Raw genomic sequence first — 53,616 nt, forward strand, 5'->3', positions numbered from 1 at the left:
TTATATTCCGGTGGCTCCGGGTGGGTCTTCTCATTGGTCCTTGGGGGGGCAAAACATCGTGCGGTCCCCCCCTTCCCCCAACGCGGTTTTAAAACCCGGTTCCAATTCCGTCCCGGACAAGGTGCGTATCGCCGCCTACCAGACGCTGCACCGCGCGGTGCTGGCTGGCCTGCCGACCCAGATTGGCCACCGCACCGACAAGGGGGACTTCCAGGCGCCGCGCCAGCGTCGCTTCCACCTGTTCCCGGGCTCGGCGCTGGCCAAGCGCCCGCCGCCGTGGGTGCTCAGTGCCACGCTGTTGGATACGGCGCGCGTATGGGGCATGACCAACGCCGCCATCGAGCCGGACTGGGTGATCGCCGAGTTGCCGCATCTGCTGGCGCGCAAGCACTTCGATCCGCATTGGTCGCGGGCCCAGGGCCAGGTGCTGGCGTCGGAACAGATCAGCCTGTTCGGGCTGGTGCTGGCACCGAAAAAGCCCGTGCATTACGGCAGGATCAATCCCGGCGAAGCGCATGACATCTTCGTGCGGCAGGCACTGGTGACGGGCGAGATCAACACCCGCGCCGGCTTTGTCGCCGACAACATGAAGCTGCTGGAGCAGGCGCGCGAAGAGGAGGCCAAGCTGCGCCGTGCCGGCATCGTTGCCGATGAGGACTGGCAGGCGCGCTGGTACCTGGACCGGGTGCCTTCGCATATCCACTCGGCCAATCTGCTCGATGGCTGGTGGAAGGCACTGTCAACGGAGCAACGCCGCAGCCTGCACTGGTCATTGACCGACCTGCTGCCGGGTGAGGGGAGTGAGCAGGATCGCTACCCGAAGTATTTCCCGCTGGGCGATGCGCGCCTGGCGATGCACTACCGCTTCGAGCCGGGCAGCGAGGACGATGGCGTCACCCTTGATGTGCCCCTGCATCTGCTCAATGCATTGGACCCGGCGCGGCTGTCGTGGCTGGCGCCAGGCTTTGTCGCCGACAAGGCCTCGGCCTTGATCCGCAGCCTGCCCAAGGCGATGCGCCGCAACTACGTGCCGGCACCGGATTTCGGGCGTGCATTTGCCGAAGCCTGGCCGCAACCCTCGGCCGATGACATCCGTGGCGAGCTGGCGCGGTTCCTGTCCAAGACTACCGGCGCGACGGTGGCAGCGACGGATTTCGACCTTGATTCGCTGGACCCGCACCTGCGCATGAACCTGCGCTTGTTTGAAGTGACAACTGCCACTGCGGCACGCGGCAAAGCGGCCCAGGGTGCTGGCAAGGACGGCATGAAGCTGCTGGCGATGTCGCGTGATCTGGACGCGCTGCGTGCGCGTTTTGGCGAACGTGCCGGCAGCGCATTTGCCGCACGCGCTGGTGCCGCGCTGGCGGCCGAAGGTCTGCGCGAGTTTCCGGCCACAGCCATTCCCGAACAGGTTCCGGGTGAAGCCGGGGTGCCGGCCTATCCGGCGCTGGTGGACACGGGCGATGCGGCTGCGTTGCGCATCTTCGCCGACAGGAACGAAGCCGCACTGGTGCATCCGCAGGGCGTACGCCGTCTGTTGGAGATCGCCCTGGCCGACAAGCTCAAGCAGGCGCGCAAACAGTTGCCGGTGTCGCCCAAGACCGGCTTGTTGTACGCGGCCATCGAGTCGCAGGAGCGCCTGCGCGGTGATCTGGTGGATGCGGCGCTGAACGCCGTACTGGCGGAGGGACTGGAACTGATCCGCACACCCGAGGCGTTCCAGCAACGCTGCGCCGATGCTGGCAAGCGCCTGTTCGGCGAGGCGATGGAACGGCTCAAGCTGGCCGAAAGCATCCTCGGCCTGGTCGGTGAACTGAAGCCGCAGCTGGAGTCCCCGTTGATGGGCTGGGCGCGCGGCAACCTGGACGACATGCAGGCGCAGCTGGCGGGTCTGGTACATGCCGGTTTCCTGCGCGAGACCCCCGCCGATGCGCTGGCTCAGTTCCCGCGCTATCTGAAGGCGATGATCCTGCGCGCCGAACGGGCGAAGCGTGATCCACCGCGTGACCAGGCGCGCATGCTGGAGCTCAAGCCTTTCGTCGATGCGTTGCAGGAAGCGCGCGTGCAGGGACTGACCCAGCGTCCGCAGTGGGCGGCCCTGCGCTGGGATATCGAGGAGTTGCGGGTGTCGCTGTTCGCGCAGGAACTGGGCTTCCGTTCCGGCATCTCGGCCAAGAAGCTGGCGCAGCGGGTGGCAGCGCTGCGCAGTTGAGGGGGCTGCGTTCAGCGGGTGATGGTGGCGCCCGGGCGGTGCTGCTGGGCGCAGGCACGGCGGGCGGTGTTCATCTGCGTATGTGCACTGGCATGTTCGCGGCTGATGGCCTGGCGGAAGGTTGCCATCCGTTGCCGTAGCGCCTGGCTGCGTTGCGCATCCGTTGCCTGTGCCAGTTGCTCGTTGAGCATGCTCATCTGCTGTTGCAGCGTGCCGACACGGTCATTGGACGAGCCATAGATGGACGCGGTGGCGGTGCTGATGCAGCTGCGTTCGGCTTCCAGCGCCTCGGAGGGTGTCGCGCTGGCGGGCAGCGCCCCGGCCGGCGGGCTTGCCGTGGTGCCGCCGGATGCCGCGCCGCCTGCTGCCGCCTGCTCGCGCAGCTTCATCGGCTCGGCGCGCGCATCGCAGGGATGCTCGGAATACATGGTCTCCCCGGATTTTCCCTTGCACTTGTACACCTGCGCGGCGGCGCTGGCCGGAAGCAACAGCAAGGACAGGGTCAGGACGAGTAAGCGCATGGGGCAGCGGGCTCGGAGTATCGAAGGGGAAGACAGCGTCCCCGGCCATCCCGGCCGGGGCGGAGCGGTCGCGTTTACTTGGTGCGGCGGACCTTGGCACGGGTATTGAGCCCGTCGATCTGCAGGTACCACACGTTCATCAGGCCAGGGGTGATGCGTACCTTGGGGGCTTGCTTGCGCACACCGCTGGCGCCGGTGTCGTCGGTCTGTTCCCAGATCTGGCCATTGTCCAGGGTGTACTGGCGGCCTTTGCTGAAGCCGCGGAATTCACCTTCCAGCACCGCCTCGATCGGGTCCTTGGAACCGAAGTCATAGAAGCCGCGATTCTTGACGATCACTTCCTGGCGGCCTTCTTCGCGCGCCTGCTCCACGGCAACGCTGGCGGCCTGCGCCACCTTGCCCTGCAACCAGTTGTTGAGCGTGACCAGTTCTTCGGCGCTGAGCTTGTTCAAGCCGGCGGCATGGAATTCGGCAGCGGACATCTGTTGCTGCAGGTCCCCCTCTACCACGCGTTGCGCGCGTGCTTCGGTGAACGGGAAGGACGATAAAGCGGTGACGGCAAGCAGGACAGCAAGGCGGGGCAGCTTCATGAACATTGTTCCCAGAGAGGGTGGGCGCTAGTGTAGGGGCAACCGCCCGCAATTGAATGCTGTGAACAGTTCCCCCACCCCCGGTCTGGCCGCGCTGCTGCAGCGCGCCTCCACCCGCGCCCTGTCCGAGCCGCTGCGCGAGGCCTTGCTGGCCAGCTGGCAGCAGCCGGACACGGATGTGTCACCGCGCCTGTCCTGGCCGGTACTCGCCGATACCCTGGATTCACTGGCGCTGCTATCGGCCGATGAAAGCGTGATTGTCGCGGCGCTGTTGTTCGACCTGCCGGGCTTGCGCGCGCGCGCGGCCGAATTGCCGCTGGGCGCGGGTGCGGCAGCTGTCAGCGGGCTGCTGGATGGCCAGGAGGCCGCCGACCAGGTGTGGGCGCTGCACGCCGGCCGCGATGCCGGCCGCAACAGCGAAGGCCTGCGCCGGTTGTTGCTGTCGATCATCCACGACCTGCGGGTGGTGCCGATCCTGCTGTCCCGGCAGCTGGCCTGCATGCGCGCCGCCGACAAGTTGCCGGCCGAAGAGCGCCGTGCGCTGGCCCAGTTGACCCGCGACATCCACGCGCCGTTGGCCAACCGGCTTGGTATCTGGCAGCTGAAATGGGAACTGGAAGACCTTGCGTTTCGCTTCCTGGACCCGGAAACCTACCGTCACATCGCCCGCGAAGTCGACGAAACCCGTATCGCGCGTGAGCGCTACGTGGAAACGGTGAAGAACAAGCTGTCGGCGGCCCTGGCCGAGCAGGGTATCCGCGGCGAAGTCAGCGGCCGGCCCAAGCACATCTACAGCATCTGGCGGAAGATGCAGAAGAAGCAGCTGGCCTTCGAGCAGCTGTACGACCTGCGTGCGGTGCGGGTGATGGTGGATGATGTGGGTGCCTGCTACGCCACATTGGGTGTCGTGCATGCGTTGTGGACACCCATCCCCAGTGAATTCGACGACTACATCGCCCGGCCCAAGGCCAACGACTACCGATCACTGCATACGGCGGTGATCGGCCCGGAAGGACGCACGATCGAGGTGCAGATACGCACCCACGAGATGCATGCGCAGGCCGAGCTGGGCGTGGCTGCGCACTGGAAGTACAAGGAAGGCGGCAAGGGCGCGGAGAAGGCCTTCGACCGCAAGATCACCTGGATGCGGCAACTGCTGGAGCAGGCGCAGGATCCGGGCAGTCCGGATGACCTGGCCGGCGCGCTGGATGCCGAGCTGGTCGAAGACCGCGTCTATGCGCTCAGCCCCAAGGGCGAGGTGATGGACTTGCCGGCCGGAGCCACGCCGCTGGATTTCGCGTACCACGTGCACACCATGGTCGGTCACCGCTGCCGCGGGGCCAAGATCAATGGCCGCATCGTGCCGCTGACCTACCGCCTGCGCAGCGGCGACCGCGTCGAGATCCTCACCGGCAAGGAGGCCGATCCACGCCGCGACTGGCTGCTGCAATCCAATGGCTTCCTCGCCAGCAGCCGTTCGCGCGAGAAGGTCCGCAACTGGTTCCACAAACTCGACCGTGCCCGCAACGTGCAGGCCGGCCGCGAACTGCTGGACCGCGAGTTGAAGCGGCTGGGTCTGCAGCATTCGGACCTGATGGTGGCGGCGCGCAAATTCCACGCCGACAGCGTGGACGATCTCTACATCCAGGTAGCGCTTGGCGACACCGGCCCCAACCAGGTCAGTCGCGCCCTGCTGGAAGCGGAGAAGGCCGCATCGCAACCCGCGGCGCCCGTGCTGCCACGGCCAACCGCACGCCGTGGCAGCATCGGCAAATCCGATTTCACCGTGCAGGGCGTGGGTAACCTGCTGGTGCAGCTGGCGCGCTGCTGCCAGCCGGTGGCGGGGGAGCCGATCACCGGTTACCTGACCCGTACCCGTGGCGTCACCGTGCATCGCATGGATTGCGCCTCGCTGGCACGCCTGTCCGCCGCGCATCCGGAGCGGGTGCTGCCGGTGGAATGGGGGCGGACCGGTTCCGGTTACGAGGTGGACGTGATGGTGCGCGCGGTGGACCGGCGCTGGCTGTTGAAGGACATCACCAACCTGATCGCGCAGGAAGATGCCTATGTACTGGAGATCAACAGCGACAACCTGCGCGAGAGCGGGCGGGTGCAGCTGCGCCTGCGTTTGAAGGTCAACGACTACGGCCAACTCTCCACCCTGCTGGGCAAGCTGGATGCCTTGCCCGGCGTGGATGATGCGCGAAGGCTGGGATAGGTAAGCTTGGCGCATGGAGAACTGGCGTCAGCGCGGCCAACAGGGATTGGAGACATTCGGCGACAAGCTGCGGCTGTACGGGCGCTGGTGGGTGGCACGTGGCTGGAACAGTCCGCGTGCCTGGCGGTCGATTGCCATTGGCGTGGCGGGCTTGGCACTGGTACTGGCGCTGTTCCGACAGCCGCTGGCCGATTGGCTGTGGCCGGAAACCAAGATCCAGAAGCTGCTTGATGATGGTCGTTCGGCGCTGCGCGAAGGGCGTTTGAGTGCTGCCGACGGGCACGGTGCGCGCGAATTGTTCGAGGCGGCCGCCGCGCTGGACCCGGACCGCAGCGACATCCGCAATGCGCTGGCGCAGACCGCACAGGCCGCGCTGGCACAGGCGCGCCGGCAGTTGCAGGCCGGCGACCGCGAGGCCGCGGCGCAGAGCCTGGCGCTGGCGCGGGAACTGCAGGCCCCATCAGCGGATATCGATCTGCTTGCGGCCCAGCTGCAACAGGCAGTGCGTGGGCATGACGGGATCGAACAGCTGTTGCAGCAGGCCGAGGCAGCACAGGCGCAGGGCCGGCTGGACGATGCAGCGGACGCGGCATTGCCGTTGTACCAGCGCGTGCTGGCACTGCAGCCCGACAAGATGCAGGCACTGGAAGGACGCGATGAAGTACTGTCCGATCTGTTGACCCAGGCGACGCGGGCGGCGGATCGCGGCGACCTCGCCGCTGCCGCGGACTTGCTGCAACGCGTGGAGCGTTATGACGCCGGTCACGCCAATCTGCCAGCGGTGAAGGCGGTGATGAATGCCGCATTGGAGCAGCGACGGCAGCAGGGTGAACGCGATCTGGCGCGCGGTCGCCTGCAGCGTGCCGCCAGCGCGTTCCAACAGGTATTGGCAGCGGGCGAGGACCCGGCCGCACGCCAGGGCCTGCAGCGCATTGCCCATGCACAGGTGCAGGAAGCCGCGCGTCTGGCAGCGGATTTCCAGTTTGAGGCGGCCGATCGTGCCCTTCAGCATGCGCGCGAACTGGCACCTGACAGCGTCGAGCTGGCAGCGGCCGAGCAGGCTGTGCAACGCGCACGGCAGGCTCGGCAATCGATGGAAGTACCGGTCAGCGCCGCCGAACGCGAACGCCGCTTGAAGGCGTTGCTCAAGCAGCTGGACGAGGCCGAGGCCCGCCAACAGTGGCTGCTGCCACCGGGCAGCAGCGCCTACGACCGCTTCAAGGCGGCGCAGGCGCTGGCGCCGCAGGACCCACGGGTCAGGCGTGCGGCGGCAAGAATCCTGCCTGCCGCGCGCACCTGCCTGGACGACAACCTGCGCGGCAACCGCCTGCGCGCGGCGCGTACCTGCCTGGATGCATGGCAGGCGCTGGCGCCGACCGATCCGGCATTGGCAGCGGCGCGCCGGCGCCTGGCACAGCGTTGGATCGCGGTGGGCAGTGAGCGTCTGGGCGGCGGTGATACCGCGTTCGCCGAACAGGCGCTGGCGCAGGCGCAGCAGATCGATCCGGCCACGCCGGAGATTGCCGGTTTCAGCGAGCGCGTGCGCAACGCCTTGCGCTGAACACGGTGCGGTCGCGCGCTGGCGGCAAGGTCTCTGCAGGTCTGCGCAGGCCTGATAGCGTCGAGTCCATTCCGCGCTGGGGCGCTCCCGGCAAGATGTGCAGCGCAGCTGCGCGCTGGCGAACGGCGTGTATTGCGCCGTGTTCGCTGTCTCGCTACACGGTCTTCAGCGGGTGATCTGCCGCAACACCTGTGCGAGTTTTTTCACCGCGACCTCAAGTTCGGCTGGCGAGTGTGCGGCGAACCCCATCAGAAAGCCGGCTGTCGCGGTCGCACTGGACGCGTGCAGGGCGCTCAGCCCGAGCAGATCGATCCCGGCACGGCGCGCAGCATCGATGGCGCGCTGCTCCGGGATGTCGCGGATGAAAACGCAGGGCATCTGCATGCCGCCATCGGGTACACGCGGCTGGACGAAGTCCTTCAGGTGCCGGCGCACCAGCGCCGCCAGCACGTCGCGCCGTTCGCAATACAGCGCGCGCATGGCGCGCACATGCGCGCCGAAATGCCCGCCCTGCATGAAACGCGCCAAGGTCAGCTGCGGGATCGGTGCGCTATGCCCATCCAGCAGGGTGCGGGCAATGGTCATCGGTGCGACCAGCTCGGTCGGCAGGATCATGAAGCCGATGCGCAGGCCGGGGAACAGCGACTTGGTGAAGGTGCCGATGTAGATCGTGCGCTGGTGTGGATCCAACCCCTGCACGCAGGCCATCGGCCTGCCGGCGTAATGGAACTCGCTGTCGTAGTCGTCTTCGATGATCCAGGCCTGCTGCTGGCGGGCCCATTCGATGATCTCCAGGCGCCGCGCCAATGCCAGCGTCGCTCCGCTGGGGAACTGGTGCGAAGGGGTCAGGAACGCGGCCCTGGCCGGCTGCGTGGCCTGGTGCAGCCGTTCCACCTGCATGCCGTCGGCATCCACGGGCACGGGAATGCTGTCCAGGCCGGCCGCATCAAAGGCCTTGCGCGCGCCATGGTAGGCCGGGTCTTCAATGAAGATGCCCTCGCCGGGGTCCAGCAGCACGCTCGCGCACAGGCTCAATGCCTGCTGCGAGCTGGTCACCACCAGCACCCGCTCCGGGCTGGCGTGGGCACCGCGCTCCAGGTTGACGTAGTCGGCGATCGCTTCCCGCAACGCTGCCATGCCCTGCGGCGGACTGTGCAGCAGGGCGGCGCTGCCCCATTCCTTGAGTACCTGGCGTTGCAGCCGCTCCCAGGTCGACAAGGGGAAATTGCGGGTCTCCGGTACGCCCGGGACGAATGGCCGCGGCGCGATGAAATCGCGCACCCCGCCGTTGCGGTACATGGCCGCGCCGCGTCGACTCAGTCGCAGCGTTTGTGTTCCAGGCGCAGTGCGGCGGGAGGTGCCGCGTCCGCCCAGGCGACGTGCGCCGTCGGCGACGAAACTGCCACTGCCAACCCGGCGTTCGATGAAGCCTTCGGCGTGCAACTGGCCGTACGCCGCCTCCACGGTGTCGCGGGAGACGCCCAACGAGCCCGCCAGGGTGCGCGAGGCCGGCAGCGGCCTGCTGGCATCCAGCGCGCCATCGAGGATCAGCTGGCGCACCGCGCGCTGGATGCGCACGTGCAGGGGCAGGCTGCGCTGCGCCGGGTCGACGACCCAGGCTTTCACTGACTCAAGCTGCGCGTGCTTGAACAATTGGTCTGGCCTCTGTCGGTAAAGTGGCTGGGTATATCAGTCCATTCTACGTCTATAAAAACGGACCCGGCAGGCCCGTCGCCGGCCACCACCAGGAGTCCGAACTTCGCCATGCCGTCCGCTGCCTGCTCCCGGGCCATCCGCCCGGCTGACCTGATCCATCCCATCGTCGCGGGTCTGGTCTCGGTGATCGTCAATTACGGTGGCACCTTCATCCTGGTCTTCCAGGCGGCCAAGGTGGCCGGGCTCAGCCCCGAGCTCACCGCGTCCTGGGTGTGGTCGCTGTCCATCGGGGTCGGCGCAAGTGGCCTGCTGTTGAGCTGGTTGAGCCGCGAGCCGATCATCACCGCATGGTCCACGCCCGCAGCCGCCTTTCTGGTGACGGCGCTGGCGACCACGCCCTACAACCAGGCCATCGGCGCCTACCTGATCAGCGCCGCTGCGTTCGTGGTGCTGGGCCTGTCGGGGTGGTTCGATCGCCTGATCCGGTTGATTCCGGTCGGGGTGGCCGCGGGCCTGCTGGCCGGCATCCTGCTGCAGTTCGGTACACGGGCGTTTGCCGGGCTCGCGGTCGATCCGCTGCTGGCCACTCTGCTCATCCTCGGCTATCTGCTGCTGAAGCGTTTCAGCGCCCGCTACGCCATCGTCGGCATCCTGCTGCTGGGGCTGGCCCTGCTCTGGGGGCAGGGACGGCTGGATCTTTCGGGCGTGTCACTGCAGTTGGCCAGGCCGGTCTTCACCGTGCCCGCGTTTTCGTTCAATGCCCTGCTCAGCGTGGCGCTGCCCTTGTTCCTGATCACCCTGACCGGCCAATACATGCCGGGCATGCTGGTGCTGCGTAACGACGGCTTCCGCACCAGCGCCAATCCCATCGTGGCGGTCACCGGCCTTGGCTCCCTGCTGATGGCCCCATTCGGTTCGCATGCCTTCAACATCGCCGCGATCACCGCAGCCATCGCCACCGGCCGCGAAGCACATGAAGATCCCGCGCGGCGGTGGGTGGCGGGGGTTGCGGCGGGGCTGTGCTACATCCTGGTCGGGGTGTTCGGAGTGACCTTGGCCGCAGTGTTCATGGCGCTTCCGGCGACCTTCATTGCCACCCTGGCCGGACTGGCATTGCTGGGCACGATTGCCGCCAGCCTGGCCACCGCGCTGGCCGAACCGGCCAGCCGCGAAGCGGCGCTGATCACCTTCCTGGCAGCCGCGGCCAACATCACGCTGCTAGGCATCGGTGGCGCGTTCTGGGGATTGTTCATCGGCTTGATCGCGCACGCGCTGCTGCATGGGCGCTGGTCACGCGCCCATCTGTCATCCCGGACCGGCACTGGCGAACAGGAGCAGGCCAATGTCTGAACCCTCATCCAGTTCCCGCCTCCCTTCACTGACTCTGACCCCGACCCCGACCCCGACCCAGCACGCACGTCATGGACGCTATCCGCAGGCGACGACGGTCGAGGATTTCCGTCGCAATCTGGCCGCGGTGCGCGCACGTATGGATGCAGCGTGCGTGCGCGTGGGCAGGAACCCCGCGCAGGTCAGGCTGTTGCCGGTCAGCAAGACCAAGCCCGAGGCCAGCCTGCGCCTGGCCCATGCCGCAGGATGTCGCCTGTTCGGCGAAAACAAGGTGCAGGAGGCAGCGGGCAAATGGCAGGCAATGCAGGATCTGGAGGATATGCGCTGGTCGGTGATCGGCCATCTGCAGACCAACAAGGCCAAGCTCGTGGCCCGTTTCGCCAGTGAGTTCCAGGCGCTGGACAGTCTGCGGTTGGCCGAAGCACTGGAGCGCCGGCTGCAGCTGGAGGGGCGATCGCTGGATGTGTACGTACAGGTGAATACTTCGGGCGAAGCCAGCAAGTACGGCTTGGAACCGGACGCGGTGGCAGCCTGCCTCAAGGCGCTGGCTGCCTATCCCTGCTTGCGCGTGCGTGGCCTGATGACCCTGGCCCTGTTCTCGGCCGAGGCCGAGCATGTGCGTCGCTGCTTCGTACGCCTGCGTGAACTGCGCGATCGCCTGCGCCAGGATGCACCGGCGGGCATCACGCTGGACGAACTGTCGATGGGCATGTCCGGCGACTTCGAGATCGCGATCGAAGAAGGTGCCACGGTAGTCCGTGTCGGTCAGGCGATATTCGGCGCGCGGCCCTTGCCGGACAGCCATTACTGGCCCACCGGCGATGACAGCGGGGCATTGGCCCGATGAAGACCGCCCTTGCCATTCGCCATCTGCATTTTGAAGATCTGGGCAGCTTGCAGCCGCTGCTGCTGGAGCGTGGTTACACACTGCGCTATCTGGATGCCGGCACGGACGACCTGCGCGATGCCGCGCTGGCTGACCTGCTGGTGGTGCTGGGCGGGCCGATCGGCGCTTTCGACGAGCAGCTGCATCCCTTCCTGCTTGACGAGCTCACGCTGATCGAACGGCAACTGCAGCAGCAACGGCCACTGCTGGGCATCTGCCTGGGTGCACAGCTGATCGCCCGTGCATTGGGTGCGCGCGTAGGGGACATGGGTTTCACGGAAATAGGTTTCGCGCCACTGACCTTGAGCGCGCAAGGCCAGGCATCCGTGCTGGCCGGCCTGCAAGGAGTGCCGGTGCTGCATTGGCATGGTGATCGCTTCGAGCTGCCGGACGGAGCGATCCCCCTGGCGGGAACCGCGCTGTGTGCGAACCAGGCATTCAGCGTCGGGCGGCACGTGCTTGCATTGCAATGCCACCTGGAAGCGCAACCGCAGCAGATCGAGCGCTGGTTGATCGGACATGCCTGTGAGCTCAGCCAGTCCGGCATCGATCCGCGGCGCTTGCGCTGCCAGGCCGCTGCCGTGGCGTCGTCGTTGCCAGCGGCGGCGCAGGCGGTGTTCGCAGCCTGGCTGGACGCGCTGCCGCCAAGCCCGGGCAAGGCCAGTGATTGCAGTCAACCACCCACGTCCAGGAGCACACATCATGTATGACACGCCCATCGATCTTGCCGACTTCGATCCCGAACTGGCCAGCGCGCTGCAGGCGGAGACGCGCCGTCAGCACGATCATGTCGAACTGATTGCGTCGGAAAACTATGCCAGCCCGTTGGTGATGGCGGTCCAGAACTCGGTATTCACCAACAAGTACGCCGAGGGTTACCCCGGCAAGCGCTATTACAGTGGCTGCGAGTACGTGGATGTGGCCGAACGTCTGGCCATCGAGCGGGTCAAGCAGCTGTTCGACTGCGACTATGCCAATGTGCAGCCGCATGCCGGTGCGCAGGCCAATGCGGCGGTGTTCCTGGCCCTGGCCAAGCCGGGGGACACGGTGATGGGCATGAACCTGGCACAGGGCGGGCATCTGACCCATGGCAATCCCTCCAACTTTTCCGGCCGCCACTATCGGATCGTGCCTTATGGTCTCGACCCGCAGACCGGCTTGCTCGACTACGAGCAGATGGAGCGCATCGCGATGGAAAGCCGCCCGAAGCTGTTGATCGGGGGCTTCTCGGCGTATTCGCGGCACAAGGACTGGGCGCGCATGCGTGCCATCGCCGACAAGGTCGGCGCTGTGTTCTGGGTGGACATGGCGCATGTCGCCGGCCTGGTGGCTGCTGGCGAATACCCGGATCCGCTGCCGCACGCGCATGTTGTGACCAGTACCACGCACAAGACCCTGCGCGGGCCGCGTGGCGGCATCATCCTCAGCAGGGGACAGCCTGGGGATTTCAACAAGCGATTGGACTCGGCGGTGTTTCCGGGCATCCAGGGCGGGCCCTTGATGCATGTGATCGCGGCCAAGGCGATTGCGTTCAAGGAGGCGTTGCAGCCCGGGTTCAAGACCTACCAGCGGCAGGTGATCCGCAATGCGCGGGCGATGGCGGCGGTGCTGCAGCAGCGTGGTTACCGCATCGTTTCCGGTGGCACGGACAACCACCTGATGCTGCTTGACCTGTCCAGCAAGCCGTTCACCGGCAAGGAGGCGGACGCCGCGCTGGCCCGTGCGTGGATCACCACCAACAAGAACTCGGTGCCGAACGACCCACGCTCGCCGTTCGTGACCTCGGGTGTGCGGATCGGCACACCGGCAGTCACTACGCGCGGTTTCGGCATCGCCGAGTGCGAGCAACTGGCCGATCTGGTTGCCGATGTGTTGGATGGATTGGAGGCGGGCAGGCTTGATCGCGTGGTTGGTGAGGTGCGAGCGCAGGTGTCAGCGCTGTGTCGGCGCCATCCGGTGTATCGCTGAGAGTTGTTGCGCGGATTGGCACCGCGCAGTCGCCTGCGACTGCGCGGCCAAGGTTCATCTGCTGGGTTTGACCAGGCAGATGATGGTTTCCCGTAGTCTGTTGCGTGCCTGCTCCTCGCTGAGGTCGCCGGCCAGCGTTGCATGCGACGGCGTTTCTGAGGCAACCCCGCATTGCGCACCTCCGGGATTTCACGCCCCTGGGTCATCACGCAGTTGATGCAACTGCTGGCAATGACCCCGGCGATCTCCTTCAAGCCGGGTTTTCTGGAGGCATTGGCAGCCCTGGTGTTCCGGGTGCAGGGGCCTGGATTGGCAGGCAGCTTGAGCGAAACACTCGGTCGTCCTGACCTCACCGCAGCCACCCTCGATTCGGCCAAGATGGCTTTGTATCGGGTCTGCACCCGGCTGCAGTGGTGGGCGGGACCCTGATGCATGAAACGGGTGATGAAGGCGGTGGGGTGCAGGTTCAGGGCGAGTCGAAGAACACCCGCTGCACCGCCTGGCGTGCAGCATCCATCGAAAAGTGCCTGGCGATATTTGCCAGGCCGTTGTCGGACAGGCGTTGCCAGAGCGCTTCGTCGTCATAGAGCCGCAGCACCGCTGCGGCGAATGCCTGGCTGCCGTCGGCGACCAGCACATCCTGGCCATCGTGCAGGTGCATGCCCTCCACGCCACAGGTGGTGGCGACCACCGGTTGCCCATGGGCCATGCTCAGGTTGACCTTGCCCTTGACCCCGGCACCGAAGCGCAGCGGTGCGACTGCAACGCGCATGCCGGTCATGAACGGCACGACATCCGGTACATAGCCATGCACCTGTACGCCGGGGCTGCCGGCGGCCAGTGCATGGATGCTGTCGGGCACATCGGCGCCAATGCAGTGGAAGCGGATATCCGGGCGTTGTGCGTGGATCAATGGAAACACTTCGCCGATGAACCAGGTCATCGCGTCCAGATTCGGCGGATGGCGGAAGCCGCCGACGAAGACAAGGTCATGCCGCTGTGCCCAGCGTTGGCCCGCGCCGGCAACTTCATGCAGGTTGGAGATGAGTTCAACCCGCACCTGGGGCGCGTCGGTGGCCAGTTGTTCTTTTTCCGCCGCGCTGACCAACAAGGTCACATCGGTGGCCGCCATGACCGCCAACTCGCTGGCGCGGGTGCGTTCGGCACTGCGCAGCAGGCGTTGGTCGCGGGCCAGTTCGGCGCCGCGCCGCTCGCGCAGGTAGTGCAGGTCGACGGTATCGAACACGGTGCGTGCCTGCGGAGCGAACTGTTTCAGCAATGGCAGGCAGGCATTGGCAACGTGGTAGCGCACCAGCATGACCACCGCAAAACGCTTGCCGTTGTCGCGCAGCCAACTGCCCACGCGATCGAGGAAGGGGGCGTGCCAGACTTCCACGCCCATGGCCTGCAGGGCGCGACTGGCCGGACCGGCAGGTTCCCCGCGGGTAGGCAGGAACACCACGTGCGCACCTTCTGCCAGCAGCATGCGGATCAGGTTGAACTGACGCAGCGAGGCCGAGTCGCGGTCCGGCTGTGGCAGGCACTCATCGATGATCAGGATCTGCCGCTGGTGGCGATGCAGCAATGCAGGTGACGGCACGCTGCCGGGTGCCGGCTGTGTGGCCAGGGCGTCCCGCCAGACCTCGGCGAATACGGCTTGATTGCGGACCTGATAGGCCTTGACGCCCGTGCGGGTGTCGGTGCCATTGCTGGTGCCTTCGTCATGCACGACGCGGCTGGCGGGCTGTACCAGCACGCGGCGTCCGGCCGCGCGCACCTTGAAGGCAAGGTCGGTGTCCTCGTAGTAGGCCGGTGCATAGCGGCTGTCCAGGCCACCCAGCTCTTCGAACAACAGCCTGGGTATGGCCAACACTGCACCGGAGCAATAGTCGGCATCGCGCAGCGCGCTGTAGCGGGGATCTTCGGCCGATTCGAAGCGACCGTAGCTCCAGCAGCTGCCATCGGCAAACACCACACCACCGGATTCCTGCAGGCGACCATCCGGATACAACAGCTGGGCGCCGACCAGGCCGGCCTCGGGGACATGGCTGAAGGTGTCCAGCAGCGCATCCAGCCAGCCGGGCTGCGGGATGGTGTCGTTGTTGAGCAGCACCACGTAGTCGCCGCGGCTGAGCCGCAGACCATCGTTGCAGGCCGCGATGAAGCCGCCATTCTGCGCCCGCAGGTGGTAGCGCAACCCCTCGATCTGCTGCATCCAGGCCGACGTGCTGTCGCTGCTGCCGTCGTCGATCACCAGGATCTCGCAGCTGGCGACAGGCGGATGCGCGGCCAGGGCGCGCAGGCAGGCCAGCGTATGCGCGCACTGGTTGTAGACCGGGATGACGATGCTGGCGGCCGGGCGCTCGCTGCGCGGCACGCGGAACGGTGCAAAAGGAGCATTGTCAGGGACGTACAGCGGCTCGCGCTGGGTGGGCGGCTGGCGCCGGGTATGCACGCCCACCCGGTGCAGGGTCGCCCGCCAACCCCGGGTGCGCAGGCTGGCCAGGCCCCGGCGTATCAGGCCGACGATGCGGTTGACGGCGTAGCGCGCATCGGCCAGCGAAATCGACATTCCTTTGGAACTCCAGCTTAAGCGGGGAACTGACAGCCAACGCCCCCGGCGATGCGGCTGCGTTAGACTCATTACAAACCACATTCTCGCATCCCTGTGCCACGACGCCACGATTCCGACGAGTTCGACGACGATACCGACGGCAACAGCCCTGTGTGGCGGAGCCGCCTGATTACCTGGGGACTGGCCGCTGCCGCGTTGGGGCTGGGCTTCATGATTCCCTATACGCTGTACCTGAACAGTCAGGTCAGCCAGCGTTTTGGTGAGCTGCGTTGGCAGATCCCGACCCGCGTCTATGCGCGCCCGCTGGTGCTCAGCCCGGGGACGGCGATGAACGCCAATACCCTGAAGACCGAGTTGGCGGCGTCCGGTTACCGGGACGATGGCGCCGGCAACAGCCCCGGCACCTACAAGGTGCAGGGCGGCAGTTTCAGTATTTCCAGTCGCGGCTATGTCGACGTCGATGGCAACGTCGCCGCGCGCAAGGTGGACGTGGTCGTGTCGGGTGGACAGGTGGCCTCCCTGCGTGATGCCGGCAGCCGCAAGGCGCTGAAGGCTGCGCGGTTGGATCCGGCGCGTATCGCCACCTTGTACGGGCAGAAGCAGGAAGAGCGCCGGCTGGTGCGCGTGCGCGAAGTGCCGGAACTGCTGGTCACCGGCCTGCAGGCGGTGGAAGACAAGGATTTCGCTCGCCATCACGGTATCGACCTGAGCGGTATCGCGCGTGCGGTCTGGGTGACCATCCGCAGTGGTGGTGAGACCCGGCAGGGCGCCAGCACCCTGACCCAGCAGCTGGCCCGCAGCGGCCTGCTTGGCATCGGCAAGGAGCAGACGCTCACCCGCAAGTTCAACGAGGTGTTGTACGCGCTGATCATGGAGGCGCGCTACGACAAGGAAACCATCCTTGAGGCCTATCTCAACCAGGTCTACCTGGGCCAGCGTGGCAAGCAGGCCATCCACGGCGTCTCCTCCGGTGCCGAGTTCTGGTTCGGCCGCGACCTCAACGCGTTGAGCAGCGAGCAGATCGCGCTGCTGATCGGTCTGGTCAAGGGACCGTCGTTCTACGACCCCCGGCGCAATCCCGAGAACGCGCTGGATCGCCGCAACTTCGTGCTGGGCAAGCTGCACGAGAACAAGCTGATCGATGACGCCGAGTACCAGCGTGCCCTCAAGGCACCGCTGGGTGTGTCCAAGACCGCGGGTATTGCGGCGGCAAACCGCTTCCCGGCCTATGTCGACCTGGTCCGCCGGCAGTTGGGCAACGACTATCCCGAAAGCGTGCTGCAGGGCGCCGGTCTGAATGTCTTCACCGGCATGTCGCCCTCGGCCCAGGCCTATGCCGAGGGTGCGGTGGCACACACCATCAAGGCGCTGGAAAACAAGCGTCGCCCGGAACTGCAGACCGGCCTGGTGGTCACCGACGTCCACAACGGTGACGTGCTGGCCGTGGTCGGCAGCCGCGATGTCTCCGAGCCCGGCTTCAACCGCGCCATCGAGGCGCAACGGCCGGTGGGTTCGCTGCTCAAGCCCTTCGTCTATCTGCTGGCGCTGGCCCAGCCGGACCGCTTCTCGCTGGCCAGTTGGGTGGATGACTCGCCGGTCACGGTCAAACTCAGCCGCGGCCGCAACTGGACGCCCGGCAACGCCGACAACCGCAGCCACGGCACCGTGCGGTTGATCGATGCGCTGGCCCGCTCCTACAACCAGGCCACCGTGCGCGTCGGCATGCAGGTCGGGCCGGAACGGCTGACCCAACTGATCAATGTGCTGGCAGGCCTCAAGGCGGAGTCCAATCCGTCGGTGATCCTTGGCTCCACCGACCAGAGCCCGTATGGCATGGCCCAGCTGTACCAGTTCCTTGCCTCCGGCGGCGAAATCCAACCGTTGCATGCGGTGCGTGGTGTGGTCGATGCGCAGGGCAAGCTGCTCAAGCGTTACGACAAGAGCCCGGCACCGGCACAGGAGGGCGACTCGATCGCAGCCAACCTGATCAGTGTCGGTCTGCAGCAGGTGGTCTCCAGTGGTACTGCCTCGGGCTTGAACGCCGCAGGCCTGTCGCGGCTGCAGGCAGCCGGCAAGACCGGTACTTCCAACGACGGTCGTGACAGCTGGTACGCCGGCTATACCGGCGATCATCTGGCGGTGATCTGGATGGGCAACGACCAGAACGAGCAGACCGGCCTGTTTGGTGCTTCCGGCGCGATGCGGGTGTGGTCGGGAATCTTCCGCAACCTGCCCAGCAAAGCCCTGCATGTGAACAACAAGGGCCTGGACTGGCAGTACGTGGAAGCGGCGGGCAGCAATGCCACCGACGAATCCTGCCCGGGCGCGCGTCGCTTCCCGTTTGTGGTTGGCTATGCCCCGCAGTACGTGCCGTGTGCACTGCCGGCCGAAGTGCCGTTGGAAGAAGGCGGCGAAGGCACGCAGGAGCAGTCCGGCGGCGGCTGGCGTGGCTGGCTGGGCCTGGATCGCAAGGAACCTGAACCGGCTGCGGCCCCCGCTGCGCAGACGCCTGCGCGATAATCCAGTCCATGAACACGAAGTCCTTGATCCGCTATGCGCTGGTTGCTGCTGCAGCCTCCTTGTCACTCGCCGGCTGTATCAGTGCGCCTCCGGCCAAGCCGGCGATTGTTGACACCACCACGCCGGCACAGCGCCTGGCAGCGGTGGATGCCATTGCCGGCGTCGACGACACCGAGTTGTCGGTGCAGCCGCTGCGCGATGCACAGGTGGACGACCTGCGCCAGGCCGCCATCGCCAAGCGCAAGGCCGGGGATCTGGCTGGCGCAGCCGAAGCCTTGAACGAGGCGCTGCTGCAGGTGACGGACGACCCGGGCATCCTGCAGGAGCGGGCTGATGTTGCCCTGTTGCAGGCCGACTGGCAGCGCGCCGAGACCCTGGCCAAGAAAGCGCTGGATCTGGGTTCGCGCACCGGTCCGCTGTGCCGTCGCCATTGGGCGACCATCGAACAATCGCGCCTGGCCCGTGCCGAAAAGGAAAACGCCGTCTCCGCGCACGCGCAGATCGAAGGCTGCACGGTGCCGGGAATCAAGCGTTTTTGATTTGTGCCGGGAATCGGGAGTTGGGAATAGGGAATCGATAAGTCTGAGCGCTGGGCGAAGGTGGACGCCGCCATTGCCGTGGCGCGATCAAGGTTCCGAGTGCGGTTCATCCCCATTCCCCGTTCGCGATCCACCATTCCCAACGCTCAAGCCATGTCCTCCCTAGTCACCGCCAGCTGCGAAGCACTCAGTGAAGGCGGCGCGCTCGCGCGCCAGCTTGATGCCTTCGTGCCGCGGCCCGCGCAGTTGCGCCTGACCGGGGCAATCGCCGAGACCTTGCAGCAACGCGATGTGCTGCTGGCCGAGGCCGGCACCGGCACCGGCAAGACCTATGCCTATCTGGTGCCGGCCTTGCTGTCCGGTTTGAAGACCATCGTCTCCACCGGTACCCGCGCGCTGCAGGACCAGCTTTACCACCGCGATCTGCCGCGCGTGCGCGCCGCATTGGGCGTCGGTCATCGATCCGCGCTGCTGAAGGGGCGGGCGAACTATCTGTGCCGCTACCGGCTGGACCAGGCACGCGGCGAGCCGCGCTTCAGCTCGACCGAGCAGGTAGCGCAGTTCCAGCGCATCCTCACCTGGTCCGGCCGTACCCAATACGGCGACATGGCCGAGTTGGATGGATTGCCTGACGATTCACCGCTGCTGCCGATGGTCACCTCGACCGTGGACAACTGCCTGGGCAGCGATTGCCCGTTCTGGAGCGATTGTTTCGTCGTGCAGGCGCGGCAGCGGGCGCAGGAAGCAGACCTGGTGGTGGTCAACCACCATCTGCTGCTCGCCGATCTGGCACTGAAACAGGAGGGCTTTGGCGAAATCCTGCCCGGTGCGCAGGCTTTCGTCATCGATGAGGCGCACCAGCTGCCCGAGCTCGCCGCCAACTTCTTTGGTGAAGGGTTCGGCATGCGTCCGTGGCAGGAGCTGGCACGCGATTGCCTGGCCGAATGCCGCAGCGTCGCGGGTGCGCAGGCTACCCTGCAACAACCGGTGGCGACGCTGGAGTTGGCGCTGCGCGAACTGCGCGAGGCAATGGAGAAACTGCCGCAACGCGGCACCCGCTGGCGCGCCCTGGCAGTGCCGGCGGTAGCCGAAGGCTTTGATGCGGTTGCTGCGGCGATGGCGCAGCTGCGCGATGCATTGAGCTTTGTGCGCGAGGCCTCACCCGGACTGGATGCCTGCCATGCCCGCGCGCTGGAAGGCGTGTCACGGCTGTCGCGATGGTTGGATGACGGCGATGGTGGCGCGGTCGATGCGTGGGATATCGATGAGGTCGCGGTCGCGCCGGGAGAGGAGGCGACGCCGGCGTTGCCAGCGGGAAGTGACTCGCTGTTTCCCGTCGATGATGGCAACGATGTGCTGTGGTACGAGCTGACCCCGCGTGGCTTCCGCTGCCAACGCACGCCGATGGATGTGTCCGGTCCGCTGCGCGAGCACCGTCTGCGCTCGATGGCGGCCTGGGTGTTCACCTCGGCCACGCTGACCGTGGATGGCGGCTTCGACCATCTGGCCAAACGCCTGGGGCTGGATGACCCGGATACGCTGGTGCAGCCCAGTCCCTTCGATTGGCAGCAGCAGGCACTGTGCTATCTGCCGCAGCAACTGCCCGATCCGGCGGCGCGTGGCTATGGTGCTGCCTTGATTGCAACCCTGCGACCAGTGCTCGAAGCATCGCAGGGTAGGGCATTCCTGTTGTTTGCCTCGCACCGGGCGCTGCGTGAGGCCGCCGATGCGCTGCGCGATGGGCCATGGCCGCTGTTCGTGCAGGGCGAGGCGCCGCGCGCCAGCCTGCTGCAGCGTTTCCGCGAGTCCGGCAATGGCGTGCTGCTGGGCGCGGCCAGCTTCCGTGAAGGCGTGGACGTGGTGGGGGACGCGCTGAGCGTGGTGGTCATCGACAAGCTGCCGTTTGCCGCACCGGATGATCCGGTGTTCGAAGCGCGGCTGGATGCGATCCGACGCCAGGGTGGCAATCCGTTCCGCGACGAACAGCTGCCGCAGGCGGTGATCGCGCTCAAGCAGGGCGTGGGCAGGCTGATCCGCAGCGAGACCGACCGCGGCGTGCTGGTGCTGTGCGACCCGCGGCTGCTTTCGCGCGGCTACGGCCGCATCTTCCTGGATTCACTGCCGCCCTTCCGCCGTACCCGCGCATTGGCCGATGTGCAGGCCTTCTTTGCGCGACAATGGGCGCCGGAGGCGGATTCCGCCAGTGCGACGGCCTCGGCCGACGCTGGTTCCGAAGCGCCACCGTTCTCCCTTTCCTGATGTGATGCCATGAAGCTGCTTGCCTTTGAAACCGCCACCGAAGCCTGTTCCGTCGCCCTGTATGTGGATGGGCAGGTATTGGAGCGGTTTGAAGTAGCGCCGCGCCGGCATGCCGAACTGAGCCTGCCGTGGGCAGAGCAGTTGTTGGCCGAGGCCGGTGTCGCCCGCAGCCAGCTCGACGCCATCGCGCTGAGCCGTGGACCGGGTGCATTCACCGGTGTGCGCTTGGCTATTGCGATCGCGCAGGGCATTGCCTTGGCACTGGACCGGCCCTTGCTGCCGGTATCGACCCTACAGACCTTGGCACTGCGTGCACCGGCAGACGCGCCGCGCGTATTGGCCTGCATCGATGCGCGCATGGGCGAGCTTTACGCGGCGCGCTACCTGCGTGATGCCGATGGCGAGCTGCAGTTGCAGGAGCGTGAGCTGCTGGTCGCGCCGGAGCATGTACAGCTGCCGGCCGATGACAGCATCTGGGCCGGTGTTGGTACTGGTTTCGCGGCGGGCGAGGGTGTGTTGAGCGCGCGCCTGCAGCCACGCCTCGGCAGCGTGGATGCGCAGGCCCTGCCCAGCGCTGCCGATGTGCTGAAGATCGCGGTACCGGCAATGCTGCGTGGCGAAGCGATCGCCCCGGAGCTGGTGCAGCCGGCTTACCTGCGCGACAACGTCGCGCTGACGCTGATCGAACAGCAGGCGCTGCGCGATTCCAAGCCTTGAAGCGATCGCGGGGTGTGATGGTTGTGGGAGCGGTGTAAACCGCCAAGCTCATGGACCATCAGATGGCGATCAGCATGGTAGTTCGGGCGTTGCCAGCTTCGCGGCTTACGCCGCTCCCACAAAACCAACATACAGGACTGGTTGCTCAACGATCGTCGTGCAACTGCCCGCCGGGCAGGAACATCCAGGTGCGGGTGACCTGCAGGATGTCGATATCGTCGCTGGTTTCCGGCAATGCCGGGAACGGCTGCGCCTGCTCGATCACACGCAGGGCGGTGGCGTCGAGCAAGGGCACGCCGCTGCTGCGCAGCACGCGGCTGCTCTCCACGCTGCCATCGCGGCGCACGCCGACGGTGATGACCACCTGGCCGGCAAGCCGGCGCTGGCGTGCTTCGTCGGGGTAGTTCAGGTTGCCGACGCGTTCGGCGCGGTCGACCCAGGCGCGCAGATAGTTGGCATAGGCGTATTCGCGGGTGCTGGCCGAGACGAACTTGCGGTTGGGACGCTTGGCGTACTGCTCCGAGCGCAGATGCACCTCGGCGGCCAGGCGTGCCATTGCCGCGTCGCGCTGTTCGCGCGCGTTCATCGGCGCGTTGGCATCGGGACGATCCGGCAGCGGCTGGGTCTGGGCGGTCGCAACCGGGTCCTTGCCCTGGGTGCTGGTGATGATGCGTGCCTGCGGTGGCGGTGGTGCGGCTGCACTCTGCGCCTGCAGCGGTACCGGTGCCAGGCCGTCCTGCAACTGCGGCACGATGCCGGCCTGGGCGTCGCGCGGACGCTGCGCCTTGTCGTGGTCACCGCCGCCCTGCTGGTTGGCCTGGGCCAGGAAGTCGGCCTGTTTGGGCGTGAGCGGGGTGCTGGTCTGGCTGAAGATCACGTCCAGCGTCGGCACCAGCGGGGCGTTGTCGCTCACCGCGAAGCCCACCCCGAGGATCAACAGGCCATGCACCAGTGTGGACAGCACCAGGGTGGCGGTCAGGCGTTGCTGTTCGGTTGCCCGCGGTGCGGCGGGCAGGACATCAGGCTGGGAATACATCAGGCCGCGTCAGCTTCAAGGGCATCAAACAGCTGGCCGGCGATGTTCAGGCCGTACTGTGCATCGAGTTCGCGCACGCAGGTGGGACTGGTGACGTTGACCTCGGTCAGGTAGTCGCCGATCACGTCCAGGCCGACGAAACGCATGCCGCGGCGCTTCATCTCCGGGCCGACCTGGGCGGCAATCCAGCGGTCACGTTCGCTCAGCGGACGGCCTTCGCCGCGGCCGCCGGCGGCCAGGTTGCCGCGGAATTCGTCGCCCTGCGGAATGCGCGCCAGGCAATAGTCCACCGGTACACCGTCGATCAGCAGGATGCGCTTGTCGCCGGCGCTGATGTCGGGGATGAAACGCTGTGCCAGCGCCAGGTGGCGGCCGCCGTCGGTCAGCGTCTCGAGGATGACGTTGAGGTTGGGGTCGCCGGTGCCGCTGCGGAAGATCGAGCGACCGCCCATGCCATCCAGCGGCTTCAACACGGCCTGGCCATGTTCGAGCACGAAGGCCTTCAGTTCGCGGGCATTGCGGCTGACCAGGGTCGGCGGGCAGCACTGCGGGAACAGCAGCGCGGCCAGCTTCTCGTTGAAGTCGCGCAGGCCCTGCGGGTCGTTGACCACGCTGGCGCCGGCCTGTTGGGCGATGCCGAGGATATGGGTGTCATACAGGTACTCGCCGTCGAACGGCGGGTCCTTGCGCATCAGCACGATCTGGCCGGGGCCGAATACCAGGGGGGCGAATTCGCCCAGGCTGAACCAGCCTGCCTTGTCGTCGCGCACCTGCAACGGGGCCGCCTCGGCCTGGGCCTGGCCACCGTGCAGCGACAGCCCGCCGGGGCGCACATAGTGCAGGCGGTGGCCACGACGCTGGGCTTCCAGCAGCATGGCGAAGGTGGTGTCCTTGGCGATCTTGATGTCGGCGATGGGGTCCATCACCACGATGACGTCTAAAGGCATGACTTGAATCCAGCAGATCTGGACGAGGATGTTAGCGGTTCGGGGCAGGGCCGCACAGCGCGGAAAGCGGAACGCTGAGGCTGAATGGCGTTGCGCTTTTATTGCGAACCCGGTCACATTATCTTGGCGATCGGCCAAGTCCTGCGGGCATCGCTTGACAGTTCGCGGCTGGGCTGGGATATAGATGCGCTTTCGCGGCAATATCGCGTTTGATATCGGTCGCGCGTTCGGGGAACAAAAATGGTTGAAAACATGGCTGCGGGTGGGGAACTCGCAGGGCTGAAGGTGATGGTGATCGATGATTCGAAGACCATCCGACGTACGGCTGAAACACTGCTCAAGCGTGAAGGTTGTGAGGTCGTGACCGCCACTGACGGTTTCGAGGCATTGGCCAAGATTGCCGACCAGCAACCGCAGATCATCTTCGTCGACATCATGATGCCGCGTCTGGATGGGTATCAGACCTGCGCCTTGATCAAGGGCAACCAGCTCTTCAAGTCGACACCGGTGATCATGTTGTCATCCAAGGATGGCCTGTTCGACAAAGCCCGTGGCCGCATCGTCGGCTCCGAGCAATACCTCACCAAGCCATTTACCCGCGACGAACTACTAGGTGCCATCCGCACATACGTCAACGCCTGACCAGGGGGGAAAGGCAAAAATGGCTCGAATTCTTTTGATCGAGGACTCACCGACCGACAGGGCGGTGTTTACGCAATGGTTGCTCAAGGCAGGGCACGAGGTGTTGTCGGCTGACAATGCCGAGGACGGCCTGCAGATTGCCCGTGAGCAAGGGCCGCAGCTGGTGCTGATGGACGTGGTGTTGCCGGGCATGAGCGGTTTCCAGGCGACCCGCGCGCTGTCGCGTGACGAGGCCACCCGTGCCATTCCGGTGCTGATCGTCAGCACCAAGGGCATGGAAACCGACAAGGCCTGGGGCATGCGCCAAGGCGCCAGCGATTACATCGTCAAGCCGCCGCGCGAGGATGATCTGATCGCGCGGATCAACAAACTGGTGGGTTGATGCGTTCTCCATTCGACATCCTTGAAGCCTACGAACGCCGCAGTCTGGCGCACGCGGTACAGTTGCCCGAGCGCAGCTTTTCGCAGGATGTCTGGCGTGGCGTGGGCTACCGCGTTGGCAGCCGGCATCTGGTCTCGGATTTCCGCGAAGTGGTGGAAATCGTGCCAATGCCGCCAGTGACTCCGGTTCCCGGCGCGCAGTCCTGGTTGCTGGGCGTGGGCAACCTGCGTGGCAACCTGTTCCCGGTGGTGGACCTGAAGAACTTCCTGGAAGGTGAGCGCACCGCGCCACAGGAAGGCCAGCGCGTGTTGATCATGCGCCAGAGCGGCGGCGACGTGGCACTGGTGATCGACGAGTTGTATGGCCAGCGCAGCTTCGAGGCGTCGATGCAGGTGCCTGCCGGCGATATCGCGCAGGGCCGTTACACGCATTTCGTCGAGCGAGCCTTCCATGATGAGGGCCGTGACTGGGGCGTTTTCTCGCTGTCACTGCTTTCCCGCACCCCTGAATTCCGGCAAGCGGCCGCCTGATCGGCACGCTTGCCTCTTCGTATTGAGACCGAGGTCGAACGATGAGTACTGCTCCTGAAGCCGCCAAGGCCGGCAAGCTTGGCAACGTAAGCACCAACTTCTGGTTGGGCTTGTTGGTACTCTCGATGGTCGTGTTCGGTGCCAACACCGGCGTGGCCACCTGGCAGGGCAGTCGCCTGGCCGGTGCCAGTACCGGCGCCGCCGATCTGCAGGTGCTGTCGCAGCAGCTTGCCAACCAGGGCCGTGAAGCCGTGGCCGGTAGCCGTGAGAGCTACGCCGCGTTCAAGGACACGCGCAGCAAGGTGGAAAGTACGGTCAGTGAGTTGCAGGGCCGTTACGGCAACGAGAGCGGCGTGTCCGGTCCGTTGGGTGCGCTGGTCGATACCTGGAAGCCGCTGTCCAAGAACGCCGAGCAGATCGTCGCCTCCGAGCCGGCCGTGCTGGCGCTGGCCGGTAACGCCGACAGCTTCGTCGGTGCGGTGCCGCAGCTGCAGGCGCAGTTGAACGAAGTGGTGCGTGCGATGACCGCCGGTGGTGCCCAGTCCTCGCAGGTCTACAACGGCCTGCAGCAGGTGGTGGTGGTTGGCACCATGGCCCGTCGCGTGACCGAAATCCGCGCAGGTGGTCCTGGCGCAAGCGGCGCCGGCGACGCGCTGGCACGCGACATGGTGGTGTTCACCCAGGTGCTGGAAGGCCTGCGCAACGGCAATGAGGAAATGGGCATCGCCGCCGTGCGCAACGCCAACGCCCAGGTTGCGCTGGAACAGTCGGCCAACCAGTGGGCAAAGATGAAGAAGGACGCCGACGCCATCCTGGCCAGCTCGCGCAACCTGTTCGCCGCACAGTCCTCGGCCGCCGCACTGGCGACCGGTTCGGACAAGATGCTGGAGCGCAGCCGCAAGCTGTTCGATGCGTTCTCGGCCTTCGGTTCGGCCCGCGATACCCGTATCTTCCCGAACTTCTGGTGGAGCGTGATCTTCGGCGGCCTGTCGGTGCTGTCGATCATCGGCTTCGTCTGGAGCACGGTGCGTACCCGTTCGCGTGAGCAGGACGTGCGTTACCAGACCCAGGTGGAATTCAACAGCCGCAACCAGCAGGCGATTATGCGTCTGCTGGACGAAATCAGCTCGCTCGGTGAAGGTGACCTGACGGTGAAGGCCTCGGTGACCGAGGACATGACCGGCGCCATCGCCGACGCTATCAACTACGCCGTGGACGAACTGCGCCACCTGGTGACCACCATCAACGACATCTCCTCGAAAGTGGCAGTGTCGGCACAGGAAACCCAGGCAACGGCAATGCAGCTGGCCGAAGCTGCAGGCCACCAGGCCGACGAGATCACCAGCGCCTCGGACCGTATCGGCGAAATCGCCACCTCCATTGAGCAGGTGTCGCGCAACTCCACCGAGTCGGCCGAAGTGGCACAACGCTCGGTGGTCATCGCGACCGAAGGTGCCGGCGTGGTGCGCCAGACCATCCAGGGCATGGACCAGATCCGCGACCAGATCCAGGAAACCTCCAAGCGCATCAAGCGCCTGGGCGAGTCCTCGCAGGAAATCGGCTCGATCGTGGAACTGATCAACGACATTTCCGAGCAGACCAACATCCTGGCATTGAACGCGGCCGTGCAGGCAGCCTCGGCCGGTGAGGCCGGTCGCGGTTTCGCCGTGGTGGCCGACGAAGTGCAGCGCCTGGCAGAACGTACCTCCGGCGCAACCCGCCGAATCGAAGGTCTGGTGCAGGCGATTCAGGCCGATACCAACGAAGCCGTCACCTCGATGGAACAGACCACCGCCGAAGTGGTGTCCGGTGCGCGCCTGGCCGAGGACGCCGGTACCGCGCTGACCGAAATCGAGCGCGTGTCCAACGCACTCAATAACTTGATCAAGAGCATCTCCATCGCCGCCAACCAGCAGGCCTCGGCAGCTACCGACATCACCCAGACGATGGGCGTGATCCGGCAGATTACCGGCCAGACCTCGCAGGGTGCCGGGCAGACTGCCGACTCGCTGGGTCAGTTGAACCAGTTGGCGGCAGAGCTGCGCCGCTCGGTGGCCGACTTCAAGTTGCCGGCCTGAGCGGACTGATCGGGCGGGGATGCAAAGGAATCAGCAGATGAAGTTTCGTCACGACGCAACGCAGGGCCGCCCGGACGGCATGCAATTGATGCTGCACGGGGGAGTGCGATGAGTACCTTGCGCGATGCGATGAGCCACGCCGCACTGGGCTGGGTGAAACCCGAGCTGGACGAGACCCTGCGCCAGGTGCGCAATGAGGTCGAAGCGTTCGTGGAAGATCCCAGTGATACCAGCCGCATGCGCTTCTGCGCCGGCTACCTGCACCAGGTGCAGGGCACGCTGCGGATGGTTGAGCTGTATGCGCCGGCCATGGTCGCCGAGGAACTGGAACTGCTGGCCAATGCAGTACGTGAGGGGGCTGTTCCCGAGCGTGACGAGGCCTGCGCCACGCTGATGCGTGGCACCGTGCTGCTGCCCGATTACCTGGAACGCCTGCAGAACGGCCATCGCGACATTCCGATCGTGCTGCTGCCGCTGCTCAATGATATCCGTGCTGCGCGCGGTGCCGAGGGCATCAACGAGAGCGTGTTGTTCGCCTTCAATCCCGACGCCAGCGACGCCAGCGCCGATGAGCTGGAACACGCACGCGGCAGCCTGAGTGGTCGCAACCGCGAGCTGCTCGACACCGTGGGCAGCGCGGTCAAGGAAGAACTGATGCGCATCAAGGATGCGCTCGATCTGCATATGCGCATGGACGGCAACCCGGCCGACCTGCAGGTGCAGGTCAACGAACTGGGCGCGGTCTCCGACACCCTGGGGGTGATGGGCCTGGGCGTGGCCCGCGGCATTGTCGCCCAGCAGCGCGATGCGCTGCGTGAGGTGGTCGATGGTGCGCGCCAGATCGACGACAACCTGTTGCTGGATATCGCCGGCGCATTGCTCTACGTGGATGCATCGCTGGACGACCAGGTGGCCCATCTCGGCGCCAATGTCGCCGGTGACGACGATGCCGGTTCGGTGGAAACCCGCCGTACGGTGGAAGTGCTGGCACATGAAGCCATTGCCAACTTCACCGCGGCCCGCGAATCGTTCGTCGCGTTCATCGAGACCAACTGGGATCACGCGCGCCTGGCTGAAGTGCCGCGCCTGCTCGGCGAAGTGTCGGGCGCGTTGCGCATGCTGGAGATGCCGGTACCGGCGGACTATCTGCTGGCCGTGCGCCAGTACATCGACGTCGAGCTGATCGCACGCCAGCGCATTCCCAGCGGTCGTCAGCTCGATACCCTGGCCGATGCCATGGCCAGCCTGGAATATTTCCTGGAAGCCCTGCGCGACCGTCGTCCGGGCCGCGAGGAAATCCTCGATATCACCCGTACCAGTCTGGAAACACTGCGTTACTGGCCGATTCCCCCGGTGCAGGTTGTGGCCGCCACGGCGGCAGTCGAACCGGTTGCCGCCGAAGTCATTGCTGCACCTGTTGCCGAGGTGGCAGCAACGCCGAGCACCGTTGTGGACGAGGCAGTCGCCGCCGGCCAGGACGATGTGTCGCATGCGTCTGCTGACGCAGTCGCCGACGCGGCGCCTGCTTCCGAACCGGCTCCTGTCGTTGCAGCGCCGGTGATCCCACCGCCGTTGCCGTCGTTGGATGCGGAGGTGAAGCCGCAGGCTGCCGCGGTCGATTATCCCTTGGTGTTTGGTGCGGCCATCAATGCCGTGGCAATTTCCAGCATTCCGGCACAGGCAGCGGAGGTGGCGGATTCTTCCGTGTCGGCACCGGCCGACACCAGCGCTGCGGTCTCCGCATTTGATCCGGTAGCCGCCGAGAGCTCCGGAGCTGAAGAGAGCAGCTTCACGCTGGCCCCGATGGTGCTCGAGGGGCACGACGAAGCCGCGGCGCCGGCAGATTTTGAAGCTCCCGTGTCGCTTGCTGCCTCGTTTGATCCGGTAGCCGCCGAGGACGCGACGATTGAGGGCGCGAACGACAGCTATCGTTTCGACGCCTCGTTGCTGACGCTGGATGACACCGATGCACAGGCGCCGCACGCGGCTGAACTGGGCAAGGATGATCTGGCCGATGCGGAGCTGGTCAACGCCGCCTTTGCCGATGCCGAAGTCGATGCCGATCCGTTCTTCAATCCGGAGCTGGAGACCAGCAATACCTCGATCGAGGATGCAACGCTTGCGCCGGCACAGATAAGCAGCGATTGGGACCTGGCCGCCGCGCCGGTGGAACCGGCCTCCACAGTGGTTGAGCCGGTTTCCACGCTGGATACCGAAACCGCTGCATTCATGGCGCAGCTGGATGCCGCCGCCGAGGCCTTCGACCCGTTTGCGTTGCCCGAGTCGCTGCAGCCCGAGCTGGTCACGGCCGATGTGGGCGAAGTCGCGGCCAGTGCCGCGACGCCTGCAAGGACCGTGGCACCGACGCAGCAGCTCGAGGGCGGCTTCATCGATGGCGGTGACGTGATCGATCAGGACATCCGCGATGTCTTCATCGAGGAGTTCGACGAGGAGCTCGAAAATCTGGGCAACCTGCTGCCTGCCTGGCGCGCGGCGCCTGCCAACATGGAAAGGCTGCGCCCGGTGCGCCGCGTATTCCACACCTTGAAGGGCAGTGGTCGTCTTGTCGGCGCGCGCACCCTGGGTGAGTTCAGCTGGAAGATCGAGAGCATGCTCAATCGCGTGCTCGACGGCAGCCGTCCGGCCAGCCCCGCGGTTCTTGCCGCGGTAGCGCAGGCGTATGACGTATTGCCGGAATTGAATGCCGCATTGCGTGGCAACGGCAGCATCCAGTCCGATCTGCTGGGCATGCAGGAGGTGGCCGACCGCGTCGCTGCGGGTGAAGAAGCGTTCTACGTCACCGGCGCCAGCGCTGTTGCAGCTGATGTGGCGGTTGGCGAGGTGGCGGCGGAGTCCGATGCGGAAGCAGCCGTTGCGCCCGTCGGCGGCGCTGAAGTTGCCGAACAGGCCGACGGCACTCCGGCTTCCGTGGACGAGGTGCTGCGCGAAATCCTCGAGGCCGAGATTGGCGCCCACCTGGATACGGTGCATGCCTGGTTGGCGGCTTCGGCCGTGCAGCCGCAGGCCGTCTCCGAGGACCTGTTGCGTGCGGTGCACACCATGAGTGGTGCATTCGCGATGACCGATGTGCCGGTGATCACCCAGATCACCAGCCCGGCGGAAACCTTCGTCAAGCGTTCGCTGGCGGCGTCGGTCACCCCGACGGCTGCTGGCGTGGATGCGTTGGCGCAGATGGCCGCTGCGGTACACACCACCATCACGGCCTTGCGTGCGCCTTCGCCGCGTATTCCTGCATTCCCGGGCGTGGCCGAGCGTCTGCAGGCCCTGGTCGATGCCTTGCCGGACGCCAAGTGGCCGCCGATGCAGGCAGACGAAGAACTGCTCGCCAATGACAGCGTAGCTGCGCAGCCGGCAGCGTCGGCGGGCAATGACATGAACGCCGAGCTGGTGGGGGGCGAAGACCTTTCCGCGTACTTTGACGCAGGCTTGCTGGAGGAGACCCCGGGTAGCCAGGTCTCGCCGGAAAGCATCGAACAGCCGGCCACGGCAGCCGAGCCCGAAATGCTGTTGCCGATGGCGACCGCCGCCGAATCCAGCGGGTCGGAGCAGATCGAGCTTGCGGATACCGTTGCCGCCGACGTGTCGTCGACGGTGCTGGAAGTCGCCAGCGATATCGAGCCGGCCATGCCAGTTGCTGCTGATGCGCCGGTCGAACTGGCCGACAGCATCGAGCAGACCGAGGTCGTCGCGCCGGAAGTTGCGCTGGATCCGGTTGAAACGGTCGATCAGTACGATGCAGTGCGCGCCTCGACCTGGGGCGTTGCCGCGGACACTGTGGAAGGTAATCCGGAGCCGGCGGCGGAAGCGTCTGATCCGACGCTCGAAACCGAGCCCGAAGCGGGCGAGGTCGAAGCCGCACAGGCGACTACCGCTGCAGCCGATGCCGCGGTTGAGGCCGATGCGCTCACTTCGACCGAAGACAACCAGGAAGACGAGGCGACGGCTGTCGAGGTTCCCACCGATCAGCACGATCACGACAGTGTGATCGCGCGTGCGCTGGCAATCGCTACCGGTACGGCTACGGTGGTTGCCGGTGTGGCCCAGCTGGGTCCGAGCGAAACCGAAGCCGCAGCAGAAGTCCCAGTCGAAGCCGAGGAAGAAGCAGAAGTAGAAGCATCGAACGCGACAGCGCAGATCGAAGAAGACCAGCCGATTGCGGAGTCTACCGAGCAGACCTTTGCCGCGATCGAGGACGGCGTCGTGCAGGCATCGGCTGACTTCGTGCAATCGGGCGAGGAGGCCGCAGTTGCCGATGCGCCGGAGGCAACGACAGCTGCGTCGCTGGACGCTGTCGACGCCGCGGATGCGCCGCCGGCTGGTGAGGACATCGCGGCCGTCGAGGAACACGACGCAAGCGAAGCCGTTGCTCCGGACGAAGAACCCACCGTAGTTGAAGAAGCCGGGCAGGGCGACGACGTCGTTCAGCCGGAACACGTCCAGCCTGAAGTGGCCGGGGCGTTTGAAACGACCGCCGTGGACGACAGTGCAGGCCAGGCCGACGCCGGGACCAGCATCGAACCGAAGGCGGAACTGGCTCCGCTCACCGCCGCCTTGCCGGAAGAGGTCGCCGCACCGGTCGCCGCCGCTGCTGCGCATGAGCTTGATGCCGGGCCGCTGAATTTTGCCGACCTGGATCGCGAACTGGTCGATATCTTCGTCGAGGAAGGCAAGGACCTGCTCGATCATTGCGATGGCCTGATCAATGACCTGCGCGCGGCGCCGGAAGATCGTGAAGCCTTGGCCGGCCTGCAGCGTGACCTGCATACCCTCAAGGGTGGTGCACGCATGGCGGGCATCAATGCCATCGGTGACCTTGGCCACGGTATCGAATCGCTGCTGGAAGCGGTTGCGGCCAACCGTACCGAGATCACCCGCAGCGATGTGCAGCTGCTGGAGCGCGGCTTCGATCGTCTGCACCAGTTGTTGCTGCGTACCGGCGAGCATCGCGCGGTACAGATGCCGACCGACCTGATCACGGCTTTCGAAGCCCGTACCGACGGTCGCGCCGAGGCCGCACAGGCGCCGGTGGAAGCCGCTGTCAGCACGTTTGAACCGGCACCGCAGAAGCCTGCCGGCGACGATGTGCAGCCGCAACCGGTGGCGCAGAGTGCGCCGCTGTCGGCGCCGCTGCGCGAAGAGCAGGCAGGCAACGAAGACGAAGGTGCGCCGCGCGGCCAGGAGCAAGTGCGTGTTCGCGCTGACCTGCTCGACAGCCTGGTCAACCATGCCGGTGAAGTGGCGATCTACCGCTCGCGCCTGGAGCAGCAGTTGGGTGCCTTCCGTGGCGCCATGGCCGAGCTGGACCGCACCAACGCACGTCTGCGTGACCAGCTGCGTCGTCTGGATCTGGAAACCGAAGCGCAGATCGTGGCGCGTTACCGCCGCGAGCATGAGCAGGCCGACCAGACCTTCGATCCGCTGGAACTGGACCGCTTCTCCACCCTGCAGCAGCTCAGCCGTGCGCTGAACGAATCGGCAGCCGACTTGGGCGGTCTGCAGGGGGTGCTGGACGATCTGTCGCGCAACTACGACACCTTGCTGCAGCAGCAGTCGCGTGTCAGCTCGGAACTGCAGGATGGCCTGATGCGCGCGCGCATGGTGCCGTTCGACGGTCTGGTGCCGCGTCTGCGCCGTGTGGTGCGTCAGGCCGCGCAGGAAACCGACAAGCAGGTGCACCTGAAGCTGGAAGGCACCCACGGCGAACTCGATCGCAATGTGCTGGACCGCATGGTCGCGCCGCTGGAGCACATGCTGCGCAACTCGGTTGCACATGGCCTGGAGCAGCCGGCCGCACGTGCTGCCGCAGGCAAGCCGGAAGAAGGCGAAATCGCCCTGCGTCTGCGCCGCGAAGGTTCGGAAATCGTGCTGGAAGTGGGCGATGACGGTGCCGGCCTGGACCGCGAGGCGATCCGTCGCCGCGCCGAGCAGCGCGGTTTGTTGGGTGCCAACGAGCAGATCGACGATACCCAGCTGGACCAGATGATCTTCGCCTCGGGCTTCAGTACCAGCGAACAGGTCAGTCAGCTGGCCGGCCGTGGTGTGGGCATGGACGTGGTGCGCAACGAAGTCCGTCAGCTCGGCGGCTCGGTGGACATCCACTCGGTGCGTGGCCAGGGCGCGACCTTCACCCTGCGCCTGCCGCAGACGCTGGCGGTCACCCAGGCGGTGTTCGTCCGCATCGGCGAAACCACCTATGCGGTGCCGGTGGCCTCGGTCAGCGGTATCGGTCGTATCTCCCGCGAGCGTTTCGAGTCCGGGCAGGGCGGTTACCACTACAACGGCGAAGACTTCAGCCTGTACAACCTCGGCACCCTGGTGGGCCAGGTTGCAGCCAAGGCCGAAGGCCAGGCCGAGATCCCGCTGCTGCTGGTGCGCTCCGGCGACCTGCGTGCGGCGGTGGCTATCGACCAGGTACTGGGCAACCGCGAAGTCGTGGTCAAGCCGGTGGGCCTGCAGATCGCCTCGGTGCCGGGTATCTACGGCGCCACGATCACTGGCGAAGGCAACGTGGTGGTGATCCTGGACGTGGCACCGCTGGTGCGTCGTCACCTCACCCAACCGCAGCAGACGGTGGAAGTGATCGAGGCCAGCAGCCAGCGCCATGTGCCGCTGGTGATGGTGGTCGACGATTCGCTGACCATGCGCAAGGTCACCGGTCGCGTGCTGGAGCGTCACAACCTGGATGTAGTGGTCGCCCGCGACGGCGTGGAAGCGCTGGAGCAGTTGGAAGAGCGCATCCCGGACCTGATGCTGCTGGATATCGAGATGCCACGTATGGACGGCTACGAGCTGGCCACCGCGATGCGTGCCGATCCACGCTACAAGAACATTCCGATCGTGATGATCACCTCGCGCAGCGGCGACAAGCATCGCCAACGCGCCTTCGAGATCGGCGTGCAGCGCTATCTCGGCAAGCCGTACCAGGAGTTGGATTTGATGCGCAATGTCTACGACCTGCTGGGGATCGCCCGTGCACGCGACTGACGACACTGCCAAGCCGGTTGCCTTGCTGGCCCGCGCCGGCGCCGCCCGTGATCGCCTGCGCGAAGCGCTGGTCGCTGCCGGCGGCCGCATCGTGCTGGAAGAGGATCCCAACCAGCTTGAGCCGTCCGCACTTGCCGCGGCCGCGCCGCAGGTGGTGCTGGTGGCCTTGGAGCCGGCGGTGGAGGACGCGCTGGAGCGACTGGAATCGGTGCTGGAAACACCGGAACTGTCGCTGCTGTTCGAGGAAGCCGAGCTGGCCGCACGTCGCGAGGGCTGGGAGGCGCAGCGTTGGATCCGCCATCTGGCGGCCAAGCTGCAGGGCCATGGCAACGTGCTGCCGCCCGGTCTGGAGCATGAGGAGGCGGAGCCGGCGATTGCCCTCGAACCCGGCATGCCGCCGCGTCCTGCTGACGGGCATGTGGATGCACCATTGCAGTTCCATCTGGACGAGGCACAGGTGCAGGCCTACGACCTGCCCGCTGATGAGATCTACGAGGCCCCGGCCCGTGCGCTTGCGCCGCGCCCGGAGGTGCTGTCCTTCGAGGAATTGATTGCGGGCGCTGCGCAGCCGGTCGCAGCCGTGCCGCCGCCGCTGCCGGCGGAGCCGGTTGTGGTGCCAGTGGCGACGGAATCCGAAGCCGAGCCCGCCAAGGTGCCGCTGGGCGATTTCAGCAGCTGGTCGCTGCTGGAGGATGATGGCTATGAAGCGGCGCCTGCTGCGGCAAGTGCGGTCCAGGTGCCGCCGCCGGCCCTGGCCAGCCTGCTCAACAGCGAGTTGTCACTGGTTGAGATCGACGAAGGCGCTGCCGAAGGCAATGGGGCAGTGTTGTTGATCGCCGGCATCGGTGGTCCGGATGCGGTGCGCCGTGTGCTGGCCGGCCTGCCCGAAGACTTCGCGCGACCGGTGCTGGTGCAGCTGCGTCTGGACGGCGGCCGCTACGCCAACCTGGTCAAGCAGATGGCGCGGGCGACACCGCTGCCGGTGACCTTGGCCGATCCGGGGCAGAACCTGGTTCCGGGCGATGTCTATATTCTTCCCGACGTGATCGGTGTGGAGTCGAGTACCGAGGGCCTGCGCTTCTGCGCGGAAGCCAACGACTTGCTTGAAGCCCTGCAACCCGACCGCAGTGCCGTGCTGATGCTCAGTGGTGCCGACGTGGCGTTGGTTGCCCCGGTGCTGGAATTCGCCGGCAAGGGCGGCTGGGTGGCGGGGCAGATCGGTGAGGGCTGCTATGACCCGGCCGCCGCGAGCCAGCTGGCTGTCGCGGGCATGCGCGCCGGTGATCCGGAATATCTCGCCGCCGAATTGGCAGTGCATTGCGCGGCGTGACCGCTGCGCGACCCAGGAACTGACGATGAGCTACGCAAACAACGATGAAGTCCGTGGGGTACTGATACAGGCCGGTACCGAACGCGTATTGCTGCCCAACGCAACGGTGGCGGAAATGATGTCGCGCGTGGCGGTCGAGCCGATCGCCAATGCCCCGGCATGGCTGGTCGGGCAGATCGCATGGCACGGCTGGAGCGTGCCGTTGCTGTCCTATGCCGGGCTCAGTGGGCATGGCAACGAAATGGTCGGCGGCAACAACAAGGTGGTGGTGCTCAAGGCCCTGGGTGGCAACCCGGACCTGCCGTACTTCGCCCTGTTGACCCAATCCTTCCCGCAGCTGATCGCGGTACCCCGCGATGGCCTGCTGGCTGACGCATCGGAAGAAAGCCTGCCGGTAGGCGTGCACATGCGCGTCCTGCTCGGTGAACAAAGCGCACTGCTGCCAGATCTGGACGCAGTGGAAAGCGCCGTGATCCTGGCCCTGGCAGAAGCCGTAGCCTGACCGAAAGGTAGTGCCGAGCCATGCTCGGCAGCGGCCTTCCCAGCGATCTTCGGCATTTGTAGGAGCGGCGTAAGCCGCGAAGCTCGCACTCCAACAGATTGCAGACCGGTTGGTGATTCCAGCGGCGTCGGCCTCGCGGCTTACGCCGCTCATGTACCGGGTGGGTACAGCTGTAACGCCCCAGCCGAGCATGGCTCGGCTCTATAGGCGGGCCAGGCATTACCTGTAGTGCCGAGCCATGCTCGGCAGAAGCTTTCCCGGCAAACCACAACATTGCGTGAGCGGCGTAAGCCGCGAAGCTCGCACTCCAACAGATTGCAGGCCGGTTGGTGATCTTATCGGTGTTGGCTTCGCGACTTACGCCGCTCCCACAAACACCGACAGCGGGTTTGTCGGCAATGCTCACGCTGGGCACGGCTCGGCGCTACAGGTCGCCCAGCCGCGCCTGCAGGGCCGCGATTGCCGCCAGGCCGGCGGTCTCCGTGCGCAGGATGCGCGGACCCAGCTGCAGGCCCTGGAAGCCTGCCTCGCTCAGTTGCTGACGGTCACGCGGTGACCAGCCACCTTCCGGCCCGATCGCGATCACCACGCCGTTGGCCGGTGCTGCCGGCAGCGAGGCCAGGCGATGCTCGCCCAGCGGGTCCAGGGTCAGTCGCAGGGTCTGCCCGGGCAATGCTGCCACCGCCGCGGCCAGCGCCTGCGGGCTGGCAATGGACGGAATCCGCGCGCGCCCCGATTGGCCACAGGCCGAACCCACCACGTTGCGCCAATGCACGATGCGCTTTTCGGCGCGTGCTGCGTCCAGTTTTACTTCGGTGCGCTCGGCATTGACCGGGATGATACGGCTGACCCCCAGTTCGGTGGCCTTCTGCAGGATCAGGTCCATCTTCTCGCCACGCGCAATGCCCTGCAGCAAGGTGATGGCCAGTGGCGATTCGTTGTCGACGGCCTGGGCACTGTCGATGTGCACCTGTACCTCGCGCTTGCTGATCGCGCTGAGGGTGGCGGCATAGTCATGGCCATCGCCGTTGAACAGGATGCAGCTTTCGCCCTCGCGCAGGCGCATCACCCGGACCAGATGGTTGGCCACATCCTCCGGCAGGGACAGGGTCTGGCCGACGGCAAGCGGCAGTTCAATCGGGCTACGGGTAAGGCGCATGGGTGTTCTCGAAAAGGCGGTGCCGCATGGGGAGCGGCTGGGTCTGCTAGCATTTCAACGTCATGAAAACGTATCTGCCAATGCGCATTCTATCGGTCTACCGTCGTTTTGCCCGGAGTGGCGCATGAGTCGCCGTCTGCCACTGATCCACAACGTGGTCGAAGAACACATCGGTCCCTTCCGCCAGCAGCAGCTGGACCTGGAGTTTTCCAACGGCGAGCGCCGGCATTTCCAGCGCCTGGTGAGTGGCGGACACGGTGCGGTCGTGGTGGTGCCCATGCTCGATGACGAGACCGTATTGCTGGTGCGTGAATACGCAGCCGGCCTGCATCGTTACGAGCTGGGTCTGGTCAAGGGCCGCATCGACGAAGGCGAGACACCGATCGAAGCCGCCGACCGTGAGCTGAAGGAGGAGGCCGGTTATGGCGCGCGCAGGCTGGATGCGCTGCGCAGCCTGACTCTCGCACCTACTTATATGAGTCACCAATCCACGCTGGTAGTGGCGCGCGACCTGTATCCGCAGCGCTTGCCTGGTGACGAGCCGGAAGAGTTGGAAGTGGTGCCGTGGAAGCTGGCCGAGCTGGACCAGCTGATGCTGCGCGAGGATTTTTCCGAGGGGCGCTCGCTGGCAGCCCTGTTCATTGCCCGTGAGTGGCTGCGAGGTGGAGCATGAACGCAGTAGTTGATGACGTCCTGCGCGAAGGCGTGTTGGACATCGCCCAGCGCGCAGGCGCGGCGATCATGCAGGTCTATGCCAACGGTTTCGACGTCGAACAGAAGGCCGATGACAGCCCGGTCACCACGGCCGATCTGGCCGCGCACCGGCTGATTGTTGCCGGTCTGGCGCAGCTGACCCCGGACATTCCGGTACTGTCCGAGGAATCGGCCCAGTTGCCCTGGGAGACGCGTCGGCAGTGGCAGCGCTATTGGCTGGTGGACCCGCTGGACGGCACCCGTGAATTCATCAAGCGCAATGGCGAATTCAGCGTCAACATTGCATTGATCGAAGATGGCGTGTCGGTGTTTGGTGTCGTACAGGCACCGGTGACCGAGGTCATCTGGCATGCACAGCGCGGTGGCCAGGCCTGGCGCCGCAGCGGTCAGCAGCAGGACGCGATTACTACCCGGGTGCCACCGGCATCGCCGTTGCGGGTCGCTGCCAGCCGCTCACACGCCAGTGCGCGCACCGCTGGCTTGTTGGCACGGATGGGTGAAATCGAGCTGGTCGCGCAGGGCTCGTCGCTGAAGTTCTGCCGCATCGCCGAAGGGACGCTGGATGTGTACCCGCGCCTTGGGCCAACCAGTGAATGGGATACCGCCGCCGGTCAGTGCGTGCTGGAGGCGGCGGGTGGTGTCGTGTTGGCGGCCGATGACGGCGTGCCGTTTGCCTACAACCAACGCCCGCGTCTGCTCAATGGCGACTTCGTTGCCTTGGGTGATGCCTCGTTGCCGTGGCAGGCGTGGGTGGCCGGGCTTTGACGCCCAGCCACTGGCTGCCTGCAGTGAACTTCAAACGCCGGCGACTGCCGGCGTATTCGTAACAAAGGTGATGTGCGAATGTCCGAATTGACCAATATCCAGACCCTGTTGCAGATCATGGCGCGCCTGCGCGATCCCCAGGGCGGATGCCCCTGGGACCTGGAGCAGGACTTCGCCAGCATCGCGCCGTACACCGTCGAGGAGGCTTATGAGGTTGCCGATGCCATCGACCGCAATGACCTGCCGGATCTGAAGGACGAGCTCGGCGATCTGCTGCTGCAGGTAGTGTTCCATGCACAGATGGCCAGCGAGCAGGGCGCCTTCGATTTCGGCGATGTGGTGGCCTCGATCAGCAACAAGATGATCCGCCGCCACCCGCATATCTTCGGCAATGCCGAGGTCAGCGACGCCGACGAAGTGCTGGCCAACTGGGACCAGATCAAGCGCAGCGAGCGCGCCGCCAAGGGCGAGCAGGATGATTCGGCATTGGCCGGCATTTCGCGTGGACTGCCGGAGTGGCTGCGTGCCACCAAGCTGCAGTCGCGTGCTGCCCGCACCGGCTTCGATTGGCCCGATGCGGTGCCGGTACTGGACAAGCTGCGTGAGGAAATCGACGAACTGCAGGCCGAGTTCGAGCTTGCTGCCGCCGGCGCCGACAACCAGGTCCGGCTGCAGGAGGAACTGGGTGACGTGTTGTTTGTCTGCGCCAATCTTGCCCGCCACGCCAAGGTCGATAGCGGCACCGCCCTGCGCCATGCCAACCACAAGTTCGAACGCCGTTTCCGTGCCATGGAGGCGCTGGCGGCCGCTCGCGGAACCGCGATGCCACAGCTGGACCTGCAACAGCAGGAGGCCTTGTGGCAGCAGGTGAAGCAGCAGGAGAAGGATTCCGCGCAATGAAGACCTTCGCGCTGTTCCTGCTCACCGCGTTGGCGGAGATCGTCGGCTGCTATCTGCCGTGGGTCTGGCTGCGGCAGCAGGGCAGCCCGTGGTTGCTGCTGCCAGCTGCCGCCAGCCTGGCCCTGTTCGCCTGGCTGCTGACCCTGCATCCGGCGGCCAGCGGGCGGGTCTATGCCGCTTACGGCGGCGTCTATGTCTGCGTGGCGCTGCTGTGGTTGTGGCTGGTGGACTCGGTCAAGCCCACCCGCTGGGACCTGCTCGGCGGTGGCCTCTGCCTGCTCGGCATGGCGGTGATCATGTTCGCCCCACGCAGCAACTGAAGCGCCTATGCTGGCGGCATCCAGTCCCGGGTGCCGGCCATGTCAGGATTCAGCAGCTTCCGTGCGTTCTACCCGTTCTACCTGAGCGAACACAGCAACCGCACCAGTCGCCGCCTGCATTTCATCGGCAGCTGCGGCGTGCTGCTGTGCGTGGCGATGCTGCTGTGGACCGGTCAGCTGCGCTGGCTCGGGTTCGCCTTGTTGTGTGGCTATGGATTCGCCTGGGTAGGGCACTTTTTCTTCGAGAAGAACCGACCTGCAACCTTTCGCCATCCGCTCTATTCATTTACCGGTGACTGGATGATGTTCGTCGATATCCTGCGCGGGCGGGTACGCCTGTAAGCCCGCTCAGGCAGTTGCCCGGGCTGTGGCTATACTCGGCCCATCAATCAGCACAAGGAGTGGTCGAATGAGCGGCGGAGCAGCGGTGTTGGCGTTGGTGGTCACGGTGGCCGGCATCATCGTGCTGTTCAAGACGGTGCGGATGGTGCCGCAGGGCTATGAATGGACGGTGGAACGGTTCGGCAAGTACACGCACACGATGAGCCCGGGCCTGCATTTCCTGTTTCCGGTGGTCTATGGCGTCGGCCGCAAGGTGAACATGATGGAACAGGTGCTGGACGTGCCCAGCCAGGATGTCATCACCAAGGACAATGCGGTGGTGCGGGTGGATGGCGTGGTGTTCTTCCAGGTGCTGGATGCGGCCAAGGCGGCCTATGAAGTGGCCAACCTGGAAGTGGCGATGATTGCCCTGGTGCAGACCAATATCCGTACCGTGATCGGCTCGATGGACCTGGACGAATCGCTGAGCCAGCGCGAGACCATCAACGCCAAGCTGCTCAACGTGGTCGACCACGCCACCAATCCGTGGGGCGTCAAGGTCACCCGCATCGAGATCAAGGACATCCAGCCACCGGCCAACCTGGTGCAGTCGATGCAGCAGCAGAAGATGGCCGAGCAGAACAAGCGTGCTGCGGTGCTTGAAGCCGAGGGTATCCGCCAATCGGAGATCCTGCGCGCCGAAGGCCAGAAACAGTCGGCGGTGCTGGAAGCGGAAGGCCGCAAGGAGGCCGCGTTCCGCGACGCCGAGGCACGCGAGCGTCTTGCCGAAGCCGAGGCCAAGGCGACCGCGATGGTGTCCGATGCGATCGCCAACGGCAGTGTGCAGGCGATCAATTACTTCATCGCGCAGAAGTATGTGGAGGCCTTCAGTGAACTGGCCAATTCCCCCAACCAGAAGCTGGTGCTGATGCCGATGGAGGCTACCGGGGTGATCAGTTCCATTGCCGGCATTTCGGAACTGGCCAAGGAGGCATTCGCCAAGCAAGCCGACGCCAAACAGCCTGCACGCGGCAACCCGCCGCCGTTGGGGCGCTGAGCCATGCGCTGGGAGGTGGTGCTATGGGCGGCACTGGCGGTGGCCTTGTTTGCCGCCGAGGCATTGGCGCCGGGTGCCTTCATGTTGTGGATGGGGATAGCGGCGGCCGCAGTCTTCCTCACCGTCTGGGCGTTCGATGGCATGAGCCTGCTGCTGCAGGTCATCCTGTTCGTGGTGCTGAGTTTTGTCTCCATCCAGGTCTACCGCACCTGGTTCCGGCAGCGTGCGCGGCCCAGCGACCAGCCGCTGCTCAACCGCCGCGCCGAGCAGTTGATCGGGCGGGTAGTGACGCTGGAGCAGGCCATCAGTGCCGGTGTCGGCCGGGCCAAGGTCGACGATGCGTTCTGGGTGGTGGCCGGTCCGGACCTGCCCCAGGGCAGCACGGTGCGCGTGGTCGCGGTCGACGGCATGACCCTCAAGGTGCAGGCGGTCTGAATACTGCCGCGGCACTGCCGTTGTGGCGGTGCCGCAGGTTTTACACGTAACCATCTGGGATAATGGCGGTCCCCTTAGTGTGGAACGGCCATGACCCTGAAAACCCTGCTCAACGAAACCCACCGCTCACTCGGCGCCAAGATGGTCGACTTCGGCGGTTGGGACATGCCGATTCACTACGGCTCGCAGATCGACGAGCACAACCTGGTCCGCACGGCCGCCGGCATGTTCGACGTCAGCCACATGACGGTGGTCGACCTGAAGGGTGCGCGCACCCGCGAGTTCCTGCGCCAGCTGCTGGCCAACTCCATCGACAAGGTAAAGGTCAGCGGCAAGGCCCTGTACTCGTGCATGCTCAATGCGCAGGGGGGTGTCATCGACGACCTGATCGTCTACTTCCTGGCCGAGGACATGTTCCGCATGGTGGTCAACGCCTCCACCCGCGAGAAGGACCTGGCCTGGATCCGCCAGCATGCCGAAGCCTTCGGCGTCGAGGTGGTCGAGCGCGAAGACCTGGCCATCGTTGCCGTGCAGGGGCCGCAGGCGCGTGCCCTGGTCGCCGGCCTGGTAGCGGAGTCGGATCGTGCCGCGCTGGACAAGCTCGGCCGCTTCGCCGCATTGACTGTCAACTCCATCGACGGCGTTGAACTGTTCGTCGCACGCACCGGTTACACCGGCGAAGACGGTTACGAAGTGCTGCTGCCGCAGAGCGCGGTCGTCGCGTTCTGGAACGCGCTGCTGGCCGCTGGCGTGAAGCCGGCTGGCCTGGGCGCACGTGACACGCTGCGCCTGGAAGCCGGCATGAATCTTTACGGCCAGGACATGGACGAAGCCATCACTCCGTACGAGGCGGCGCTGGCCTGGACCGTGGCACTGGATGACCTGGCCGATGGCACGCCGCGTGCCTTCACCGGTCGCGCCGTGCTGGAAGCGCAGAAGGCCGCCGGCAACGCGCGGCAGATGATCGGACTGGTGATGGACGAGAAGGGCGTGCTGCGTCACGGCCAGAAGGTGCTCACCGCCAATGGCGAAGGCGAGATCCTGTCCGGCACCTTCTCGCCGACGCTGGGCAAGGCCATCGCCTTCGCGCGCGTGCCGGCGGGTGCGCCGGGTGACGTGCGCGTGGACATCCGTGGCAAGGAAGTGCCGGTGCGTATCGTGAAGTTCCCGTTCGTGCGTGACGGCCAGGCACAGGCCGGCATCAATCTTTGACCTGTAGGACCGGGCCGGAAGCGACCTCGCTTCCGGTTCGTTAAACTAGCGCTTCATCCCGACCACCGTTTTTCCGGAGTAGTTCCATGAGCGAGATCCCTGGCGACCTCAAGTTCCTCAAGTCCCACGAATGGGCCCGTGTCGAAGGCAGCAACCGCGTTACCGTCGGTATTTCCGATCATGCCCAGGGTTTGCTGGGTGACCTGGTCTACGTCGAACTGCCGGCTGTCGGTGACAGCGTGCAGGCTGGCGTTGGCGCTGCGGTGGTCGAGTCGGTGAAGGCCGCTTCCGACGTCTACAGCCCGGTGTCCGGCACCGTTGTCGAAATCAACGAAGCGGTGACCGACAAGCCGGAAACCATCAACGAAGATGCCTACGGCGAGGGTTGGCTGTACGTCGTCGAGCTGTCCGATCCGGATCAGTTGAACGACCTGCTCGGCCCGGACGACTATGCCGAGATGTTGGAGAACGAGGACCACTGAGTCCTGCCGCTCTCCGAAAAACGGCCGCTGTCAGCGGCCGTTTTTTTTGCGGCGATGTCAGCATCAGGTGATGATCGGTGGTGATGAGGGCCGACGCGCGCTTGCCGCGATGCGTGCTTGAAGGTGCGAACCGACACCGGTGCGCGTCCTTGCCGATCGCGAAACGGTTCAAAAAGTTTGCGCAAAATCATCCACTGCGGATGCCAAACCTCGCCTTGGGCAAACTTTTTTTTGGTCGTCGGAAGCGATGGGTAGCAGGCATCGGTCGCATGCTTTGCGACGCTGTTGGAGTAGCGGCGAGATGGCGGCGCGTCTTCGTTGCTCAAACGAATAGTGCGCTTTTACCGATGTTTTTTTACTTTGTGTTTTTTCTGGAGGCCGCGGCAACGGTGTTGTGGCCATGCAATCGCGGGGCGCGCCGGGGCGGGCACGGCTGCGGAAGGCTGAAGGCTTCCGAAAAATATTTTGGAAAGATGGTTGACAGTAAAAAAAACCGTGATTAGGTTTCGCCCAGCAGACCTTTCCTGCGGAAGCGAGTGAGCCGGATCAACATTCAGACGCGAAGCACAACTTGGACGTCCGCCAGGATTCTCTTGATGGTGGAGCAGGAGTCGCTTCCTTCCGCGAAACACCCCCCTGATTTCTATCTGGCACCCGCAGCGGGAACCGTAGCGGGTGTTTCTGTATCCGTCACGATGCGCTAGACGCGTCGTCGGTCCTCCGCCGAACACCGCGGATTTGCTTCAACTGGGCATTTCAATTCCATAGATCACTGACGAGGAACAAACCATGGCTACGAAGAAAGCAGCTAAAAAGCCGGCCGCCAAGAAGGCGGTAAAGAAAGTCGCCAAGAAGGCTGCCGTGAAGAAGGTTGCCAAGAAGGCAACCGCCAAGAAGGCAGTGAAGAAGGTCGCCAAGAAGGCTGTTGCCAAGAAGACCGTGAAGAAGGCAGCCGCCAAGAAGACCGTCAAGAAGGCAGCCGCCAAGAAGACCGTGAAGAAGGCAGCTGCCAAGAAGACCGTCAAGAAGGCCGCAAAGAAGGTTGCCAAGAAGGCAACTGCCAAGAAGGCCGTGAAGAAGGTTGCCAAGAAGGCAACTGCCAAGAAGGCCGTGAAGAAGGTTGCCAAGAAGGCAGCTGCCAAGAAGACCGTCAAGAAGGTTGCCAAGAAGGCAGCTGCCAAGAAGGTCGTAAAGAAGACCGCCAAGAAGGTCGCCGCCAAGAAGCCGGCCGCCAAGAAGGTAGCTGCGAAGAAGAAGCCGGCCGCTCGCAAGAAGAAGGCCGCTCCGGTTGCGCTGCCGGCTACCCCGGCGCCGCTGATCTGATCCAGCTCCACTAGCAACACCTGAAACTCCTTCCCCGACTGCCCAGCGGGGAGGGAGTTTTTTTATGCGCGGACCGAACTGGCTCGTACCGGGCAGGCCGACCGCTTCGGTAGTGCCGAGCCATGCTCGGCAGCAGCCGGGTATTGAGCGCTGTCCCAGCCGCGCAGCCATATCCACAGTGCAGGAGTGAGGTCTGGTTTGTGGGAGTGGCGCAAGCCGCGCAGCTGACGATGTATCTGTCCGGGCAATGCCTGTGCGTCGATGGGATATCTGACTTCAGCTGTGGCGGTTCGCCGCGATCCTGCTGTCCGTGTCATCCCGAGGTTGCCGACTTCGCGGCTTACGCCGCCCCTGCACGAGGGGCGCTGTGGCTTTCGGTTTGCTGGTAAAGCCTTTGCCGAGCATGGCTCGGCACTACCGGAGCGGCGAGCTTGGTCGAGACCTCGACCGATGCCGAGGAACCGAGCCCTCCCTTTGCCGCAGGCAAGGGGAGGGTTGGGAGGGGTGTATTTGATTTGCTGGTGAAGCTCCTGCCGAGCATGGCTCGGCACTACCGGAGCGGCGAGCTTGGTTGAGACCTCGACCGATGCCGAGGAACCAGGCCCTCCCTTTGCCGCTGGCAAGGGGAGGGTTGGGAGGGGTGTATTTGATTTGCTGGTAGTGCCTCTGCCGAGCATGGCTCGGCACTACAGGCGGGACCGGCTTTTTGCAGGAGCGGCGTTAGCCGCGAAACTGACGATGCATCCGATCTGCCGGGCCCTGGGTCCCGCCAAAGACGGTGCTGGCGGGCAAGGAAAAAGGCGGCCATCGGCCGCCTTTCGGGTAGTGCTGGAAACCGCCATGCAGCTCAGTGCGGCGACGCCACCGCACGATCGGACGAGGCGCCCTTCTTGCCGCCGCGTGCGGGAGCCGTATCCTCGGCCATCAGGTTGTCGCTGCCGAAGTCGGTGTCCACATCCAGCCAGCGCTGCGTCGGCAGGCCGATGGCGCGATCGAGGATGGTCGGCATCATGCCGCTGGGCAGGCTGCTCTCGCCGTTCCACATGATGGCGATGCCCAGGTCGCGTTCCGGCAGCAGCGCGACCAGGCCGCGATAGCCCTGCACCGCACCGGCGTGGAAGACCACCTGGTGGCCGGAGTAATCGAACACGCGCCAACCCAGCGCATAACCGGCCGAGTCCAGCCGCTGGTGGCGCCAGCCCGAACGCATTTCGCCGGGAGTATTGACCAGCGGCGCATGCAGCGTCGCCAGCAACGGTGCCGGCAATACATCCGGACGATGACCGGTATGGGCCAGCAGCCACTGCGCCATGTCGCTGGCACTGGCGTTGACGCCAGCGGCCGGCGCGACACGGTAGTAGGTTGGCTTGGGCGTCAGTGATACCCAGCCGTTGCGGCTGCGCACGTGCGGACGTGCCCAGCGCGAACTGGCCTGGATGCCGGCCAGGCCGAGGCTGGCATCGTTCATGCCGAGCGGCTTGAGGATGCGCTTTTCAACGGCCTGCTCATAGAAGCTGCCCGAGGCCGCGAACACCACGTCGCCGACCAGGCTGAAGGCGACGTTCTGGTAGGAATAGCATTCGCCTGGCGCGCACTTGAGCGGTGCGGTAGCCAGCTTCTGGGTCAGCGTGTAGTAGTCGGCGTTGGCCTCGACATCGCGGTCATAGGCATTGCTGGTCAGGCCGACGCGTTGGCTGAGGACATCGGCCACGGTCAGTTTGTCGGTTGCCTCAGGCGTGGACAGGCGGAAGCCCGGCACGTAATCGGTGACCTTGCTGTCCCAGCGCAGGGTGCCGTCGTTGACCAGCAGCCCGGCCATGGTGCCGGCGAAGGCCTTGGACAACGACGCCAGGCGGAACACGGTATGCGCGTCCACTTCCTGCGGGTTGCTGATATCGGTGACGCCGTAACCGCGCGCCGACAGCACGCGCCCGTTCTGGACGATGGCCATGGCCATGCCGGGAACCCGGTTGCCGTAGGTGAGTTGTTCGGCCAGTGATTCGATGGCGGCGACATTGAAGTCGGCCGGCAACGGTTGTACCTGGTCCGGTCGCAGTGCGACGCGGTAAGGCATCGGTTGCGTCGGCGACTGGGTGGGCGCGTTCTCCAGATTCACCGGCAGCGCCACGGCTGCTGGCGTGCTGCCGGGCAGGGTGGTGTGGGTGGGAGTCTGCGCGGTAGACGACAATGCGAAGGGCATCAACACCCCCAGCAATCCCGATGCCACCGGACGAATGTGCCGGCGCGTGCTCTTGTCTTTCATCGTGATCGGTGCCTGTAAGCTACTGCTGTCGGCGATTCTAGCGCCGCTTTTCATCAATGCACAAACGGGGAGAGAATGAATGGGCATCACGTTGATATTGCTGATCTTTCTTGTGGTGGTTGTCGCAGTTGTGGCGATGGGCGTGGGCATCTACAACGGGCTGGTGCGGGCGCGTAACGCCTACAAGAACGCATTTGCGCAGATCGATGTCCAGCTGCAGCGGCGTTTTGACCTGATTCCCAACCTGGTGGAGACCGCCAAGGCCTATATGAGCCACGAGCGGCAGACGCTGGAAGCAGTGATCGCGGCGCGCAGCGCTGCGCAGTCAGGTTTGGCCGCAGCCAAGGCCAATCCCGGCGATGCGGCGGCCATGGCGCAGCTGGCGGCGTCGCAGGGGCAGTTGAACGGTGTCCTTGGCCGGCTGATGGCAGTGGCTGAGGCCTACCCGGAACTGAAGGCCAACCAGAACATGATGCAGCTCAGCGAAGAGCTCTCCAGTACCGAGAACAAGGTGGCATTCGCGCGCCAGGCCTATAACGACGCGGTGATGGGCTACAACAATCGCCGTGAAACCTTCCCGGCCAATATCTTCGCCGACATGTTCAATTTCTCCACCGCGGCGCTGTTGGACATCCCGCTGGAGAAGCGCGAACAGGTGCGCGAAGCGCCCAAGGTGCAGTTCTGAACCCGACGCGGGCGTAACAGGGGCGCGGGATGAATTTCTTTGAACACCAGGCCCAGGCGCGGCGCAATTCCGGGCGGCTGGTGCTGCTGTTTGCGCTGGCGGTGCTGGCCATCGTGCTGATGGTGGATATGCTGGTGTGGTTGAGCACCGGCAGCGTTCGCGGTGTGCTGTGGGGCAGTGTGCTGACGCTGGCGGTGATCGGCCTGGCCTCGTTGTACCGGATCCGCTCGCTGAGTGACGGCGGTGAGGCGGTGGCCGTGCAGATGGGCGGTACCGAGGTGCCGGCAGATGCCCAAGATCCGGCGTTGCGGCGTCTGCGCAACGTGGTGGAGGAGATCGCCATCGCCTCCGGCGTACCGATGCCGCGGCTGTATGTGCTGGAGCAGGAGGCAGGCATCAACGCCTTTGCCGCCGGTTACTCGCCCGCCGATGCGACCATCGCGGTGACCCGCGGCACCTTGCAGCGGCTCAATCGTGACGAGCTGCAAGGTGTCATCGCGCACGAATTCAGCCACATCCTCAATGGTGACATGCGCTTGAACATCCGCCTGATGGGTGTGCTGTTCGGCATCCTGATGCTCAGCGTGATCGGCAAGCGTGTATTGCTGCATATGGGGGGCGGCACACGGGCGCGTTTTGGCCGCAGTACCGGGCCGGTGTTTGTGTTGCTGCTGATTGGACTGGCCGGCATAGCCATCGGCAGCATCGGCGTGTTCTTCGGGCGCCTGATCAAGGCGGCGGTATCGCGCCAGCGCGAAATCCTCGCAGACGCCTCGGCGGTACAGTTCACCCGCCAGACGCAGGGCCTGGCAGGTGCCTTGAAGAAGATCGGCGGGTTGGATGATGGCTCACATCTGGCTGATCGCGCCGGTGCGGAGGAGGTCAGCCACATGCTGTTTGGCGAAGGCTTGCGGCTGTCCAGTTGGTTTGCCACCCATCCGCCGCTGATCGAGCGCATCCAGCGGCTGGAGCCTTCCTTCCGTGCCGAGCAGTTGCAGAAGCTGCGTGGTGGCTGGTTCAGTGCGCCGCCTGATGGGCTGGCCGAAGATCGGGTGCTGGGACTGGCCGGGCGCGACGCGCCCAGCGTGGACGCGCTGCTGCCGTCACTGCCAGGTACAGCGCAGCACCTGCGAGTCGATCCAGCGTTGGTCGCGGCACAAGTCGCGACCCCGGCCGACGACGATTACCAGCAGGCGATACGGTTGGCCGGCAGTCTGCCGATGCCGCTGCGCGCCTTGGCCGCTGATCGTGACGCGGCGCAGCCCTTGCTGTTGGCGATGCTGCTGGACAACGAGGCCTCGGTGGCCGCGCGACAGCGCGAGGCGGTATGCGCACAGCTGGGGGAACCGATGGCCGACCGCGTGTCGGCCATTGCGGCGGGTCCCTTGCGTGACCTGCACGCGGCACTGCGGCTGCCATTGGCAGCGTTGGCGTTCCCGACGCTGCGCAGCTTGCCGCGCCCGCAATTGGCGGCCTTCATGCGTTGCATTGATGCGCTGACCCATGCAGACGGCCGGATCTCGTTGTTCGAATACTGCCTGTCGCGTTTGTTGCTGGTACAGGTGCAGGCAGCCCTGGATCCGTCGCGACACCTGCATTTTGGTCGCCGCAAGGCCATTGGCGTGCAGCGCGAGTTCGCGATCTTGTTGTCGGTGGTGGCGCGCGCCGGCAACCCCGGCGACGAGGCCGCCGCCCGGCGCGCCTACCTGGCCGGCCTGCAGCGGATCCTGCCGCAGGATCATCTGCCATATGCGCCACCGGCAAACGGCGTATTGGCGCTGGATGCGGTCTGGGCACCGTTGGACTCGATGGATCCTCTGGCCAAGCAGCTGCTTGTAGAAGCAGTGACTGCAACGGTAAGCCACAACCAGCGGGTCAACGTCGCCGAGGCCGAACTGCTGCGGACCATCTGCGCCACCTTGCATTGCCCACTGCCGGCAATGCTGCAGGTGGTCTGACAAGCGCGTAGCCCGGGTAAGCGCAGCGCACCCGGGGCTGTTGGCAGACAGTTGGAGCGGTTGCTGATCCCTGCTCCCGGGTGCGCTGTGCTGACCCGGGCAACATCAGTGCGGCTGCCGAACCTTGCTGCCAATCAGGTTGGCTTTTGTTCTTGTCTTTGCCTGCAGAGGCAAGGCCTGAAATCCAAACCCCGCAACTTTTCCGACCGCGGCACCAAGTGTCATTCCAGCAACAGCCCCGCCGCGCGCTCGGCGATCATGATGGTCGGCGCATTGGTGTTGCCGCTGACCAGGCTTGGCATCACCGAGGCATCGATTACCCGTAAGCCATCGATGCCGCGCACGCGCAGCTGTGGGTCGACCACGGCGGCGTCATCGCTGCCCATGCGGCAGGTGCCGACCGGGTGGTAGATGGTCTCGGCCTTGGCGCGGATGAAGGCTTCCAGACCGGCATCGTCCAGGTGCTCGTCGGCAGGGAACAGCGGTGATTTCCGCCACGGCGCGAACGCCGGCTGCTGCAGGATGTCGCGGCTCAGCCGCGCCGCCTCGACCATCATCTTCAGATCGAAGCCTTCGGTATCGCTCAGGTAGTTGGCGTGGATGCGCGCCGGCGCGGCCGGGTCGGCGCTGGCCAGGGTGATGTGGCCGCGGCTGCGGGGGTGCAGGTAGCAGGCGTGCAGGGTGTAGCCATCGCCGGGCAGGCGGTTGCGGCCGTGGTTATCCAGCATTGCCGGCACGAAGTGGAACTGGATGTCGGCGCGCTCGTCCGCAGCGAAGCGCGAGCGCACGAAGCCACCGGCCTCGGCGACATTGCTGCTGCCGGCGCCGCGGTGGCCGCGCAGGAAGTAATTCAGGCCGATCATCACTTCGCTGGCGCGGTCGTAGCTGACGCCGGGCACGCTGCGGTACAGGGTGCAGATATCCAAATGGTCCTGCAGGTTGGCGCCGACGCCAGGCTGGTCCAGCTGCACACCGATGCCGTGCGCGCGCAGCGTGGCGGCCGGGCCGATGCCGGACAGCATCAGCAGTTGCGGTGAATTGATCGCACCGGCGCTGAGCAGCACCTCGGCGGCGGCATGCAGTTGCTGGCGCTGCCCGCCCACGCGCAGCTGCACGCCGGTAACGCGCCCTGCGTCGATCTGCAGCCGTTCCACCAGCGCGCCGGTGAGTACCTGCAGGTTGCTGCGCGCGCGCACTGGCGCCAGGTAGGCGACCGCTGAGGAGCACCGCGCGCCGTTCTTCTGGGTGACCTGGTACAGGCCGACGCCTTCGTGGCGGGGACCGTTGAAGTCCGTGTTGTGGATATGGCCGGCTTGCTGGCCGGCGGCGATGAAGGCTTCGCTCAGCGGATTGACGTGGCGCAGGTCGGCGACCTGCAGCGGGCCGTCGGCACCGTGCAGGGCATCGGCGCCACGTGCGTTGCCCTCGCTGTGGCGGAACCAGGGCAGCACGTTGTCCCAGTGCCAGCCGCTGGCACCGGCCTGCGCCCAGCGGTCGTAGTCACCGGCCACGCCGCGCACGTAGCACATGGCGTTGATCGAACTGGAGCCGCCCACTACCTTGCCGCGCGGCCACCACAGGCGGCGGTTGCCCAGTGCCGGTTCCGGCTCGGTGTCGTAGCTCCAGTTGAGGCGGCGGTTGTTGACCAGCCGGGCGATGCCGGCCGGCATGTGGATGAAGGGGTGCCAGTCGCGCGGCCCGGCTTCGATCAGCAGCACCCGCCGCTGCGGGTCGGCGCTGAGCCGGTTGGCCAGCACGCAGCCGGCCGAACCTGCGCCGACAATGATGTAGTCGAATTCCTTCACAGCGTTCCCCCTCCCAGGTCACTCAGGATAGAACGGCACGTTGTGTCCGAGTAAGCCTTGCCGCACTGGCGATGTTGCAGTGCATTAGATACCGTACGCGCTTTGTCGCCCCCCCGGAGTTCCAAATGCCGCTGTCTTCCTGCTGCCCGTCGCTCCGGGGTGCTGCATGACTGCTGCCAGCAACTCCGGACCAGTGTCGCGGCTGCTGCAGGCCCTGCGCGGCTCGCCGCCGCTGTGGTGGTCGTTCCTGTACTTCTTCTGCCTGCTCAGCGGCTACTACGTACTGCGCCCGGTGCGCGAGGCGATGGCGGCGTCGGCGGACATGGAGGCGCTGTTCCCGCCGGCACTGATTGCCTGGTTTGCTGGCCATGGCATGCCGCTGAAGGATTTCACCCTGCAGTTCCTGTTCTCCTGCGTGTTCGTGATCATGCTGGTGCTGCAGCCGCTGTACGGCTGGCTGGTCAGCCGCTATCCGCGGCGGGTGTTCCTGCCGCTGGTCTATGGCTTCTTCATCGTCACCCTGTTCGTGTTCTACGGGATGTTCAATGCGGGCGTGCCGGGGCGGGGTGCGGCGTTCTTCTTCTGGACGACCGTATTCAACCTGTTCGCGGTGGCGGTGTTCTGGAGCTTCATGGCCGACGTGTTCTCCAACGCGCAGGCGCGAGCCTTCTACGGTTACATCGGCGCGGCCGGCACGGTGGGTGCCTTCCTCGGGCCGATCATCACCAGCTCGCTGGTGCAGCGGGTCGGCATCGCCAACCTGATGCTGGTCTCGGCCGGCTTCCTGTCGATCTGCCTGTTCTGCATCTGGCGGCTGCGGCCGTGGGCGGTGCAGCGCGAGCGCGAGCAGCAACTGGTCGACGGCGAGCAGCCGATGGGCGGCAGCGTGTTCGATGGCTTGAAGCTCATTGCGCGCGAGCCGCTGCTGCGCTGGCTGGCCTTGATGGTGCTGTTCGGCGTGGGCGTGGGCACCATGCTGTACAACGAGCAGGCGGCCATCGTGCGGCGGCTGATCACCGACCCCGCGGCGAGCACGGCGTTCTATTCGCGCATCGACCTGGCGGTGAACGCACTGACCCTGATCATCCAGTTGGGCCTGACGCGCTGGTTGCTGTCGCGCTATGGCGTGGCACCGGCGCTGCTGATACCGGGCATTGCGATCATCATCGGCTTCTCGATAGCGGCGGCCTCGCCCTTGCCGGTGATGGTGGCGGTGATCCAGGTGCTGACGCGTGCCAGCGAGTTCTCGCTGGGCAAGCCGGCGCGCGAGACGATCTACACGCGGGTGGACAGGCAGTGGCGTTACAAGGCCGGTGCGGCGATCGACACGGTGGTGTACCGCGGTGGCGACCTGACCTTCGCCTGGGTGCACAAGGGCCTGTCCCTGCTCGGGTCACAGGCGGTGTTCGTCGGCGGCGCGGCGGTTGCGGTGCTGATGACGCTGTCGGCACTGGGCGTCTTGCGCGAAGAGAAGAAGCTGCCGCAGGATCGCTGAGTGATTACCCCACGGCGGGTTGCCGCTGTGCTGCGAGGATGAGATGACAATGAGCGTATTGGGCGCAAGTGCGATGGCGGTGACACTGCTGGTGGCAGTGTTGCATGTGTACTTTCTGGTGCTGGAGATGTTCCTGTGGACCAAGCCACAGGGTTTGAAGACCTTTCGCAATACGCCGGAGAAAGCGCAGGCCACGCGCGTGCTGGCGGCGAACCAGGGGCTGTACAACGGTTTTCTTGCGGCAGGCATCATCGCCGGGGTGGTACTGGCGCAGCCGGTGCTGGTGACGTTCGCGCTGGTCTGCGTGGTGGTGGCCGGTGCCTATGGCGCGTACAGCGTCAGCCCGCGGATCTTCTACGTCCAGGCCGTACCGGCAATCGTGGCGCTGCTGCTGCGTGCCCTGTAATGCCGAGCCATGCTCGGCAAGGGCCTTGCCGATAGATCGCCGGTAGTGCCGAGCCATGCTCGGCAGAGGCATTACCGATAGATCACCTGTAATGCCGAGCCATGCTCGGCAGAGGCATTACCGATAGATCACCTGTAGTGCCGAGCCATGCTCGGCAGAGGCGTTACCGATAGATCACCTGTAGTGCCGAGCCATGCTCGGCAGAGGCGTTGCCGATAGATCACCTGTAGTGCCGAGCCATGCTCGGCAAGAGCGTTCCCGACAGATCATCTGTAGAGCCCCTGCCGAGCAT

The 53,616-nt window shown here is 65.5% G+C and carries 42 protein-coding genes and 1 pseudogene; 33 read left to right on the plus strand and 10 right to left on the minus strand.

Going from position 1 to position 53,616, the window contains the following annotated elements:
* Window positions 1–121 precede the first annotated feature (121 nt).
* A pseudogene (locus AC1VXC_RS10915) lies at window positions 122–2,212 on the plus strand (DUF3418 domain-containing protein); the annotation flags it as partial.
* 11 nt (window positions 2,213–2,223) lie between these two features.
* Here the strand turns inward: AC1VXC_RS10915 and AC1VXC_RS10920 are convergent.
* Together AC1VXC_RS10920 and AC1VXC_RS10925 are read right to left on the minus strand one after the other, a co-directional pair.
* The gene (locus AC1VXC_RS10920; RefSeq protein ID WP_481538615.1) at window positions 2,224–2,733 is read right to left on the minus strand and encodes a DUF4124 domain-containing protein; all 510 of its coding nucleotides are present in this window, start codon (window positions 2,731–2,733) and stop codon (window positions 2,224–2,226) included.
* 74 nt (window positions 2,734–2,807) lie between these two features.
* A complete protein-coding gene (locus tag AC1VXC_RS10925; RefSeq protein ID WP_481538616.1) occupies window positions 2,808–3,329 on the minus strand; it encodes a hypothetical protein in 522 nt (173 codons plus the stop codon).
* Between the two features lie 55 nt (window positions 3,330–3,384).
* On the opposite strand from AC1VXC_RS10925, the gene AC1VXC_RS10930 reads away from it, so the two are divergent.
* Together AC1VXC_RS10930 and AC1VXC_RS10935 are read left to right on the plus strand one after the other, a co-directional pair.
* Window positions 3,385–5,541 (plus strand): RelA/SpoT family protein, encoded by a 2,157-nt coding sequence (locus tag AC1VXC_RS10930; protein ID WP_481538617.1) that lies wholly within the window; start codon window positions 3,385–3,387, stop codon window positions 5,539–5,541.
* A 13-nt stretch (window positions 5,542–5,554) separates the two neighbouring features.
* On the plus strand, window positions 5,555–7,102 hold the full coding sequence (locus tag AC1VXC_RS10935) for a tetratricopeptide repeat protein (protein WP_481538618.1): 1,548 nt from the start codon (window positions 5,555–5,557) through the stop codon (window positions 7,100–7,102).
* A 165-nt stretch (window positions 7,103–7,267) separates the two neighbouring features.
* Here the strand turns inward: AC1VXC_RS10935 and pdxR are convergent, their stop codons facing one another.
* On the minus strand, window positions 7,268–8,728 hold the full coding sequence (pdxR, locus tag AC1VXC_RS10940; protein WP_481538619.1) for a MocR-like pyridoxine biosynthesis transcription factor PdxR: 1,461 nt from the start codon (window positions 8,726–8,728) through the stop codon (window positions 7,268–7,270).
* Between the two features lie 138 nt (window positions 8,729–8,866).
* Here pdxR and AC1VXC_RS10945 point away from each other — a divergent pair, with 138 nt between their 5' ends.
* The 5 genes from AC1VXC_RS10945 to AC1VXC_RS10965 all read left to right on the plus strand — a co-directional run bounded on the left by AC1VXC_RS10945 (window position 8,867) and on the right by AC1VXC_RS10965 (window position 13,391).
* Window positions 8,867–10,108, plus strand: a complete 1,242-nt coding sequence (locus tag AC1VXC_RS10945; protein WP_313172874.1) for a benzoate/H(+) symporter BenE family transporter — start codon at window positions 8,867–8,869, stop codon at window positions 10,106–10,108.
* Window positions 10,101–10,955, plus strand: coding sequence for a YggS family pyridoxal phosphate-dependent enzyme (locus AC1VXC_RS10950; RefSeq protein WP_481538620.1), 855 nt, complete (start codon window positions 10,101–10,103; stop codon window positions 10,953–10,955). Before AC1VXC_RS10945 ends, AC1VXC_RS10950 begins: the two co-directional genes overlap by 8 nt.
* A complete protein-coding gene (locus tag AC1VXC_RS10955) occupies window positions 10,952–11,704 on the plus strand; it encodes a glutamine amidotransferase (protein WP_481538621.1) in 753 nt (250 codons plus the stop codon). The genes AC1VXC_RS10950 and AC1VXC_RS10955 overlap by 4 nt, the downstream gene beginning before the upstream one ends.
* Entirely contained in the window at window positions 11,697–12,962 is a 1,266-nt protein-coding gene (gene glyA / locus AC1VXC_RS10960; RefSeq protein WP_481538622.1) for a serine hydroxymethyltransferase, read from the plus strand. Before AC1VXC_RS10955 ends, glyA begins: the two co-directional genes overlap by 8 nt.
* Before the next feature lie 171 nt (window positions 12,963–13,133).
* Window positions 13,134–13,391, plus strand: a complete 258-nt coding sequence (locus AC1VXC_RS10965) for a hypothetical protein (RefSeq protein ID WP_482995044.1) — start codon at window positions 13,134–13,136, stop codon at window positions 13,389–13,391.
* 37 nt (window positions 13,392–13,428) lie between these two features.
* On the opposite strand, the gene AC1VXC_RS10970 is transcribed toward AC1VXC_RS10965, so the two are convergent.
* On the minus strand, window positions 13,429–15,534 hold the full coding sequence (locus tag AC1VXC_RS10970) for a glycosyltransferase (RefSeq protein ID WP_481538624.1): 2,106 nt from the start codon (window positions 15,532–15,534) through the stop codon (window positions 13,429–13,431).
* A gap of 96 nt (window positions 15,535–15,630) precedes the next feature.
* Here AC1VXC_RS10970 and mrcB point away from each other — a divergent pair, with 96 nt between their 5' ends.
* The 4 genes from mrcB to tsaB all read left to right on the plus strand — a co-directional run bounded on the left by mrcB (window position 15,631) and on the right by tsaB (window position 21,572).
* Window positions 15,631–18,057 carry a penicillin-binding protein 1B gene (gene mrcB, locus AC1VXC_RS10975; protein ID WP_313172879.1) on the plus strand — a complete coding sequence of 809 codons (2,427 nt, stop codon included), beginning with the start codon at window positions 15,631–15,633 and terminating at the stop codon, window positions 18,055–18,057.
* An 8-nt stretch (window positions 18,058–18,065) separates the two neighbouring features.
* Window positions 18,066–18,596: a tetratricopeptide repeat protein gene (locus AC1VXC_RS10980; RefSeq protein WP_313493060.1), complete on the plus strand. Its 531-nt coding sequence runs from the start codon at window positions 18,066–18,068 to the stop codon at window positions 18,594–18,596.
* 153 nt (window positions 18,597–18,749) lie between these two features.
* Complete coding sequence (gene yoaA / locus AC1VXC_RS10985) at window positions 18,750–20,855, plus strand: DNA repair helicase YoaA (protein ID WP_481538625.1); 2,106 nt, start codon at window positions 18,750–18,752, stop codon at window positions 20,853–20,855.
* 9 nt (window positions 20,856–20,864) lie between these two features.
* Window positions 20,865–21,572, plus strand: coding sequence for a tRNA (adenosine(37)-N6)-threonylcarbamoyltransferase complex dimerization subunit type 1 TsaB (gene tsaB, locus AC1VXC_RS10990; protein WP_481538626.1), 708 nt, complete (start codon window positions 20,865–20,867; stop codon window positions 21,570–21,572).
* A gap of 145 nt (window positions 21,573–21,717) precedes the next feature.
* Here tsaB and AC1VXC_RS10995 read toward each other — a convergent pair whose 3' ends face one another.
* Entirely contained in the window at window positions 21,718–22,608 is an 891-nt protein-coding gene (locus tag AC1VXC_RS10995) for an energy transducer TonB (protein ID WP_481526969.1), read from the minus strand.
* Entirely contained in the window at window positions 22,608–23,555 is a 948-nt protein-coding gene (gene gshB / locus AC1VXC_RS11000; protein ID WP_313172884.1) for a glutathione synthase, read from the minus strand. Before gshB ends, AC1VXC_RS10995 begins: the two co-directional genes overlap by 1 nt.
* A 240-nt stretch (window positions 23,556–23,795) precedes the next feature.
* On the opposite strand from gshB, the gene pilG reads away from it, so the two are divergent.
* From pilG to AC1VXC_RS11035, 7 genes are all read left to right on the plus strand, one after another.
* Window positions 23,796–24,197: a twitching motility response regulator PilG gene (gene pilG / locus AC1VXC_RS11005; RefSeq protein WP_057628851.1), complete on the plus strand. Its 402-nt coding sequence runs from the start codon at window positions 23,796–23,798 to the stop codon at window positions 24,195–24,197.
* A 19-nt stretch (window positions 24,198–24,216) separates the two neighbouring features.
* The gene (locus tag AC1VXC_RS11010; protein WP_303747144.1) at window positions 24,217–24,579 is read left to right on the plus strand and encodes a response regulator; all 363 of its coding nucleotides are present in this window, start codon (window positions 24,217–24,219) and stop codon (window positions 24,577–24,579) included.
* Window positions 24,579–25,109, plus strand: coding sequence for a chemotaxis protein CheW (locus AC1VXC_RS11015; RefSeq protein WP_313172885.1), 531 nt, complete (start codon window positions 24,579–24,581; stop codon window positions 25,107–25,109). Before AC1VXC_RS11010 ends, AC1VXC_RS11015 begins: the two co-directional genes overlap by 1 nt.
* Window positions 25,110–25,150: 41 nt before the next feature.
* The gene (locus AC1VXC_RS11020; protein ID WP_313172886.1) at window positions 25,151–27,187 is read left to right on the plus strand and encodes a methyl-accepting chemotaxis protein; all 2,037 of its coding nucleotides are present in this window, start codon (window positions 25,151–25,153) and stop codon (window positions 27,185–27,187) included.
* 108 nt (window positions 27,188–27,295) lie between these two features.
* The gene (locus tag AC1VXC_RS11025; protein ID WP_482995045.1) at window positions 27,296–34,192 is read left to right on the plus strand and encodes a hybrid sensor histidine kinase/response regulator; all 6,897 of its coding nucleotides are present in this window, start codon (window positions 27,296–27,298) and stop codon (window positions 34,190–34,192) included.
* A complete protein-coding gene (locus AC1VXC_RS11030; RefSeq protein ID WP_313172888.1) occupies window positions 34,179–35,522 on the plus strand; it encodes a chemotaxis protein CheB in 1,344 nt (447 codons plus the stop codon). Before AC1VXC_RS11025 ends, AC1VXC_RS11030 begins: the two co-directional genes overlap by 14 nt.
* 25 nt (window positions 35,523–35,547) lie before the next feature.
* On the plus strand, window positions 35,548–36,024 hold the full coding sequence (locus AC1VXC_RS11035) for a chemotaxis protein CheW (protein WP_313172889.1): 477 nt from the start codon (window positions 35,548–35,550) through the stop codon (window positions 36,022–36,024).
* A gap of 424 nt (window positions 36,025–36,448) precedes the next feature.
* Here AC1VXC_RS11035 and AC1VXC_RS11040 read toward each other — a convergent pair whose 3' ends face one another.
* On the minus strand, window positions 36,449–37,183 hold the full coding sequence (locus tag AC1VXC_RS11040; protein WP_481538627.1) for a 16S rRNA (uracil(1498)-N(3))-methyltransferase: 735 nt from the start codon (window positions 37,181–37,183) through the stop codon (window positions 36,449–36,451).
* A gap of 124 nt (window positions 37,184–37,307) precedes the next feature.
* On the opposite strand from AC1VXC_RS11040, the gene nudE reads away from it, so the two are divergent.
* The 9 genes from nudE to gcvH all read left to right on the plus strand — a co-directional run bounded on the left by nudE (window position 37,308) and on the right by gcvH (window position 43,389).
* The gene (nudE, locus tag AC1VXC_RS11045) at window positions 37,308–37,856 is read left to right on the plus strand and encodes an ADP compounds hydrolase NudE (RefSeq protein ID WP_481538628.1); all 549 of its coding nucleotides are present in this window, start codon (window positions 37,308–37,310) and stop codon (window positions 37,854–37,856) included.
* A complete protein-coding gene (gene cysQ, locus AC1VXC_RS11050) occupies window positions 37,853–38,662 on the plus strand; it encodes a 3'(2'),5'-bisphosphate nucleotidase CysQ (RefSeq protein WP_313172892.1) in 810 nt (269 codons plus the stop codon). Before nudE ends, cysQ begins: the two co-directional genes overlap by 4 nt.
* 78 nt (window positions 38,663–38,740) lie before the next feature.
* Window positions 38,741–39,562, plus strand: a complete 822-nt coding sequence (gene mazG, locus AC1VXC_RS11055; protein WP_481538629.1) for a nucleoside triphosphate pyrophosphohydrolase — start codon at window positions 38,741–38,743, stop codon at window positions 39,560–39,562.
* Complete coding sequence (locus AC1VXC_RS11060; protein WP_313172894.1) at window positions 39,559–39,882, plus strand: YnfA family protein; 324 nt, start codon at window positions 39,559–39,561, stop codon at window positions 39,880–39,882. Before mazG ends, AC1VXC_RS11060 begins: the two co-directional genes overlap by 4 nt.
* Before the next feature lie 39 nt (window positions 39,883–39,921).
* On the plus strand, window positions 39,922–40,224 hold the full coding sequence (locus AC1VXC_RS11065; RefSeq protein WP_481538630.1) for an Mpo1-like protein: 303 nt from the start codon (window positions 39,922–39,924) through the stop codon (window positions 40,222–40,224).
* Between the two features lie 67 nt (window positions 40,225–40,291).
* Entirely contained in the window at window positions 40,292–41,260 is a 969-nt protein-coding gene (locus AC1VXC_RS11070) for an SPFH domain-containing protein (protein ID WP_481526975.1), read from the plus strand.
* Window positions 41,261–41,263: 3 nt separating this feature from the next.
* Window positions 41,264–41,695, plus strand: a complete 432-nt coding sequence (locus AC1VXC_RS11075; protein WP_313172897.1) for an NfeD family protein — start codon at window positions 41,264–41,266, stop codon at window positions 41,693–41,695.
* 90 nt (window positions 41,696–41,785) lie between these two features.
* On the plus strand, window positions 41,786–42,907 hold the full coding sequence (gene gcvT, locus AC1VXC_RS11080) for a glycine cleavage system aminomethyltransferase GcvT (protein ID WP_313172898.1): 1,122 nt from the start codon (window positions 41,786–41,788) through the stop codon (window positions 42,905–42,907).
* 86 nt (window positions 42,908–42,993) lie between these two features.
* On the plus strand, window positions 42,994–43,389 hold the full coding sequence (gcvH, locus tag AC1VXC_RS11085; protein WP_313172899.1) for a glycine cleavage system protein GcvH: 396 nt from the start codon (window positions 42,994–42,996) through the stop codon (window positions 43,387–43,389).
* On the opposite strand, the gene AC1VXC_RS11090 is transcribed toward gcvH, so the two are convergent.
* A complete protein-coding gene (locus AC1VXC_RS11090; RefSeq protein WP_481538631.1) occupies window positions 43,356–43,715 on the minus strand; it encodes a hypothetical protein in 360 nt (119 codons plus the stop codon). The genes gcvH and AC1VXC_RS11090 overlap by 34 nt on opposite strands.
* Window positions 43,716–44,178: 463 nt before the next feature.
* Between AC1VXC_RS11090 and AC1VXC_RS11095 the strand changes: the two genes are divergently transcribed.
* Window positions 44,179–44,712: a hypothetical protein gene (locus tag AC1VXC_RS11095; protein WP_313172901.1), complete on the plus strand. Its 534-nt coding sequence runs from the start codon at window positions 44,179–44,181 to the stop codon at window positions 44,710–44,712.
* 847 nt (window positions 44,713–45,559) lie between these two features.
* Here AC1VXC_RS11095 and AC1VXC_RS11100 read toward each other — a convergent pair.
* Window positions 45,560–46,975 carry a serine hydrolase domain-containing protein gene (locus tag AC1VXC_RS11100; protein ID WP_313172902.1) on the minus strand — a complete coding sequence of 472 codons (1,416 nt, stop codon included), beginning with the start codon at window positions 46,973–46,975 and terminating at the stop codon, window positions 45,560–45,562.
* A 79-nt stretch (window positions 46,976–47,054) separates the two neighbouring features.
* Here AC1VXC_RS11100 and AC1VXC_RS11105 point away from each other — a divergent pair, with 79 nt between their 5' ends.
* Both AC1VXC_RS11105 and AC1VXC_RS11110 read left to right on the plus strand, forming a co-directional pair.
* Entirely contained in the window at window positions 47,055–47,660 is a 606-nt protein-coding gene (locus AC1VXC_RS11105; protein ID WP_481538632.1) for a LemA family protein, read from the plus strand.
* Window positions 47,661–47,689: 29 nt separating this feature from the next.
* Window positions 47,690–49,618 carry a M48 family metallopeptidase gene (locus AC1VXC_RS11110; protein ID WP_313172903.1) on the plus strand — a complete coding sequence of 643 codons (1,929 nt, stop codon included), beginning with the start codon at window positions 47,690–47,692 and terminating at the stop codon, window positions 49,616–49,618.
* Between the two features lie 221 nt (window positions 49,619–49,839).
* On the opposite strand, the gene AC1VXC_RS11115 is transcribed toward AC1VXC_RS11110, so the two are convergent.
* A complete protein-coding gene (locus tag AC1VXC_RS11115; protein WP_481538633.1) occupies window positions 49,840–51,423 on the minus strand; it encodes a GMC family oxidoreductase in 1,584 nt (527 codons plus the stop codon).
* 166 nt (window positions 51,424–51,589) lie between these two features.
* Between AC1VXC_RS11115 and AC1VXC_RS11120 the strand changes: the two genes are divergently transcribed.
* Entirely contained in the window at window positions 51,590–52,918 is a 1,329-nt protein-coding gene (locus tag AC1VXC_RS11120) for an NTP/NDP exchange transporter (RefSeq protein ID WP_481538634.1), read from the plus strand.
* A gap of 49 nt (window positions 52,919–52,967) precedes the next feature.
* Window positions 52,968–53,324 carry a DUF1304 domain-containing protein gene (locus AC1VXC_RS11125; RefSeq protein ID WP_481526982.1) on the plus strand — a complete coding sequence of 119 codons (357 nt, stop codon included), beginning with the start codon at window positions 52,968–52,970 and terminating at the stop codon, window positions 53,322–53,324.
* The last annotated feature ends 292 nt before the right edge of the window (window positions 53,325–53,616 follow it).

This window comes from Stenotrophomonas sp. STEN033, from assembly GCF_056856655.1.

Excerpts from the sequence above, each read along its gene's own strand:
- yoaA (WP_481538625.1), top strand. The coding sequence starts at position 18,750 with ATGTCCTCCCTAGTCACCGCCAGCTGCGAAGCACTCAGTGAAGGCGGC.
- AC1VXC_RS11020 (WP_313172886.1), top strand. The coding sequence starts at position 25,151 with ATGAGTACTGCTCCTGAAGCCGCCAAGGCCGGCAAGCTTGGCAACGTA.
- AC1VXC_RS10955 (WP_481538621.1), top strand. The coding sequence starts at position 10,952 with ATGAAGACCGCCCTTGCCATTCGCCATCTGCATTTTGAAGATCTGGGC.
- AC1VXC_RS11100 (WP_313172902.1), bottom strand. The coding sequence starts at position 46,975 with ATGAAAGACAAGAGCACGCGCCGGCACATTCGTCCGGTGGCATCGGGA.
- AC1VXC_RS10925 (WP_481538616.1), bottom strand. The coding sequence starts at position 3,329 with ATGTTCATGAAGCTGCCCCGCCTTGCTGTCCTGCTTGCCGTCACCGCT.
- cysQ (WP_313172892.1), top strand. The coding sequence starts at position 37,853 with ATGAACGCAGTAGTTGATGACGTCCTGCGCGAAGGCGTGTTGGACATC.
- tsaB (WP_481538626.1), top strand. The coding sequence starts at position 20,865 with ATGAAGCTGCTTGCCTTTGAAACCGCCACCGAAGCCTGTTCCGTCGCC.
- AC1VXC_RS11120 (WP_481538634.1), top strand. The coding sequence starts at position 51,590 with ATGACTGCTGCCAGCAACTCCGGACCAGTGTCGCGGCTGCTGCAGGCC.
- AC1VXC_RS10995 (WP_481526969.1), bottom strand. The coding sequence starts at position 22,608 with ATGTATTCCCAGCCTGATGTCCTGCCCGCCGCACCGCGGGCAACCGAA.
- gshB (WP_313172884.1), bottom strand. The coding sequence starts at position 23,555 with ATGCCTTTAGACGTCATCGTGGTGATGGACCCCATCGCCGACATCAAG.
- AC1VXC_RS10980 (WP_313493060.1), top strand. The coding sequence starts at position 18,066 with ATGAACACGAAGTCCTTGATCCGCTATGCGCTGGTTGCTGCTGCAGCC.
- AC1VXC_RS10935 (WP_481538618.1), top strand. The coding sequence starts at position 5,555 with ATGGAGAACTGGCGTCAGCGCGGCCAACAGGGATTGGAGACATTCGGC.
- nudE (WP_481538628.1), top strand. The coding sequence starts at position 37,308 with ATGAGTCGCCGTCTGCCACTGATCCACAACGTGGTCGAAGAACACATC.
- gcvH (WP_313172899.1), top strand. The coding sequence starts at position 42,994 with ATGAGCGAGATCCCTGGCGACCTCAAGTTCCTCAAGTCCCACGAATGG.
- AC1VXC_RS11065 (WP_481538630.1), top strand. The coding sequence starts at position 39,922 with ATGTCAGGATTCAGCAGCTTCCGTGCGTTCTACCCGTTCTACCTGAGC.
- mazG (WP_481538629.1), top strand. The coding sequence starts at position 38,741 with ATGTCCGAATTGACCAATATCCAGACCCTGTTGCAGATCATGGCGCGC.
- AC1VXC_RS11035 (WP_313172889.1), top strand. The coding sequence starts at position 35,548 with ATGAGCTACGCAAACAACGATGAAGTCCGTGGGGTACTGATACAGGCC.
- glyA (WP_481538622.1), top strand. The coding sequence starts at position 11,697 with ATGTATGACACGCCCATCGATCTTGCCGACTTCGATCCCGAACTGGCC.
- AC1VXC_RS11075 (WP_313172897.1), top strand. The coding sequence starts at position 41,264 with ATGCGCTGGGAGGTGGTGCTATGGGCGGCACTGGCGGTGGCCTTGTTT.
- AC1VXC_RS11015 (WP_313172885.1), top strand. The coding sequence starts at position 24,579 with ATGCGTTCTCCATTCGACATCCTTGAAGCCTACGAACGCCGCAGTCTG.
- AC1VXC_RS10945 (WP_313172874.1), top strand. The coding sequence starts at position 8,867 with ATGCCGTCCGCTGCCTGCTCCCGGGCCATCCGCCCGGCTGACCTGATC.
- AC1VXC_RS11025 (WP_482995045.1), top strand. The coding sequence starts at position 27,296 with ATGAGTACCTTGCGCGATGCGATGAGCCACGCCGCACTGGGCTGGGTG.
- pilG (WP_057628851.1), top strand. The coding sequence starts at position 23,796 with ATGGTTGAAAACATGGCTGCGGGTGGGGAACTCGCAGGGCTGAAGGTG.
- AC1VXC_RS11105 (WP_481538632.1), top strand. The coding sequence starts at position 47,055 with ATGGGCATCACGTTGATATTGCTGATCTTTCTTGTGGTGGTTGTCGCA.
- AC1VXC_RS10920 (WP_481538615.1), bottom strand. The coding sequence starts at position 2,733 with ATGCGCTTACTCGTCCTGACCCTGTCCTTGCTGTTGCTTCCGGCCAGC.
- AC1VXC_RS11010 (WP_303747144.1), top strand. The coding sequence starts at position 24,217 with ATGGCTCGAATTCTTTTGATCGAGGACTCACCGACCGACAGGGCGGTG.
- AC1VXC_RS11070 (WP_481526975.1), top strand. The coding sequence starts at position 40,292 with ATGAGCGGCGGAGCAGCGGTGTTGGCGTTGGTGGTCACGGTGGCCGGC.
- AC1VXC_RS11110 (WP_313172903.1), top strand. The coding sequence starts at position 47,690 with ATGAATTTCTTTGAACACCAGGCCCAGGCGCGGCGCAATTCCGGGCGG.
- AC1VXC_RS10970 (WP_481538624.1), bottom strand. The coding sequence starts at position 15,534 with ATGTCGATTTCGCTGGCCGATGCGCGCTACGCCGTCAACCGCATCGTC.
- AC1VXC_RS11125 (WP_481526982.1), top strand. The coding sequence starts at position 52,968 with ATGAGCGTATTGGGCGCAAGTGCGATGGCGGTGACACTGCTGGTGGCA.
- gcvT (WP_313172898.1), top strand. The coding sequence starts at position 41,786 with ATGACCCTGAAAACCCTGCTCAACGAAACCCACCGCTCACTCGGCGCC.
- AC1VXC_RS11040 (WP_481538627.1), bottom strand. The coding sequence starts at position 37,183 with ATGCGCCTTACCCGTAGCCCGATTGAACTGCCGCTTGCCGTCGGCCAG.
- AC1VXC_RS11095 (WP_313172901.1), top strand. The coding sequence starts at position 44,179 with ATGGCTACGAAGAAAGCAGCTAAAAAGCCGGCCGCCAAGAAGGCGGTA.
- AC1VXC_RS11060 (WP_313172894.1), top strand. The coding sequence starts at position 39,559 with ATGAAGACCTTCGCGCTGTTCCTGCTCACCGCGTTGGCGGAGATCGTC.
- AC1VXC_RS10950 (WP_481538620.1), top strand. The coding sequence starts at position 10,101 with ATGTCTGAACCCTCATCCAGTTCCCGCCTCCCTTCACTGACTCTGACC.